Source organism: Kushneria sinocarnis (assembly GCF_003633775.1).
GTDB lineage: Bacteria > Pseudomonadota > Gammaproteobacteria > Pseudomonadales > Halomonadaceae > Kushneria > Kushneria sinocarnis.
On record NZ_RBIN01000003.1, the window covers coordinates 1 to 57,486 of the forward strand.

Genomic DNA, 57,486 nt, shown 5'->3' on the forward strand with positions numbered 1-57,486 from the left:
ACGGACCACCTGAGGTGGTCAGAAAATGATCGCTGACGCGATGGTTGTGCCACTCTGAGCCCTTCAACCGCTCAGAGACGAATTGATCAGCGATTCCTTAAGGTTGCCCAGCCGAACCACGGCATTGCGGGTGAACTTGGAGTGATCGGCTGCCAGGTAAACCTGGCGCGAATTGCTGATGATGGCCTGGGCGACACGCACCTCCTGATAGTCGTAATCGAGCAGGGCGCCATCCTCGTCGATGCTGCTGATGCCGATGATGCCGTAGTCGACCTTGAACTGGTTGATGAAGTCGATGGTGGCTTCACCGATGATGCCGCCATCCCGCGAACGTACCGAGCCACCGGCAATGATGACGTTGAAATCCTCGCGATGCTGCAGGATGGCGGCCACGTTGAGATTGTTGGTGATGACTTCCAGCTCGCTGTGTTCGAGCAGGGCCTTGGCTACCAGTTCGGTACTGGTGCCGATATTGATGAACAGCGAGCTGCGATCGGGAATCTGGTTGGCCAGGCAGCGTGCAATACGTGCCTTGGCTTCGTGATTGATCAGCTTGCGGTCACTGTAGGCAGTGTTGACCGTGCTGGATTCCATGCCGGCGCCGCCATGCACCCGGCGCAGTCGACCGGCATCGGCCAGCTGATTGAGATCGCGTCGGATGGTCTGGGGGGTGACGCCGAAATGATCGGTCAGCTGTTCGATCGAGGCATAACCGCGCTGTCTGACGAAATCCAGAATGGCCTGATGTCTGTGGGATTGTCGCACGTTGGATTGATCCGCTCTGCTGACTGGCTGCGTATGAGACGACAGGGTGACCTGACTTGAAATCGTGCCATGGCGACAGACCGATCCTGTGCCGTTGTCGCTGGCGTAGACAAAAGTCTAAGCGTTTTCGGCTTTCCGGCAATTGTTGCCGAAAGATGAAATCTATATGTTCGCAAGTGAGCATTGTCGCGGTGTTCATCGGTGCGGCAAGACGGGTCGAATCGACCGAAGGGTTCGATATCGAAAACTGTCTTTCCGGATGAACATGCCTTCTCACCTGCGTCGTAACCGACAGGCATACTACGGCGTTTCATATCCGACGAGGAGCACGATCCATGACCTCCTGCATACTTTCCATCGATCAGGGCACCACGAGTACCCGAACCATTCTATTCAACCGGGAAGGTCAGGTCGTGGGGTTGGCCCAGGAAGAATTTCCCCAGCACTTCCCCGACAGTGGATGGGTAGAACACCATGTGGATGATCTCTGGCAATCGGCCCTGCGCACTGCCCGACAGGCGCTGACCAATGCCGGCAAGACCATTCATGATGTAGCGGCACTGAGCATTACCAATCAGCGGGAAACTGCCATCGTCTGGGATCGTCACACCGGTGAACCGATTCACAATGCCATTGTCTGGCAGGACAGGCGTACCAGTGACTACTGTCAGCAGCTTCGCCGTCAGGGGTACACGGATACCATCCAGGCCAAAACGGGGCTGTTGATCGACCCCTATTTCTCCGCTTCCAAGGTGCACTGGCTGCTCGAGAATGTCGAGGGGGCCCGGGAGCGGGCAGAGCGGGGCGAACTGCTGTTCGGTACGGTGGACAGCTATCTGATCTGGAAGCTGACCGGCGGGCGGCAGCATCGTACCGATGCCACCAATGCCTCGCGCACCTGTCTGTTCAACATTCACGAGCAGTGCTGGGACAGCGAGCTGCTCGAACTGTTCGGTATTCCTGAATCGATGATGCCGGAAGTCATGGATTGCAGTGCCGAGTTCGGCAGGACCGACGCCCAGCTGCTGGGTGCTTCGGTACTGATTGCCGGGGTGGCCGGTGATCAGCAGGCAGCACTGGTGGGGCAGGCCTGCTTCGAGCCGGGCATGGTCAAGAGCACCTATGGCACGGGCTGCTTCATGATCATGAACACCGGCGACAAGGCCGAGCTGTCCAGAAACAAGCTGCTGACCACGGTCGGTTATCGCCTCAACGGCAAGGTGACCTATGCCATGGAGGGCAGCATCTTTGTTGCCGGCGCCACCGTGCAGTGGATGCGTGATGGTCTCAAGCTCTTCCAGGATGCTTCGGAGACCGAAACCCTCGCCCGCAAGACCGGTTTCGGCCATGGCGTCTATCTGGTGCCGGCATTCACGGGGCTGGGAGCTCCGCACTGGGATCCGCAGGCGCGCGGTGCCATCTTCGGACTGACCCGCAGCACCGGTATTGCCGAGATCGTGGCTGCCGGCCTGCAGTCGGTCTGCTATCAGACGCGTGACCTGCAGGAGTGCATGAATGCCGATACCTCGGCGCCTGCTGAAACACTGCGGGTGGACGGGGGCATGGTCAGCAACAACTGGGTCATGCAGTTTCTGGCCGATATTCTCGATGTGCGGGTCGATCGCCCGCATATCCTCGAAACCACGGCGCTGGGCTCCGCCTATCTCGCCGGCCTTCAGATCGGCTGGTACAACTCCCTCGATGACATCACTTCGCTCTGGAATTGCGAGCGTTCCTTCTCCCCGCGAATGGAGGACCAGGAGCGTGAGTCGCTCTACAAGGGCTGGCTGGAAGCCGTCGACCGGGTGCGCTCCGGTGACAACGGCGACGGCTGAGACCGTTCGCGTTCGGATGCGGGGGCCGATCCCTCGCATCGCATTTCACAGCCGGCAGACCCTGTCGGGTCCCGACCGCTTTCGTGTCCTGGAAGGAGCACGCCATGCATGCCCTGATAGGGGAGTTTCTTGGCACCATGACGCTGATCGTATTCGGCGATGGTGTGGTAGCCAATGTGGTACTGAGAAAAACCAAGGGGTCCGGTGCCGACTGGATCGTGATCGCTACCGGCTGGGGGATGGCGGTCATGGTCGCTGTTTTCGTGGCCACGGCGACCGGGTCACCGGACGGTGACATCAATCCCGCCGTGACGCTGGCCAAGTGGATTACCGGCATGCATCAGGATCCCGCGATGATTGCCGGCTATATCGTGGCCCAGATCGCCGGCGGCTTTGCCGGTGGGGTGCTGGTCTGGCTGGCCTACCTACCGCATTTTCGAGCCACGCCGGAGAAGGAACTCAAGCTGGCCGTGTTCTGCACCGATCCCGGCATTCGCAGTCCGTTTGGCAATGTGTTGTGCGAGATTGTCAGTACTGCCATCTTCCTGCTCTGCTTGGGTGGCATCGTCGCCACTGACAATGTATCGCCGGGACTGCTGCCATTTCTGGTGGGTGGGCTGGTCTGGGCGGTCGGTCTCTCGCTGGGCGGTCCCACCGGCTATGCCATCAACCCGGCGCGGGATCTGGGGCCGCGACTGGCGCATGCGGCACTGCCGATTCATGGCAAGGGCGGCTGCGACTGGGGATACGCCTGGGTGCCGGTAGTCGGTCCGGTCATCGGCGCCGGTATCGGTGGGCTGCTCTGGTATGGTCTGATCCTGCTGCCGTAACGTCGCTTTCGCTGATTCAACGGTTGCGCCAGTCAGCAGAATCAGTACAATGTCGCAGCGTTGTCGGGAGGCATGCGAAAGCAGCCACGATCCGGACTGTCTCTCGAATCAGCAGGATGACGTGCAGGACCGTAGCTCAGTTGGTTAGAGCGCCACGTTGACATCGTGGAGGTCAGCGGTTCAAATCCGCTCGGTCCTACCAGACTGTCGAAGTCAGCAGCTCGACAGGAGAGTCGTCCCGCCATGCAGGACCGTAGCTCAGTTGGTTAGAGCGCCACGTTGACATCGTGGAGGTCAGCGGTTCAAATCCGCTCGGTCCTACCAGATTGCAAAACCCCGCCTTCGAGCGGGGTTTTTTCATTTCCCGGGACATGCCCGGGAGTCAGGCGCGATTGTCGCCCGGGATATCGGTCAGCTCCGTGGTCCGGATCAATATCTGACAGAGGGCCTCGATCCCCTTCTGATCCTCGGTGGTAAAGCGCGCCGGACGAGGGCTGTCCAGATCCAGTACGCCCACCATTCGTTCGCCGACCAGCAGCGGCACCACCAGTTCGGAACGCGAGTCTGCATCACAGGCGATGTGGCCGGGGAAGGCGTGCACATCGTCGATGCGCTGGGTTTCACCACTGCGGGCAGCAGCGCCACAGACACCCTGGTCGAAGGGGATCGGGTTGCAGGCGGGCTGACCCTGGAAGGGCCCCAGGATCAGGGTCTGCGGCTGTCGGTGAAGATAGAAGCCGGCCCAGTTCAGTTCCGCGACATTCCGGAAGATGAAGGCGGCCGTCTGGGAGAGGTTGGTCAGCCAGTCCCGGGTGTCGAGCAGGGATTCGAGCTGTCTTGCCAGCATGGAATAATCGGTCATTGGGCTGCTCCTTGGTCGTTCGCTTGATCGGGAGGGTGGTGGATCGCCGCTCCGGCACGAGCCGCCACGTCTTGCAAGATGAAATGGCCGAGGATGGTTGCATCAGGATAGCCGCTCGGTCCACGCAGGTGCCCGGCGTCATGAACAGGATGGCCGGAGGCAGCTCCGGCCGTGAGGTGGGTGCGTCAGCCTAGCGAGCCTGTTCGGATGAAGCCTCATCGGTCTGCCAGCCGGCGATGGCGCCCGAACCGAACAGCTCCCGGGCCTTGTCGGCCACGGCCGGGCTCTGGAAGGCCTTGACCAGGTGACGGATGGCCGGCTTGTCCTGGTCGCCCTGCTGGACCACGATCAGGTTGACATAGGGAGAGTCGGGGCTTTCGCGCAGCAGGGCGTCATCCAGCTTCAGCCCGGCCGGCTCGGCAAAGGTATTGTTGATGAAGGCGAGCCCGACATCCGAGAGCGAACGTGGCAGCTGGGCAGCATCGAGTTCGACGATTCTGAAGTTGTGCGGATTGGCGGTGATGTCATCCGGAGTGGCCAGTGGGTCGCTGGCGTCCTTCAGCTCGATCAGGTTGTTGCGGGCCAGTATCAGCAGTGAGCGCGCCTCGTTCGACGGATCGTTGGGCAGCGCAATGGTGGTGCCATCGGGAATGCTGTCGATGGCGTCGTATTTCTTCGAGTAGGCTCCGATCGGGTAAAGGAAGGTCTTGCCGGCGGCCACCAGATCCCAGCCCCGGTCACTGTTCATGCTGTCGAGATAGGGCTGGTGCTGATAGGCGTTGGCATCCAGATTGCCATTGGCCAGCGCCACATTGGGCGAGACGTAATCATTGAACTCGGTGATCTCGACCTCGAGCCCATACTGCTCCTGGGCGATGCGTTTGGCTTCCTGCATCAGTTCGGTTTCCGGTCCGGCGATCGTGCCGACCCTGACGGTCTGGTCGTCGCCCTCCGAGCCACCGCAGGCGGAAAGCAGGGCGGCGCCGGTCAGGGCCAGAGCGGCACCGGTCAGGCGCAGTGAACGGGAAAGAGTGAATGGCATGGTGGTTGTGCTCCCTTGAGTGGTGTCTTGCAGAGAATCATCTGCTACCGCGTCAGCGGTGCTGTGCCCGGCGAACCAGACGATCGCCGAGGGTCTGAATGCCCTGAACCATGACAATCATGATGATGACGGTGATCAGCATGACGCCGGTGTCGTAGCGGTTATAGCCGTAGTTGATGGCCACGGCCCCGAGCCCGCCGGCGCCGATTCCTCCCGCCATGGCGGAGTAGCCGATCAGCGAGATGAAGGTGACGGTGATGGCGGTGATGATGCCGGCGGCGGCCTCCGGCAGCAGCACCCGAAAGATGATCTGCTGCGGGGTGGCGCCCATGGCCTGGGCGGCCTCGATGAGGCCGTCGGGAACTTCGAGCAGCGCCCCCTCGACCAGCCTTGCCACGAAGGGAATGGCCGCGAGCGTCAGGGGGACGACTGCCGCCGTATTGCCGATGAAGGTGCCCACCAGCAGCTGGGTAAAGGGCACGATGGCCAGGGCCAGAATGATGAAGGGGACCGAACGACCGATATTCACGATGATGCTCAATACCCGATTGAAAAGCGGTCTTTCAAGAAAATTGCCCCGGCGTGTGATGTACAGCGCGACGCCCATGGCCACCCCCAGCACGGTGCCGATGAAGCCGCTCAGGATGACCATGTAAAGGGTCTCGAAAACGGCGTTGACTATGCGTTCAATCATGGCGCTGGACATGGCCCAGAATCTCCACATCGAGTTCGAGAGTATGCAGATGCTCCAGCACCTGCCGGGTGCGGCTGGCGGGGCCGATGATTTCGGCAATCATCAGGCCGAGTGTGCGTCCTCGTACCTCTTCGATTCGTGACTGCAGGATGGCGAGATCGACGTCGAAGCGGCGGGCCAGGTTCGAGGCCAGTACCCGGGCAGCGCTGTCGTCATGGAAGGTCAGCCTGACCACCGGATGCCGATCCTCCGCCGGCTCGGAGAGCAGACGCTGCTGCAGGCTGCGTGATGGCGGAAGTTCGAGATAGTCATTGAGAAAGGAGCGGCCCTCGGTACTGGCGGGGCGGGTAAAGAACTCACCGGTCGCGGCATGCTCGATGATGCGGCCTTCACTGAGCAGCGCAACCCGGTCGCAGATGTTGCGCACCACTTCCATCTCGTGGGTGATCAGCAGGATCGTCAGGCCGAGCTGGTCATTGATATCGCGCAGCAGGGTGAGAATCGAGGCCGTGGTCTGCGGATCAAGGGCAGAGGTCGCTTCGTCGCACAGCAAAAGCTTGGGGCGACTGGCCAGTGCGCGGGCGATGGCCACACGCTGTTTCTGACCACCGGAAAGCGTGGCGGGCCAGGCGTCCGCGCGGCCGCTCAGTCCGGTCAGCTCCAGCAGCGGATCGATGCGTGCCTGAATATCACTTCTGGTGACCCCCATCAGCTCCAGTGGCAGGGCGATATTGCCCCGCACCGTACGCGAGTTCAGCAGGTTGAAGTGCTGAAAGATCATGCCGATGTCATGACGCGCCCGGCGCAGGTCGCGCTCGGCGAGGCTTGTCAGGTCGGTGCCATCGACCGAAACACATCCCGAGGTCGGGCGTTCGAGCAGGTTGACGCAGCGGATGAGGGTGCTCTTGCCGGCGCCGGAAGTGCCGATGACGCCGGTAATGCTGCCTGCGGGGACGTGCAGGGAGACGTCATCCAGTGCCCTGACGGCAGCAGTCCCCTGGCCGAAGATGCGGGTCACATTGTCGAGTTGAATCATGCAGCAGTGCCTTGCCGAATGGCGATAGCGCCATGCAGTACAGGAATGCGCCGAAAGCGGGCTGCCGGAAAACGGGAGGGAACACTGCCTGACGGGGATGACGGTATCGCTGATGAACAGTCGAACCTGCGTTGCAGGGCCGGCAAACCCGGATGCCGCCTCACCTCTTTAGCCGTATTTCTCGAGCGCCCGCAATCCGGTTACAAATCGGCGCCGTAAAACGTGGAGCAGGATTCTATGGAGTCCTCGACGGGGTGTCAACGAATCGCCCGGCCTACCTCACGCGCGTATGATGACATGAACATAACGGGCAGTATGGAGAGCGGGAATGTTTACCGGAATCGTGCAGGAAGTGGCCACGCTGGTTGAGCTGCAGGAGTCGGAAGGTCTGCGTCGTCACGTGGTCGAGCTTTCACCGGCACTGTGTGAAGGGCTCGAGCCGGGGGCCTCGGTGTCGCATAACGGTTGCTGTCTGACCGTGGCGAGCATTGACGGCCAGCGTGTCAGCTTCGATCTGATGCGTGAAACGCTTGCGACCACCAATCTGGGGGAGCTGGCGGTCGGCAGCCAGCTCAATATCGAGCGGGCTGCCCGGTTCGGTGACGAGATCGGTGGCCATGCCATGTCGGGCCATGTCATCTGTCTGGGGCGCATTACCGAGATCGAAGAGGCACCCAACAACCGTCGGCTCTGGTTCTCGCTGCCCGAGGCTTATCGCCGCTTCGTGTTCGAGAAGGGCTACATCGGTATCGACGGCATCAGCCTGACCGTGGGCGCGCTGCGCGAGGGAGAGTTCTGTGTCAATCTGATTCCCGAAACCCTGGCGCGTACCGTCATTGGTTCGCGCAGCGTGGGGGATCATGTCAACATCGAAATCGATCCGCAGACCCAGACCATCGTGGAAACGGTGGAACGTGTCATGGCGGCTCGGGAAGGCGCTGCGGGCTAGCCGTCGGCGGCACGGAGCGACGGTCGATTGGCAGCGACGCTTTGGTTAGAATGTCGCACCTGCCTGCCTGGCGCCCGGCCATGACGCTTTCGGTTCATGCGTCGGGTGGTCCATCGGGTAACAGATTCGACTTGATCCGACGAGTCGGTCCCCAGCCGCCGCTACTGACTGGAGCCTGCATGAGCGTTTATGGCGACTATCTCAAGTCCGTGATCCGGACGGTTCGCGACTGGCCCGAGCCGGGCATCAACTTTCGCGATATCACGCCCGTGCTGCAGAACAGCTCGGCATTTCGCAAGCTGATCGATTCCTTCGTGCATCGCTACCAGGGGATGGAAATCGATGCGATAGCTGCCATTGATGCCCGCGGCTTCATCATTGGTGCGCCGGTCGCCTATGAACTCAACTGCAGCTTCGTACCCATCCGCAAGAAGGGCAAGCTGCCTTTCCAGACCATCAGTGAAACCTACCGGCTCGAGTATGGTGAGGCGACCGTGGAACTTCATGCCGATGCCTTTCGTGAAGGCGATCGGATCGTGGTCATGGACGATCTGATTGCGACCGGTGGCAGCATGCTGGCAGCCGCCAACCTGATCGAGCGCAGTGGGGGCCATGTGGTGGAAACGGCCGCCATTATTGATCTGCCGGAAATCGGTGGTTCGGAGCGGATTCGCGGTGAAGGGCACAGCGTTTTTGCCGTCTGTGAATTTACCGAAGATGAATGATGAACGCGCCGGTTTTCGAATCGGCATTCTTTTGTACGCACCCGCTGGCAAAGTGAAGTGCCCCAGCCCGGAAGCTGAGCCATGAGCGTTGACCGCTACCACCAATACTTCGTGATTTCCTGGGATCAGCTGCACCGCGATGTCCGTAGCCTGTGCCAGCAACTGGTTGAACGAGACTTCGAGGGTATTGCTGCCGTGACTCGCGGTGGGCTGATCCCGGCGGCGCTGATCGCACGTGAACTCAACGTGCGGCTGATCGATACTGTCTGCATCAAGAGCTACGAGCACATGGATCAGGGGGGGCTGCAGGTGCTCAAGGGCATCGATCATGATGGCGCCCGCTGGCTGCTGGTGGATGATCTGGTTGATACCGGACGCACGGCACGAGCGGTACGCGACATGCTTCCCCGTGCGCACTTCGTTACCGTCTATGCCAAGCCCGAAGGTCGCCCCCTGGTGGACCAGTACCTGGTCGAGGTGCCCCAGGATACCTGGATCCAGTTCCCGTGGGACATGGGCATCACCTATGTCGAGCCGCTGGTCGATCAGCTCCGGTCGCAACAGGAGTAACCAATGAGTTCACCGCTTCCGGAGAGCTGGGGGCGTCATCTCGACGGTGAGTTCGATGCGCCCTACATGCAGGCCCTGAAAGCCTTTCTGCGCGATCAGAAAGACCAGCGCCGAATCGTTTATCCCTCCTCGGAGAACTGGTTTCGCGCCTTTACCCTGACGCCCCTGGATCGGGTCAAGGTCGTGATTCTCGGACAGGATCCCTATCATGGCCCGGATCAGGCGCACGGGCTGTGTTTTTCGGTACGTCCGGGGGTGGCCATTCCGCCTTCACTGGTGAATATCTACAAGGAGCTGGAAGCCGATGATGTGGAGTTTGACGCCGTCAACCACGGTTTTCTGGAGAGCTGGGCGCGTCAGGGCGTGCTGCTGCTCAACAGCGTACTGACCGTCGAGCGGGGCCAGGCTGCAGCGCATCGCGGTCAGGGCTGGGAGACCTTTACCGATCGGGCCATTGCCGCCATCAACGAGCAGTGTGAACACGTGGTCTTTCTGTTATGGGGCAGCTATGCCCAGAAGAAGGCGTCATTCGTGGATCGCCAGCGCCATCTGGTACTGCATGCGCCGCATCCTTCCCCGCTGTCAGCGCATCGCGGCTTCTTCGGCTGTCATCACTTTTCCCGAACCAACGCCTTTCTGCAGGAGCATGGCATGACGCCCATCGACTGGCGGTTGCCGCCACGCCCCGAAGGCTGAAATCGATTCCCCTTCAAATGCGTTGCTCATTCAGCTTACGCCACGTCAACTGCGACTATCAGAGGACCTTTCGGCCATGCCCGTTCATGCCATCAACCACCCGCTGGTCAAACACAAGCTGGGAATCCTGCGTACCGCCCATGTCAGCACCAAGGGGTTTCGTGAGCTTGCCAATGAACTCGCCCAGCTCTTGACCTATGAAGCCACCCAGGGGCTGGAGCTGACCAAACGTACCATTGAAGGCTGGAATGGTGACCCGGTCGAGATCGAGGAGATCAAGGGCAAGAAGGTGACGATCGTCCCGATCCTGCGGGCCGGACTGGGCATGCTGGATGGTGTAACGTCGCTGCTGCCCAGCGCCCGCATCAGCGTGGTGGGTCTCTATCGCAATGAAGAGACTCTGGAGCCGGTGCCCTATTTCGAAAAGTTCGTGCACGACCTCGATGAGCGTCTGGCCATTGTCATCGATCCCATGCTGGCCACGGGCGGCTCGATGGTGGCAACGCTGGACATGCTCAAGGCGAGAGGCTGTCAGGATATCAAGGTCATCGTGCTGGTAGCGGCTCCGGAAGGTATCGAGCGTGTCAGGCAGGCGCATCCCGATATCGATCTCTACACGGCTTCCGTGGATGATCATCTCGACGGCAATGGCTATATCGTGCCGGGGCTGGGCGATGCCGGCGACCGGATCTTCGGTACACGCTGATATCGGTTCACTGAACAGACCACAATCGCACTGCAATAGTCCTCTTCGGCACTGCCCACGATTTGAACCGACTGGCTGGTCTCGACTATATTGATGTTTGAATATACAGGCGCCATCAATGTCGATGCCCGAGAAAGAACTCACTGCCGTAATCCTTGCCGGAGGGGAGGGCAGACGCATGGGGGGCGTGGACAAGGGACTGGTTCCGCTGGCCGGGAAGCCCATGATCGATCATGTCATTGCCCGGCTGCAGCCTCAGGTTCATCATCTGCTCATCAATGCCAACCGCTCTCATGAACAGTACCGTGGCCTGGGCTGGCCGGTAGTGGCCGATCAGGCAGGCGGCCATGCCGGGCCACTCATGGGCATGCTGACAGCGATGCGCCATGTGCAGGCTTCCCGGGTGCTGATTGCCCCCTGTGATACACCTCTGCTGCCTCACGATCTGGTTTGCCGGATGTGGGAAGCAGCAACTTCCGATGTCGATATCGTGCAGGCTCGCGACCGCGAGCGGGTGCATCCGGTCGTGGCCCTGCTGCGAACGGCGCTGGCCGATGATCTGTCAGCAGCGCTGGCAGCCGGTGAGCGTCGCATTGATCGATGGTATGCCCGGCATCGTCTGACCAGTGTCTGTTTCGAATCGCATCTGGCATTTACCAATGTCAATCACGAGTCCGATGCACAGGCACTGCTACCATTGCTGGATAATTCTCGAGGCGACTACCCGGGAGCATGATGTCACTCGATCTGAGTCAACAGACCATTCCGCTGCTGGGCATTGCTGCGTGGAGCGGGACCGGCAAGACCACCCTGCTGGAAGCCATGCTGCCCCGGCTGCAGGAACGCGGCATGCGGGTCGCCGTCATCAAGCATGCCCATCATGAATTCGATGTAGACAAGCCCGGCAAGGACAGTCATCGATTGCGTCAGGCGGGCGCTGCACCCATGCTGGTAGCATCCGGCAGACGCTTTGCCCTGATGATGGAAACGCCGGAGCAGGAAGAACCCGATCTCGCCATGCTGGTCAATCAGGTGCAGTCGCTTGAGCCGGACATGATCCTGATCGAAGGGTTCAGGCAGTGGCCCCTGCCCAAGCTCGAACTCTATCGCCGGGAGCTGGATCAGCCTCTCCGGGTACATGAGGATCCCTGGATACACGCCGTGGCCACTACCGATGATGTGGAACTGCCCGAATCGGTCACCCGTCTATCGCTTGATAATCACGACATGCTGTCGGAATGGTTGCTAACATGGCCGCTGCGCTGGCCCATGTGCTGTCGACCGCGCAATCTGACTACCACCGGGGGAGAAGGGGCATGACACTGACGCATCTGGATGAACGCGGCCAGGCCAGTATGGTGGATGTTCATGGCAAGGATGAAACCCGCCGGGAAGCCGTCGCCAGCGGCTGGATCCGCATGCAGCCGGATACCCTGAAGCTGCTGGTGGATGACAGCATGCCCAAGGGAGACGTGCTGGCCACGGCACGCATTGCAGGCATTCAGGCGGCCAAGCGCACCCATGAGCTGATTCCCCTGTGCCATGCGCTGATGCTGTCGAAGGTCAGTGTCGATTTCGAATTCGATCATCGCCTGCCCGGGGTCCGGGTGCGAAGCTTCTGTCGTCTGGCAGGGCGGACCGGTGTCGAAATGGAAGCGCTGACCGCTGCTTCAGTGGCCTGTCTGACCCTTTATGACATGTGCAAGGCCGTTGACCGGGGCATGGTGATTGGTGGCGTACAGCTGGAGAGCAAGTCCGGCGGTCGTTCCGGGGAGTGGCATCGCGAAGATGCAGGAGTCGAGGCAGTGGAGCATGGCCCTGCCGATGACGAGGCTGCGGTACACTCTTCCGGGCTTTCGAGTGACCAGATCACGGTGCGCTTTTTTGCCGAACTGCGTGAAAGTCTGGGGATGGAAAGCCTGACCGTTCCTCTCGCCGAGCTCGCGGACTCGCGTCTGTCCACGCTGCGGGCCTCGTTGCTGCAGCGGGTTCAGTCCGGTGAGCTGCTTGAGCAGCCGCGCATTCTCTGTGCCGTCAATCATGAGGTGGTACAGGGCGACATTACGCTCTCTCCCGGCGATGAGATCGCCTTTTTTCCTCCCGTCACCGGCGGATGAATGGCGTCTTCTCCCGTCTGCCGGAGGCTACCGGTCGAGGTGACCATGAATTTCAGTGTCACGGTACAGCAGGAATCGTTCGATATCGGTCAGCTGCAGCAGCAGCTGACGGGTGAGCGAACCGACATTGGCGCCATTGCTGCCTTTACCGGGCGCGTGCGCGATTTCAGTGAGCGTCCCGATATACTGGCCATGACGCTGGAGCACTATCCCGGGATGACGGAATCGTCATTAAGGGCAGTGCTGGCGGAAGCGTGTGAGCGCTGGTCGATTTCGGCAGGCTGCATCGTGCATCGCGTCGGGCGACTGCAGCCCGGCGATGATATCGTTGCGGTAGTGATTGCCAGTGCACACCGACAGGCAGCCTTCGAAGCCTGTGCCTATAGTATGGATCATTTGAAGACCCGGGCGCCCTTCTGGAAGAAGGAGCACACCCGAAGCGGCGATTACTGGGTCAGTGAGCGCGCCTCTGACAATGAGGCGTTGCAACGTTGGAGGTCCGATGAGCGAATTGATCGATAATTTCCAGCGCCGGATTCGCTATGTGCGAATTTCCGTGACGGACCGCTGTGATTTCCGCTGTGTATATTGCATGAGCGAGCAGATGACCTTTCTGCCGCGTGATGAAGTGTTGTCCATCGAGGAACTGACTCAGGTGGCTCAGGCCTTTACCGAACTGGGCGTCGAGAAGATTCGTCTGACAGGCGGTGAGCCGCTGGTCCGGCGCGGGATCGATCAGCTGGTCCATAATATCGGTCAGCTGGATGGGCTCCGGGATTTCACCATGACCACCAATGGCGCGCAGCTGCGGCGCTATGCCCGGCAGCTGCGGGAGGGTGGCATGACCCGTCTCAATATCAGTCTGGATTCACTCCAGTACGATCGGTTCAACAAGCTGACGCGTACCGGCAATCTCGACAAGGTGATGGATGGTATTCGCGCCGCCCGTGAAGCCGGATTCGAGCGGATCAAGCTCAATACCGTGGTGCTCAAGGGGCGCAATGAGGATGAGGTGCTCGATCTGGTCGACTTTGCCCGCCGGGAAGGAGTCGATATCAGTTTCATCGAGGAGATGCCGCTGGGTGATGTATCCGACCACGGTCGCGATGAAACCTTCTTCTCCAGTGATGATGTGAGAGGGCGCATAGAACAGCGTTATCCGCTGCTGCCTTCCACCGAGGACTCGCTCGGACCGTCCCGCTATTATCGCATGGCGGACAGCGATAGCCGCATCGGTTTCATCTCGCCTCATACGCACAATTTCTGTGACAGCTGCAACCGTGTTCGTGTTACGGCGGAAGGACGATTGTTGCTGTGCCTGGGCAATGAGCATTCAACGGATCTGCGTGAAGTGCTGCGCAATCATCCGGGGGAAATGGAGCCGCTCAAGGAGCGCATTCGTGATGCCATGGCGCTCAAGCCGCATCGCCATCATTTTACTACCGATGGCGATGTCCAGGTCGTTCGCTTCATGAACATGACGGGCGGTTAATGATCGACAGGATGGTTCATCAACCACCCTGCTGGCGGTGATTCCTTGTGTAATATGTGGCATGGATTGCCAAGTAGTTAATTCCTTTTATACTGATCGGGAGAATCGGTAACGAACAGGAGTACTGCCATAATGTCGAATGAATCGCTTGAGCGCATTGCTCGCAACAAGAATGTTGCTCGTGCAGCGGCGCGTCAGCTGAGCATGGAGCAGTTGCACAAGTTATCCGAGGTTGTTGCCGAGGTCATTGACCAGAAGGAAGAGGAAGAGCGCAAGCGTCAGCAGGTAGAAGCCGAAAAGGAGCAGAAGCTGGCCGAGATTCGGGCAGCCATGAATGATGCCGGTCTGTCCGTTGATGATCTGGTCAGCGAACAACCCCGTCGCCGTCGTGGTCGTCCGCCCAAGGAAAGTGACAGTAGTGATGGTCACAAGAGCAAGGATAACAACGGATAACCCGCCCGGGATGCAGTGTTCCTGTCAGCCTGTCTTCACGACATTCAGTTCGGTTCTGATGAATTGACCTGAATGTCGGCTGATCCACTTCTCGAGCCTGGGTGCCAGCAGTGGATACAATTGATCGGTATCTGCGACCTGCCACTGTGCCAGGCAGTCATCAATCCAGTCACTCAGCGCCAGTTCATCCGTGAATCGGTCGGCCTCACCATCCAGGAGCAGTCTGCCACGCCGCTCACAGTAACCCGCATTCATGGTAATGGGGAGTATGACGGTCAGTGCAGTTTCCGGGGAGGCCGTGCCCGGGTTACTGCGGTTCTGAATCAGTCTGGTCTCCAGCGGCAGGCGGGAGTCACATCGTAACTGTCGACCATCCCACTTGAGCCAGTCGCCGTTAACGGGAATGAGAGGGGCATTGATACCCAGCTGGGTGGCCAGCTCGACATGTGACTGCTGATGCTGTGGTTCACCATGTACGGGCAGCAGGGTAGCGGGCTTGACCCAGCTATAGAAGCGTGTCAGCTCTTCTCGTGCCGGGTGCCCTGAAACATGCAGTTCGGGGTGACTGTGCTCATCGAGAATCCGGATGCCACGCTGACGCAGGGCGTTCTGCAATCGAGCGACCGCGGTTTCATTGCCGGGAATGGTCCGCGACGAGAAGATGACGCTGTCACCAGCCTCGAGTTCGATTTCGGGGTGTCTGCCCATGGCCAGTTTTGACAGGGCGGCACGTGGCTCTCCCTGGCTGCCGGTGGCAATCAGCAGTACTTCTTCCGGCGGAAGGTAGCCCACGTCCCGCAGCGGAATGATGTCCGGGAATTCATCGAAATATCCCAGCGTGCGTGCCAGCCGAACCATGCGTTCCATGGCGCGTCCCATCAGGGCAATGCGGCGTCCGGAGATCCGGGCGGTGCGTCCGATGCTGGCGATACGGGCAAGGTTGCTGGCAAAACAGCTGACGACTACCCGCTTCTGGCAGGCGGCCACTGCAGCGGTCAGTGCCTGCGCGACATCAGCTTCGCTGCCGGCAAGGCCTGCTACCGTGGCATTGGTGGAATCACCCGTGACAAGCCCGATCGGTGCCAGCGCTTGCAAGGCCGCTTCATCGGTGAGGGTACCAAGCACGGGGGCAGGGTCCAGTTTCCAGTCCCCGGTGTGCAGGATACGGTGCGAGCGGGTCTGAAGCAGTAATGCACAGCTCTCCGGTATGGAGTGCGTGACCGGAATTGTAGTGATTTCAAAACCGGGGATCTCCAGGCTGTCACCGGGGCGATAGGTCCGGATGGCCGTCGTGCTCAGACCCTTGTCGGCAAACTTGTGCTTCAGCATTTCGGTGGCCAGTGGGGATGCATGAATCGGGCATCCCCAGTGCGGCCATAGCCAGCTCAGTGCACCGATATGGTCTTCATGGCCATGGGTGATCAGAATGGCTTCCGGCCTGATGCCATGATGGGTAACTGAAGCGATATCCGGAATCTGCAGGGGCGTATCGGGAAGATCCTGACGTAGTGCCATGCCACAGTCGACGGCTATCCAGCGACCTTCAAAGCCGTAGAGCGTCAGATTCATGCCGATGCCACCACAGCCGCCCAGCGGGATGATATCCAGTTCGGGGCGACGGCGAGGCCTGATGTGAACGCGTGGTTGAGTCATGGGCAACCTTTCAACCCTGGAAATCCCACTATACGCACCGCGTTTGCAGGTAACAACGAAAGGTGCTCAAAAGTATCTGAATTCGTTAAACTTATCCTTTCCTTTCGTCAGGCGGTACTTACACCCTCATGTCATACGATTACAGACTCGTCGTCGCCTGCCCCGATCAGGTTGGTATTGTGGCGAAGGTATCGGCCTTCATTGCAGCGCATTCGGGCTCGATCATCGAAGCCAGTCAGCATTCGGATCTGACCTCGGAAAGCTTTTTCATGCGCTATGAGGTACGTTTCGAGCAGCCGCAATCGCAGGCTCAGCTGAGTGAAGCGTTTCGACCGATTGCCGAGTCATTCGAAATGGAGTGGCGCTGGCAGGATACGCTGCAGAAACGCAGGGTCGCCATTCTGGTATCGCGTCAATCCCACTGTCTGGTGGATCTGCTTTACCGCTGGGCGACAAATGAGCTGAACTGCGAAATTGCATGCGTGATTGCCAATCATGAGGATCTTCGCAGCCTGGTGGAGTGGCACGGTCTGGAGTATCACTATATTCCGGTCACCGCTGCCGAGCGGGATTCGGCATTCACCCGGATCGAGCAGATAATCGAGGCCCGCGCTGTCGATACCATTGTACTGGCGCGCTATATGCAGATCCTGCCTTCATGGTTCTGCGAACGCTATCAGGGGCGGACCATCAATATTCATCACAGCTTTCTGCCATCGTTTGCCGGGGCCCGACCCTACCATCAGGCATTCGAGCGTGGTGTCAAGCTGATTGGTGCTACCTGTCACTATGTGACCGATGAACTCGATGCCGGTCCGATCATCGAACAGGATATCCAGCGGGTCACGCACTGTCATACACCGGATGATCTGGTGCGGCTGGGCAGCGATGTCGAGAAGAGCGTTCTGGCCCGGGGTGTGCGATGGCACCTTCAGGATCGTATCCTGATCCAGGGCAACAAGACGGTAGTGTTTGCCTGACTGCCTTTCACGGGCCACCGATGGGGCGCGTAGTTGCTGCCGTTCGGGTAGTCAGGGCAGGCTGGGCAGGCCCGCCAGTGAATGGCGTCAGTTCAAGCGCTCTTCGAATGACCGGTTTTGATCATCGAAAAGATGCATCTGTCGGCCGGCTTCCGGCGGTACAAGTCTTACCCCGACACCGAGCAGACGAACCGGTCTGGCACTTCGCTGCCAGGCGTTTTCCAGCAGCGAGCGGAAATGGTCGGCAACAGGCTGGGTGCCTGCGATCTCGAACGAGGCCAGGGAAAAATCATCAAAGCGTACCTTGACGAAAAGCTTCTGGATGGCAGGTCGACCGTGACGTTCAATGCGTTCTTCAAGTCTGGCAAGCAGCGGTGCAAGGGCCGTCCGGCATTCATCAAGCGTGGCAAGATCCCGGTCAAAGGTGGTTTCAACGCTGATCGACTTGCGTTCTCGCTCCAGCAGGACCGGGCGCTCGTCAATGCCGCGGGACAATTCGTGCAGACGTGCACCGAACTTGCCGAAGTGCTCCAGCAGACGGGCAAGAGGCTGCTGTTGCAGATCACTGCAGGTACGGATGCTCATGTTATGCAGCTTTTCGGCAGTTGCCGGGCCTACGCCGTGCAGCTTGTCGATGGGCAGGTCCTGAATGAATCGGTTGGCCTGATCGGGCGGGATGACGAACAGTCCGTCCGGCTTGTCCCAGTCGCTGGCAATCTTGGCCAGAAACTTGTTGGGTGCCACGCCAATGGAGATGGTAATGCCGGTATGCTCATGAACCCGTTGCTTGAGCCAGCGCGCCATCCAGGTTGCGCTGCCCCGGAATCTGTCGATATCACTGACATCCAGATAGGCTTCATCAAGCGAGAGCGGTTCCACCAGGGGAGTCAGTTCATGGAAGATCTTCTGAATCCGGGCCGAGACCTTGCGATAGCGGTCAAAGTCCGGCGGCAGTATGTGCAGGTGAGGGCAGAGCCTGACTGCCTGCGCCATTGACATCGCCGAGTGAATGCCGAAGGTACGGGCGGGATAGTTGCACGTTGCCACGACACCACGCTGTTCGGCCCGGCCCCCTATGGCAAGAGGCACTGTATTCAGCGAGGGGTCATCGCGCATCTCGACGGCTGCATAAAAGCAGTCACAATCGGCGTGAAGAATCTTTCGCATGGCTGGGGCAAGTCATGTATTCATATCCAGTGCTGTACAGCATAGCTTGCCGTCCGGCGCAGGGTGAAGTCCCTGAAGGGTACGCAGGCCCGCGAAGTGTACCGTATTCAGGATTGATCAGTATCGCCGGGGAGTACACGGCATGGTAAGACTCGGTGCGGCCGGGGCACTGATTGGTGAGGGTAATGACCGACGGGTTTACCGCCATCCGATGGAGCCTGAACGATGCATCAAGGTGCCTCGTTATCCACTGCGTGGCAGTGAGCAGAATGAGCGGGAAAAATTGTATTTTACCCGACTGACATGGCGCCTTGGGAATTGGCAACACGTGCCGCGCTACTTTGGCACCCTGATGACCGATCAGGGTGAGGGGCTTGTTTACACGCTGATTACCGATCGGGATGGTCAGGTATCCCGAACCGTGCGTCATTATCGCCAGGCTGATCCTGCCCTGCTGGCGAGCGAGCAGTTTCGCCATCAGTTGTTGTCACTGGGGCAATATCTCGACAGGTACTGGATCATGCCTGCAGACCTCAATGATCGCAATATCGTCTGTCAGCTTGGAGAAGAAGGGCTCAGGCTCTGGCTGATTGATGGTATCGCCAATCCATCGCTGGTGCCTCTGGCAAACTACTGGCCATGGTTTGCCCGCCGCAGGATACGGCGTCGCTTCAATCGTTTTCTGGTCAAGTTGACGGGTTATGAGTTGCTGGACAGGGCCACTGCGCAAGCGATGCAATTACCGATCATGTCAAATCGACGGCCACATGAGAAATGACTCGTTGCATGCTCCGGTAGCACTGGAGCGAACTGGTGTTTCTCGGCCTTGCAGCTGAAGCCGCACAAACTATGGCTAGCACTGCGGAAATATGCTGAAACAAACATTATTTGTCTTGCGGCAGTAAGAAAGGGCAAAAACGGGGACAGGGATTTTGAAAAACAGCGCAAGTGACAATATAATAAGTTCACACCTGCAGGAAGTCAGGATGTAAAAGGCATCCGCACTCGTTGCGATATAGCAGAAATGCTGGCTTGTGCAGACTCCCCTGATCGATAAAGGCGGTCGCATGTCTTTGTCAGTGCTCTTTGAATGAGGTCTTTAATGTCGTTACTCAATGAATACATGCAGAAAGAGCAGCAGCTCCGGCAATTGCGTGATGAGCTGCAGCAGTTGGAGCAGGATCAACGACTGAAGAGCGAGCTGGAGTTCAAGGAAAAACTTGAAGCACTGATGTCGGAATACGACAAGAGCGCCAGTGATATCATTGCGATCCTGGATCCGGAACGTCGCCAGTCGAGCCAGCGCGAGACATCTTCCAGGTCTTCCGGCAACGCTTCGGGTGGCAGGCGCAAGCGCAAGCTGAAGGTCTATCGCAATCCGCATACCGGTGAAGTCGTGGAAACGCGTGGTGGCAACCACAAGACGCTCAAGGCCTGGAAGGAAGAGTACGGTAACGATACCGTGGAAAACTGGGTTGAGCGCACCGAGAGCTGATTCAGCCATGCTCTGATGTCTGCAGTATGCCGGATACTGAAAACCGCCTTCCCTGGAAGGCGGTTTTTTATCAGCGGGCAGACGAACGGCGCTTATTCGTAGGAGGCGTCGTTATCCTGCCAGTAGTGGTCCATATCGCGATGGCGGGTCATTTCGTACAGTCTGTAACGGCGGTCGAGGGTAGCACCGCTATCACGCATCAGTGGCTGCCAGGCGATCTCGCCATTGCTGTCTCCCGCGCCTGAGAAGAAGGCATCGAGCGGCACACTGATATAGACACCGCGATTGAAGTCGCCCTGATCGAAATCATCATTGGCATCGGTAAAGGTCGCCCAGGCGCCGATTCTGGCACCATCCACGAACTCCCTGGACAGATCCAGCGTGCCACCCCAGTCCTTGGCCAGATAGCGGCCCGCACTCACCTTGGCCAGAACATCGTGGTACCCGGTGTCGATATAGGCCGTCGCCTGCCCGGTCCAGGCATCATAATCGCGTGTACCGAAACCCTGATCGAAATCACGCTGCTTGACCCAGTTGATATCCATGCCCAGTGCGACACTGCTTTCGAGCGGCCGATAGAGCACTTCACCGCCGGCACCGGCGTACATCATCTCCAGCAGGCCACCATAGGCCATGACCGACCAGTCCCTGTCGAGTTGTGCTACCCGGGTATACTGCAGGTTATAAAGTCCGACACTGCTCTCGTCGAGATAGTCATCCCGGCGAGAGCGCACTCGATGCAGCTTGCCATTGTCACGATACTCATAACGATCCAGATTATCGGCCACATTCACACCGGCTTCGCCCGAAAACCAGCCGCGCCTGTCGGTGAAGAGTTCGGCATCGGCTGTTGCGAAAAGCTGATACAGATAACCATCCTGGCCGCCGGCGTTCTGCAACAGGTGGGGGGTTACGCCCAGCCGCAGCCGGTCGGGGAAGTGGCTGGCGACCGTTTCGCCCTGTGGCGGTTGCAGGGTTGTGCGCGCGTAGATGCCTTTTTCATAGCCGGTGGCATTTTCGTCGGAGCGCACGGCCTGCATGAAATCCTGCCGATCATGAAAGTCGTCGCGTATGACCAGGCCGTGATCCAGCTGGCGATAGCGAAAGGTGCTGATCTCGGGATCCACCCGGTTGGTCAGGATCCGATTGGCACGGCCTTCGGTTTTCCGCCACGAGCGATGGCTGCGTGACTCACCTTCAAGGGTCAGGGTGTCGTCATTCCGGGTGATGCGGTGAACGTCAAAGCCGGCATTGTCTGCCAGCCTGTCGCTGGTCTCCTGCCAATCCGTTTGAGCCGATGGTTGCTGCGAATCGATTTTTTCCGGCGGAGTGCTGTCCTGCGCCTGGCTCAGTCCGGCCAGGTTGGTCGACAGGCTCACTCCCCACATGAAGGTGGATCCCCGTTCCCAGCCGGCATGCATGTCGATGTTATCGGTCAGCTGATAGTGTGCCCCGTAATTGACATGCGAATCCTGCTCCCGGGCGTCCTTGAGCGGTTCGTTGTCATAGTCATTGGCATCGTATTCAAGTGCCAGCCGCAGCGGTTGCCATGGGGTCTGGTACTCGATGCCACCAAAGACCCGGGGTGAACCGCTGAAGAGATCGCTGACCGAGAAGTCATCGACATCGGAGGCGCTGACACTGCCATCCGGATTCACGGTGACATTGTCGGTCGCCTCATCAAGATCATCATCTCCAGCCAGGTATCCCCAGCCGAGCCCGAGGCTGAAATCGAAGTCATACCAGCGCTTGCTGGCTACCAGGTATTCACTGCGAAACAGGCTGGCACCGCCGAGGTTTCGAAACCCCACTGCCAGCTGCGGGAGCGTGGCACTTTCACGGTTCAGCAGCAGCTTGGTATCGATGCCGTTGTTGAGATAATCATTGCCCTCGACAAGTTCGTCGAATCCCTCCGGAGTCTCCGTTGTGCGCGCATAACGAATACCGAATTCGAGCCAGCTCAGGGGTTGGGTGCTGAGATTATAGCGCTCGTAGGGAACGGCACGGTTGAAGCTGAAAGTAACTTCCCCGACCGGTGCCATGCGGGCAGTAGGCGTCTGCATCAGTCCCACGCCACCGAAATCACTCTGCATCTGGCCGGTCTGGGCGTAGGCTGCTGCTGGAATACAGCATGCGAGCACGGGATACCAGTATCTGTTTTTCATCGGGAATTATCATTCGTTGTAAGTGAAGACATCCTTGAACTGTCGCTCACTGTATCAGGATCATATGTCCACTGCCGACAGTCATGGCCCGGCCTCCGGGTTGCCAGCCACTGGGGGAGGGCATGATTCATCCAGCGAGCGGCTACGGCATCCAGTGTCAGTTCGGGCACAATACGACTGCCTGCCGGCACGGGCAGGGGATCACTGTTCCAGGAAGAGTAACCGAAGCGTTCCACACGACCGGTTGGCGTGATCAGCCATGCCCAGTTGCCGGAGAAGCCTTCAGGCAGTGACCAGTCGGCAGTAATGTCGCGAGTGGTCATGCCGTCATGCCAGGCCTGCTGTTGAATCCCCTCCACTCCCCAGCGGGTTACGGTGGTAGCAGGCTGACAGTAACCAATGGTAATGGCATGGGTGATATCCCTGTCATGGCGCGGGTGTGCCATCAGCCAGGCGGGGTCAAGATTGGCGGGGACACGCTTGCTGTCGGACAGGGACTGCAGGGCCTGACGCCACTGCTGCATCGCCCGGGAAGCCACTGCATGGCCCTGAATGCGATAGCGCAGGGAGAGATTGTCGAGCTCGGCGGCAAACCGGTAGCGGTTCATGTCCGGATCGTGCTGCCGGTTATCGTTATAAAAGGCGAATGGCCATGAAACAGGCTTTTCCGCCAGCTCCTGCAACGCCACCTGGCTGAGCGGGACGGCCCGGGCGAATGATGCATGGAGTGACAATAGACATGCCATGCTCATCAGCATTGTCAAAAGCAGGGGTCTTGTTACCACCATGGTTTGATCACTTCCCAGCTCAGTTCAGGCGCACCCGGCCACGGGATCTGACGAGCACGCACGATATGGCCCCGCGCATCCCGCCAGATATGATTATTGGTGGCCTTGCCATTGGCCCACTCGATATGTTCCAGACATTCGAACGCAGCAATTCGCTTCAGCGGCAGCCTTACCATGCCGGCGTGCGGCTTGCAGCGCAACTCGGCACGGCCTGTCAGCATGTGCTCCCGATCGGTTTCAAAGTATGCCGCGACCCGATAATAGGCAGGTAAGCGAGCGATCGGGCGCTGCCAGGGAGGTGTGCCTGCATAGTGGTAGCGCAGGTCGAGCAGTCTGTTCTCGTGGCCTGCGGTCGTATTGAGGCGCTGATGAAGTGTCGAGACGAGCCGCAGGGGGTAGTCCGAGCGCCAGTAGCGCCGGATCTCCGTTGATTCGGCAAGGCTGTAAATACGATACCCGTCATTACTTGCCATCAGTACAGCGGGACCCGGCGTTGCACGTAATGTTTCCCGGTCCGGCGGCGGTTGACCGAACAGGGAGTGCCAGGTGCTCGATACCGAATGAAAGCCCACAGCACTGCAGCCCGAGAGCGCCATTGCCAGAAGCATGAGGCCGACGCATCTGCCGGGTCTGATGGCATTCCTGCAGTTTGCAGCGTATTCAACCATGTACCGGGCTCACGGTATCCATTTGATGAAACGGGACAATCCATGTTCTCACGGGAGTCTTCCTTACGACACCATGGTTTCGGATCCGATTCGGCAATGATAGTCCGGGCAGGCCGGCCGTGGCCTTGACGGCCTCTCGAATCGGCACTTGTGGCAACAAGGTTATCGGCCACATTATCTTCATTTACCATGGCCATGGGAATGGCCCGGGGGCTGTCAACAGCATCCTACCCGGAACGGCACAATTATCGGATACTGCAGTCTCACTCTCAGTCTCCGATTTTTACCGAAAACAAATTTTTCTTTATTATCATGTGGCTGACGATTTCTGGCATAGTGCGCGAAGCGGCACACCCAAGTGTGAGAAGGTTTGATAGCCTTTGTTGCACTATAACCGGAAAGCCTATTGGCGGTTATGGAATGATCCGGCTTCATTTCCTGCATATCTCGTGGCGTTACCTATCATTACTGGTGATTCGCAGTGATGCCACTAAAGTGTGCAGGCTCGGAAGATCGACGCGATCCAGCCGAACCGGCCGGCAGCCGTATAGACAGGATGTACTACAACAGGATGGCCCAGGGGATAGTCAGGTTAACCCCGGGGCGGTAGCGTGTCCGAAACTGATTTTCCGCTACTTGACAGGAGCAGCGCGGTTCATGAAACGTCTACTGAGTTTGGTGCTTCTGGGAAGCACGCTTGTACTGGGAGGCTGTGCCTTGGCTCCCGGAAGCAACATGCCTTACGACTCTTCATCGCCCCCCATCGATGACCTTGTAGATGTCAGGCCCATTACCATGGGGCTGGTGCAGTCGCAGAACCGGGCACGTGAAACAATGACGTCCGATTCGGAAATCTCCAGCCGTTCGGTCGCGCTCTCCAGGAATCTGGCGGACTATCAGTATCATGTAGGCATTGGTGATACGGTGAATGTCATCGTTTATGACCATCCGGAGCTGACCAATCCCTCGGGCTCGGACAACAACTCCAGTGGCGCCGGTCATGTCGTCAACAGTGATGGCACCATCTTCTTTCCCTATATAGGCAGAGTGCGGGTAGCAGGCGAGACGCGTGCTCAGATCCGTGATGAAATCAGCGGCCGGCTGGGCGATTACGTGGCCGAGCCTCAGGTCGAGGTCAATATCTCGGATTTCCAGTCCCAGAAGACCTATGTCACCGGTGAGGTCAGCAATCCCGGCGTTCAGCCCATTACCAATGTACCGCTGACGCTGCTGGATGCTATCTCCCGGGCGGGCGGTATGACCGATAATGCCGATTGGCACCATGTCGTCCTGAACCGGGACGGCGACAAGCAGGTGATCGATGCCTACGATCTGCTCCGGCACGGTCAGCTGGGCGCCAATCAGCTGCTGCGCGCCGGTGATGTCGTGCATGTGCCCGAAGTCGGTGATCAGAAGGTCTATGTCATGGGAGAAGTCAGGAATCCCCAGGGGCTGGCGATGGGCAGCTATCGGATGAGCCTGACGGATGCCCTGAGCCAGGCAGGTGGCATGGACCAGATTACAGCGGATGCATCGGGTATCTTCGTGGTGCGTCGCACCCCGGATCGGAACAAGCTGGCGACCGTCTACCAGCTTGACGCTGAAAATGCCGCGGCCATGGCACTGGGAACCGAATTCCAGCTCGAGCCGCAGGATATTGTCTATGTGACTACGGCTCCGATCTCGCGCTGGAACCGTGTTATCAGCCAGCTGCTGCCCACTACCGGGCTGTTCAGTCAGGGTGTCGATACGCGCAACGATATCAGGGATAACTAAGGCGTAGTCCGTATACCGGCGTACCCGGGCTGAACGGGTGCGCCGGCCATCGCTGTTGACCCGGAAAGAGTTCGGCGATCCTTTCGAAAGTTGTTACAAGCTATCAGTAGAGAGCGATAATTCATGGCCTCATCACTTGAGAAGGATCAATCGGCGAGCACCAGCGACGAAGTCGATCTGGGCCGTCTTTTTGGTCTGCTGCTGGATCACAAATGGCTGATTGCAGCCATAACGGCAGCCTTTACGGCACTGGGCATCATCTACGGTGCCATGCAGACGCCGATTTATCAGGCCAATGCCCTGATGGAAATCGAAGAGCGTTCCAGCTCATCCAATCCTGTTCAGAACATTGGCATCTTCGGTCAGTCGACCAGTCGCTCCCCGGCGGAAATCCAGATCCTCCAGTCCCGTATGGTACTGGGCAAGGCAGTGGATCGGGAAAACCTGCAGATGGTCGTCAAGCCGAAGCGTTTCCCGGTTATCGGTGCCATGCTGGCCAGGCGTGGTTTCGAGCGTCCCGGCTTTGCGCAGGGCTGGTCTTCGGTATGGGCCAACGAGAACGTGAATGTTACCCGTTTCGTGATTCCACGAGAGTGGGTCGGACGCCCCCTGACGCTGCGGGTTACCGGGCCGGACAGTTATGCCCTCCTGGATGGAGGCAGCACGGTACTGGAAGGTCAGGTCGGAGAACTGGCTCAGTCGCGCAACGGCAATGTCGAACTCCGGGTCATGGACATCAATGCCGGTCGTGGCGCCGAGTTCACGCTGATGAAGCGTTCATCGCTTTCGGCCATCAATGGCCTGCGAGGGCGGTTTGAAGTGGAAGAAGCCGGCCAGTCCTCTACCGGTATTCTCAACCTGACCCTCAAGGGTGCCGAGCCGCAGCAGGTTGAAGACAGCCTCAAGGCAATCAGCGAAGTCTATGTGACCCAGAATATCGAGCGGCAATCCGCTGAAACCCAGCAGAGTCTGGACTTTCTCAAGAAGCAGATCCCCGAGATCCGCGAGCAGCTCTCCAATGCCGAAAACGAACTGAACAATTACCGGGTTTCCCAGGATTCGGTGGATCTCAATCAGGAGACCCAGTCCGTTCTCAATCGTCTGGTCAATGTAGAGGGCCAGCTCAATCAGCTCAGCTTCAATGAGGCTGATCTCTCCCAGCGATTCACCAAGAACCACCCGGAATACAAATCGCTGCTTGAAAAGAAACAGCAGCTTCAGAATGAAAAGGCACAGCTGCAGAAACAGGTCAACAACCTGCCTGAAACCCAGCAGAAGGTGCTGAGGCTGCAGCGTAATGTCAACGTTACCCAGGATATCTACACCCAGCTTCTCAACCGTATGCAGGAGCTGAACATTGCCAAGGCAGGCGCTATCGGTAATGTCAGGATAATTGACGATGCCGTGGTCGAGCCCTGGCCCGTGGCACCCCGCAAGACACTGATCACCTTCCTCTTCATGGTGGTCGGGTTCATCCTGTCGGTCGTATTCGTGCTGGTGCGCGGCGCCATGAAGCAGGGCGTGGAGTCCAGTGATCAGATCGAAAACATCGGTCTGCCGGTCTATGCTTCTGTACCACTCTCCAGTGGTCAGAACCGACTGACCCGCAGTCTCGGTATGCTGAAACGCGGCAAGCGTGGTAGCAGCAGCGTTGATCGGGGAGTGCTGGCGATCAACGACACCATGGATCCATCCGTCGAAGCTGTCAGGAGCCTGCGTACCAGTCTCCAGTTTGCCATGATGGAGGCTCCGGACTCCCGGCTGATGATTACCGGCCCGAGCCCCGGGGTCGGCAAGAGCTTTATTACAGCGAATCTTGGCGTGGTGTGCGCCCAGGCAGGACAGCGGGTGCTGATGATTGATGCCGATATGCGCAAGGGCCATCTGCACCAGATGTTCGATGGCAAGTCTTCATCCGGCCTGAGCGATATCCTGCTGCGCAAGGACGGTCCGGAGAACATCATTCGTCAGACCAGCGTGGAAAACCTGGATTATGTGGCTCGCGGTACCGTGCCGCCCAATCCGGCCGAACTGCTGATGAACGCACGCTTTGGCGAATTCCTCGAATGGGCCGACCGACATTATGATCTGGTCATCATGGATACACCGCCCATTCTTGCCGTGACCGACGCGGCCATCGTGGGTAAACAGGCCGGGACCAGCCTCATGGTTGCCAGATACGGGGTGAATCCGCCTCGCGAGCTCGAGCACGTCATGCGGCGTTTCCAAACCAGCGGTGTCGAGATCAAGGGCTGCATTCTGAATGCCATTGAACAGCATGCAGCGTCCCGGTACAGCAACTACTATTATGCCTACCGTTGAAGACAATCGGGGCACCAGGCCTGGTGCCCCGCATGTTTGAAAACTCGAGTCATGATGATGACGTTATTAGTGCTGCAATAACGTATTGATCATCTTGAGGAATACTTCCGTGCACATCTCGATAAAGCCCATGCAAAAAAATCGCCGCCACTCTCTATGGTACGAGCGGATTCTGCTCAGTTTTCGCATACATCTGGTACTGGGGCTGATTGTTGCCGTTGTTCTGCCTGCACTGTGGCACTGGGGCTGGACATTCTGGAGCGCTCAGCCTGATGTCCGTGCAACCACCCTGGTTGCCACGGCCATTGCCTATCTGATCTCCATCAGTACCGTGCATCGGCTTTCGGTATTCCCGGGTACAAGAGCCTTTGCCTATGTCATACCTTCAATCACGCTCTCCTACATACTGATTGTATGTCTGCTTCTCTTTACGGGGCTGCCCTTTGCACGCTGGCAAATGGCCGCTTCCTACATTATTTCCATCATTTACGGTTGCGCGGGTTATCTGCTGGCCAATCGATTCAGGACACGCAAGCTTGCAGTAGTGCCCATGGGGCGTGTCAGCGAGTTCTGTCAAACCATGCAGATCGACTGGCGCTGGCTCTCGGAGCCCGATCTGCAGGATATGCGGGTTGATGGTGTCGTTGCCGATCTGGCCACCGAGCTGGATGAAGAGTGGCAGCGCTTTCTCGCGGACTGCACCATTCACAGGATTCCTGTTTATGATGCCCGGGAAGTCCACGAAACAATGACCGGGCGTGTCGGGCTCGATCATCTTTATCAGAACCGCTACGGCTCACTGCTCCCCAGAGAAGATTACGAGATCGTCAAGCGCTGTATCGATATCGCTGGTGTACTGCTGGTGATGCCGGTCGTGCTGCCGGTCATGGCAGTGACAGCCATCATGATCAAGCGGGATGATCCCGGGCCTGCAATCTTTGTACAGAAGCGTATGGGCTTTCAGTGTCGTACCTTCAATGTCTATAAATTTCGAAGCATGTACGCGAATCAGGAAGGACTCGGTTTTACCTCGGAAGGTGAAGATCCGAGAATTACCAAAGTCGGTCGCATGATTCGCAAGTACCGCATTGACGAACTGCCTCAGCTGTTCAATGTACTCAAGGGCGACATGAGCCTTATCGGGCCAAGGCCGGAGTCGAGCAGTCTGGCCGAATGGTACGAGAAGGATGTGCCATTCTTTCATTATCGTCACGTGGTTCGCCCCGGTATTTCCGGCTGGGCCCAGGTCGAGCAGGGCTATGCCGCCGAGATTGAAGGTATGACCAGAAAGCTGGAATATGATTTTTACTATATACGTCACTTTTCCTTCTGGATGGATATGCTGATAGTGATCAGGACCATCAAGACCATATTCACCGGGCATGGTGCTCGCTAAATGCCCAGGGTGTGCAACAAAAATGGGGTCAAAAGCACACGGAAGGAATTTTCGAGTCGGAAACATGCAGTACAGGCTGTGTGTTTCCGACAAACGGGATGGTTCTGAAAAAAGGTTGACGGGTGAACTGCTTTTATAATTCCGAGGGTCAGGTTTTTGAGAAAACCATTTCTGTAATCATACCTTCATATAATAGCGGTGCATTTATAGGTGACACCATAAGGAGTGTGGTTCGAGCTGCAGAAAACCATGATCATGAAATCATCATCGTTGATGACTGCTCAGACGATATAGAGCTTCTTAGAAATGTAGTAGCTCAGTTCCCCCAGGCTTTTCTTGTCGAAAAGGATCGGAAGAGCAATGCGGCAATTTCCCGAAACATCGGCATCGGGAAAGCCTGCGGTAAATATGTCTTTCTTCTCGACTCCGATGATCATTTTGAGCCCGATTACGTCGAGCATCGCCTCAGAATGATGGAGGCGGGGGGGTATGAATTTGTCTTTGGTAGTTATATCAATGTTACTTCATATAATGAATCGGTCGTCTGTGAAGTGCCTCGCGGAATTGATCCCAGAGACTTTCTGTTTATCGAAGACAAGGACATAAGAACTTCAACCATAAGCTTTACAGGACACAAGAAGGAAAGCTTTCGGTTCAATGAAAGCCTTGAAAAGCATCAGGACTGGGCCTTTCTGATAGATACCCTGGAGCAATGTACCCGATGGGCTTATGATGTCACCCCCGGGGTCAAGCTCAATTGTGTTCGCGATAGCCGAATGAGTGGTGCGATGAACATCAAGGCCAGTCAGTATTTTATCAGCAATTACCTTGATGATGGCGTTCATGTCTCCGGCTTTTGCAAGCGACACTTTGTGCTTGCTGCACTGGTGGAAAATGAAGAAGCCTACCGCTATTTCTCGTCACTGGTCATGCTGTCCCGGATAAAATCAAAATACAAGGCAATAAAGCTGGTGGGTGATTTCATGACGGGGCTCGGGCTTTTTCCGTTGCTTTCCAGGTCCCTGTTTCTTTTTCGTTCCCTTGTTGGCAATTTTGTCAGGAAGTAAGCAGGGTTACATGTCTTTTGAATCAGAATATGTCTAAGGGTAAATACCGTGTCTGATTTTTCGGTACTGATATCAGTTTATCACAAGGAGTCGCCGGAATTCCTGAGAAGCTGCCTCTCAAGTCTTGGCGAACAGACTCTGCCGGCCTCGGAAATAGTTATTGTGGAAGATGGGCCCATAGGGGATGAACTGAAAGGGGTAATTAACGAATTTTCGGATTCATTGCCTATAGTTTCTCTTCCATTGAAACAGAATGTCGGGCTTGGAGAAGCACTGAATCAGGGTATGGCGGTCTGCAGTCATGATCTCGTGGCCAGAATGGACGCCGATGATTTGTGCACCAGCGATCGATTCGAAAAACAGATCTCCTATCTCGACAAGACTTCAAGCAACATGGCCTTGCTTGGAGGGGCCATTGCCGAGTTCGATTCGGATCCATCCAGTCCCCACTCCTACCGTATCCTCCCTACCGGCCCGGACCAGGTAAGGAAATTCGGCAAAAAGCGCTGTCCCGTTAACCACATGACAGTTGTTTTCAGAAAGGAAGCGATAAAAGCCGTTGGCGGATACAAGACCTTTCTGGGAATGGAAGATTATTACCTTTGGGCAAGATTACTCGCTTCCGGATATGAAATGGATAATCTGGCTGATGTAGTTGTCAAGGCGCGTGTCGGCAATGGAATGATTGCACGTCGGCGGGGATGGCATTACTTCAGACAGGATCTGGCCCTGCAGCGGAAGTTTCAGGAAATAGGTTTTATTGGCTGGCATGATGTCATCATCAATTCGCTGGCTCGCGCGCCCTTTCGTCTATTACCGGTCAAATGGCTTGACTGGTTTTACAAGAATTTCTTGCGCAAGAAAGCAGCATGATCAAGGTCTCCGAAATCAACCACAAAGCCCGAGAGAGCCGCGATACGTCACCCTGGATGCCGAGTAATTTATGAATTGGGAACTTTATTTTTATATAATCATGGTGGGTCTGACGCTCGGCTATACCTTTCTGAACAAAAAGAAATACCTGGTCGTCCTGTCGTTTATCATGAGTTCGGTGCTGCTATGGCTGGTGCGCATGGCAGGACTGGACTACGATATGAATACCTATGCCTCAGCCCTGCATTATGAGTATGTGTTCAGTCTCGAAAACATGTACTTTATCAGGGAGTTTCTGTACTGGTCTGGTGCCAGTTATATTTTTCAATGGGTCCAGGATGAGCAGTTGACCTTCTGGACGATAGATCTGATATGGCTGGCATTGCTGCATATTGCGCTGGGGCGAACACATAATAATATAAACATGCCTCTGTATGCGATACCCTTCATGGTGATTTTCTTTCCCTCGCTGATGGGCTACGAGAATATTTATCGACAGCTTATCGCTTCCATGTTTGTCATTTATGCCTTTTTCGGGACAAGAAGCGTTTATGGAGCAGCGGTTGTTGGTATTCTGGCCTTGTTTATTCATAATGCTTCCATCGTGTATGCCCCGCTGATTTATATTTACAGTGCAACCAAAAATTTCTCGATACCGAAAGTCAGGGTTTCTCACAAGCTGATATTCGGTCTGGTTTACCTGATGGAAATCGGTGGCGTTTATTATGCTTCCCTGGGCGATTCGGCACTGAGCAAGTCCTCCTCGTCAACCGGGCTGAGCCTGAGTTTTGCCTATGGCATTCTCTTTATCGCAATGTTTTTCCTGGCACTTTATCTATCGCATTTTCAGCTGGTAAAGTTCGTGAAAAGACATTTCTATATTGTTTATGCGCTGTTCACTTTCATGCTCTTTGTTCCGGTGCTGGGGCCTGCCCAGGCAGAAAGGATAGGCATGATGTTGCTGGTTCTGGTTACTCCGCTGTTTATTGCCGAACTGGATCGGAGTTTCAGAGAGGATAATTCCAGAATTATTATACGAATGCTATTTGTAATGGTTGGTGCTGCGCCGACATTTCTATTTGGTTCAGCATTCAATTTTCTGCTTACCAGCCAGGGATGAGAAAGGGTTGATGTGATGAAAATTGCCCATATTATTACCAATCTCAAGCTGGGTGGACCATGCAAGGTGATGTCGGAAAATATTTCGCATCTGCCTTCATCGGTAGAGTCCCATGTTTATTATTGCAAGGACCTGGAAGGTTTTGACAACTTTCTGAATGCTCGAAAATTGACCGCCGGCAATTTTCGGGAACTCAGGAACTACGATGTCGTGCACTCACACGGGCTACGTCCTGATGGCATAGCTGCCCTGTCCGCCATCCTGCATAGAAAAACGGTGCATGTCAGTACCATACATAATTACGTGCAGGAAGAGATGCTCAATATTTATGGTGAACGGGCTGCCAGGATCATTTCACCCTTGTGGATCCGGGCCTGGAAACAGCTTGATGCGCTGGCCGTTCTGACGAATGACTCAAAGCGGTATTACGAAAGATGGTTTGAACGGGAAAGCCTGAATGTTATCGGCAATGGCATGGATTTCAGTCTTTCTGACAAGCCCTTGAAGGAAGAAGACAGGAAAAGTGTTGAACGTCTCAGGGAAAAATACAGGATAATCGGGTCCAATTCTCATGTCATAAAGAGAAAAGGCCTTGATCAGGTAATTCGCGCGATAAGGGAGATGCCTGATTACGCACTGGTAGTAGTGGGAGATGGCCCTTATCGTGAAACCCTGGAGCAATTTGCGAAAGAACAGGGCGTAGCGGATCGCTGCCTGTTCCTGGGGTTCAGAAAGAATGCCGTCAATTTTCTGCCATATTACGACCTTTATGTCATGGCGAGTCGGGATGAAGGTTTCGGTCTGGCACTGATAGAAGGGTTGGCATTCGGAATACCCTGTATCTGCTCGGATATACCCAGTTTCAGAGAGATTCTTGATTCAAACTCGGGTTGTTTTTTCGAGCTGGATAATACAGATTCTCTCAGGGAGGCCATTTCGGGTGCCTTTTCCAGAAAAGACGAGCTGGGGGATAACGCTCGTAAACTTTACAGGGAAAAATATACCGGACAGATCATGGCAGACAGGTATTATACTCTGTACCAGAACCTGATTCATCAGAAAGGAAATAAGGGAAAAATTCGATGAGCTACAGCGAATCCTCCCTTGATATTTACGTAGTTATAGACAATATATGCACTGGCGGCGGTATGGAAAGGGTTTGCAGCATCATACTGCCGCTACTTGCCAGAAAGCACCGTGTTACTGTACTGGGCCTGCTGGACGAGTCTCCGCAGCCGGTCTATTCCTTCAGCGGTATCAATATCAAAGCGCTCGGACAGCAGGGACCCACTGGCCAGCTGGGTTACCTGAAGATTCTGAACAGAGCCTTTTCTATCCTGAAGGAAGATCAGCCTGATGCCGTACTGTATCTTACAATGGGGCGTTTGAGCGTATTTGCAGCTCCCTTTATTGCCTGCAATCAGCGCTTTCTCAGGAAAACGAACCATATTGCATGCGAGCATGTGGCCTTTACAAGTCATTCCCCGACAATTCAGAAGCTGAAAAGAGCAGCTTTCAAAAGCTACAATAAGGTGGTCTTCCTCACCGATCGGGATCTTGAAAACTTTTCCGATACTGCAAGGTTTGTTCAAATTCCCAATCCGACGCCTTTCTCGGATATTGCTCTTCCACGGCAGCAACCTGTTAATAAAACAGCGCTTGCCGTAGGCCGACTGACGGCACAGAAGGGATTTGATCTGCTTGTGCCGGCCTGGAAATCCTTCGTGGAAAGCCATCCTGGCTGGAAAGTAGTGATCGTCGGCGAGGGTGAGGACCGCCCCGCGCTTGAAAAAATGATAGCCGATAATGGCCTGCAGGATAGTTGCGTACTGCACGGGCAGAGTCAGGATATTGAATCCTTCTATCGGGAAGCCGACCTGATGCTGATGAGTTCACGCTTCGAGGGGCTGCCGATGTCGCTGATCGAGGCTCAATCATTTGCTTTGCCCATTGTTTCCTTTGATTGTGAAACCGGCCCCCGGGAAATAGTCAATCATGGCAAGGACGGCTATCTTGTGCCGACTTTCGATACATACGCTTTTGCCCAGGCCATCAGCGCTGTGGTTGATGATCCGGATATTTATGCCCGCATGTCCGAAAGCGCAGGGCTTGGTGCCCAGCGCTTTGATCAGGCCCGTATTGTAGAGCAATGGGAATCACTGTGCCTCAAGGCATCCGATGCTCGAAAGTCAGCAAGGTGAATATATGCGGCATCGTGAAAGGTGCCGGCCAATAATTTTCAATTTTCAATCTGCCTGATTCGAGGTCTACCGGTGCGTGTATGTTTTCTTGTCCGTAATATATCGATGCCTTCCGGGATAGAACGGGTTACATCGGTTATCGCCAATAGGCTTGCTGAGCAGGGTGTTGCGGTATCCATTGTCAGCCTCTGGGGTGGGCTGGAGCCTTTCTATCCGAAGCATGAAGCTGTAAGTCTCCATCAGCTTTTTTCCTCGCAGGTGCGATCTGCCAGCAGGTGGGTGGCCATGCTTCGTCGGCTTGGTCGAGTGCCACTGGCTTCCTGGCGCTTGCGTCAGCTGTTGCGTCAGTATCCTCAGGATATTCTGATTGATACGGATTACCTGCTGGGCCAGGTCGCCTTGCCGGCTGTGCCGGGCATGTCTGTCAGACATGTTCACTGGGAGCATTTCAGCTTCAACCTGGATCTTGATAAACCCCACAAGCTTCTGGGCAGGCGCCTGATCGCACGCGCGACCCGGGGGATAGTCACGCTTACTCAGCGAGATCGCGAGTACTGGCTGAAGGGGGCCCGCGTACGGGGCGAAATTGCTGCCATCCCCAACCCGGTGCCGTTTGAAATGCCTGAGACTACCTATCAGCCCGACACCTTTATAGTACTGGCGGTAGGAAGGCTGAATTATCAAAAGGGCTTTGATCGGCTTATTGAGTCCTGGGCCGAGATGAAAAATGAAAAGGGTAATGACGTTTCCCACTGGACCCTGAGGATTCTGGGTGATGGTGAAGAAGAGCACGAGCTGAAGCAGAAAGCCCACCAGCTCGGCGTAAACGACTCCATTGAATTCCTGCCAGCCACGAAGGACGTGGATCATTACTACCGTAACGCTTCCATTCTGGCCATGACCTCCCGCTTCGAGGGCTTTCCCATGGTGCTGCTGGAAGCGCAGTCCTATGGACTGCCCATAGTTGCCTTTGACTGTGATACAGGTCCGGCTGAAATCATATCGGATGGTGAATCAGGTTTTCTGGTCGCTCAGGGAGACACCCATGGCTTCGCACACCAGCTTGCCAGTCTGATTCAGGACAGTGAACTTCGCATGAAGTTCTCGGCAAATGCCCGCGATTCGGTATCCCGGTTCAAGCCGGAAGCCATTGTTGTGCAATGGAACAGGTATCTGGAAAATCTCATGAGTACCAAGTGAGCGTTATTCAATATGAAGAATAGAGACTCACAATCCTGGTTAACCGTTATTATTGCTGCTTATAATGTCCAGGATTATATTGAGCAGTCCCTTCGATCTGTCCTGTCACAGATTGATGAAAGAGTAAGGCTGATCATCGTCAATGATGGCTCCAGGGATGACACCCTGTCGGTTATCGAGCAAACCGTTGCACTTTTTCCGGACAGACAGGATCATGTCCAGATAGTGGATCAGGAAAATGCTGGTCCGAGCGAAGCCCGGAACCGGGCTCTGGATCTGCTGGATACACCCTATGTCACCTTTCTGGATGGTGACGATTTCTGGGCGCAGGAATATTATGCGACCGTGCTTGATCTGGTCGAGGAACCTTTCAGTGAAAGGTATGATCTGCTCGAGTTCAATGCCATGGAGTTCAGGCAAGCTGACGATGGAACTTCTTCCCAGGAGCTTTTGACCTTTAACAGTTTTGAAGATTTTCGCGGCGAGATTACTTCGGAAAAGCTGCGCGAGATAGCCATTAATTCGAAGTGGTATATATGGTCACGTGTTTATCGATCCGCGCTTTTTGAGAAGTTGCGCTTCCCGCGTGGAGAGCGTTACGAAGATCTCTTTCTGACTCCCTTTGTCTATCTCGAGGCAAGAACCGTATCTGCTACCCGGGCGCCGCTGGTGTATTACAGGGTCAATTTCGGTGGAATAGTGACCAATCCGACTCAAAGCGACATAAAGGATATTGAAAGCCATATCCGCAGTCATTTGAAGCACGCTGATGAGTGTGGGAATAATGCCTATAAGTCGTTCCTGGTGTTGGCAGCATGCCAGACTCTGCTTTACTACAAGATTATAACCAATAATTATTATGGCTATACCAGGTCGATCCCTTTGATTCGAGCCTGGGGCAGGGAATTGAAACCCCTTGTAAAGCGCCATCAGGTACAGCTGCCCCTGAAGACCCGGCTTCTTTTCGTTTCTCCGGAGCTTTCCAATTTTTACACCTGGTTGAAGACAAGGCGCTGAGCCTGACCACCAGCAGGAATTTCTACCCCGCCGATGCGGGGTTTTTTGTTTTTGGATAACCGGATCCGCTATCGTAGAGGGATTCGTAAAATGATTGTCATCTACCGGAAAAGACCTGAGAGGAAAAGTATCAATGACAGCACAAGTTTCGCTGGATTCAGTGATTGAAATCGCCAAACGAGCGGGTCAGGCCATCATGACCGTGCGCGAGCGGGATTTTGATGTCGAGGAAAAGGAAGATCACAGCCCTCTGACCGAAGCGGACATGGCCGCTCATGGGGTTATCCGGGATGCATTGCTGCGGTTGACTCCTCAGTGGCCCATCCTGTCCGAAGAGTCCTCGGCAGCAGAGATCGAGCAGCGCGGGCAGTGGTCAACCTACTGGCTCGTGGATCCGCTGGATGGGACCAAGGAGTTCATCCGGCGCAGCGATGAATTCACGGTCAATATTGCCCTGATTCAGGACCATGTACCTGTCATGGGCATCATCCTGGCGCCTGCAAGCGGCATCTGCTGGTATGGCAGCGCGGGCCAGGGGGCCTTCATGGAAATGCAAGGGGAAACCCGGCGCCTGCAGTGCGCTCCTGCCGATCCAGAAGCACAGCTGAGGGTGGTCGGCAGCCGGTCTCACAAGGGGGCCAGTACTGAAGCGCTGGTCGAGCGGCTCAGAGCCAGCGAATGGCAGGGTATCGGCAGCTCACTGAAATTCTGTCTGATTGCCGAAGGACGTGCTGATTTCTACCCCCGGCTTGGCCCAACCAGCGAATGGGACACTGCCGCCGCGCAGCTGGTGCTGGAAGAAGCAGGCGGTAGCGTTCGAGAAATGAATGAGCAGGGCGAGATCGGAGAACGGTTGCGCTACAACACGCGGGATGGCCTGCTCAATCCCTATTTTGCAGCGGCGGCGGTCACGGATGATGTCGAAGCCTTTGTCGGCCTGAGGTGACCCTGCGCAGATAAAAAGTCATCGAAGGGATAAATAACCCCCGTTCACTGCCGATAACCGGGACAACGATGTTGTCATTCGCCCCTATCATGGGGCGGCTCAAGTGAACGGGAGTCTGGAGCATGCCAAGCATTACCTCATTGGGGATCGGGTCGAATCTTGACCTGTCCTCACTGCTGGATAGTCTGAGCGAGGCCGAAAACCAGCGGCTGCAGCCGATTACCAGCAAGCTCAGCAGCTATAATTCCAGGCTGTCGGCCATGGGACAGATCAATAGCGCTGTGAGCAGCCTCAAGGATGCGACCAGTGCCTTGCAATCTCCGGACCTGTTCAGATCTCGTGCGGCTGATAGCAGCAGCGAGTCTGTTGTGGCTTCCGCGAACAGCACGGCAGTGGCAGGGAACTACAATATCGAGGTTTCCCAGCTGGCCCAGGCTGAGACACAGGCGGCTCAGGGGCAGGCGGCGACCGATGTGGCTCTTGGTAGTGGCACCCTGAAAATAACGGTGGGTGATCAATCCACCGAAATCAACCTGGATGAAAGCAATAATACGCTGGCTGGCATCCGGGATGCCATCAATGACTCTGATGCCGGTATCACGGCAAGCATTATCAACGATGGCAGCGAGAAGCCCTATCGACTGGTGCTTTCTTCCAATACAACCGGTACCGAATCGGCCATGACTCTTGGGATGACCGATGGTACTGGCGCTGATGTTACTGCCACTGCGCTCGATGGGCTCTTTGCCAACATGGATACCACGGTTGCTGCACAAAATGCCGAGTTCAGCGTCAACGGTCTAGCGATTACCAGCCAAACCAATACAGTCGAAGAAGCCATTCAGGGCGTTACGCTGACGCTCGATGACATCGGTGCCAGCAAGGTAACCGTTGGCAATGATACCGATGCCATGCGTGGTGCCGTGGAAGATTTTGTCAGTAGTTACAATACCCTGGCTTCCAAGATCGATACCCTGACTGCTTATTCGGCAGAGACCAACCAGAGTGGAGTACTAACTGGCAATTCCACTGTCCGTACGCTGGAAAATCGTCTGCGTGGATTGGTCACCGGGCAGAATGACAATGAAGGGAGTTATCAGTATCTCTCGCAGATTGGTGTGTCCTTTGACAAGGACGGCAAGCTGTCAATTGATGACGATAAACTGGATAAGGCTCTGAGCAAGCCAGATGATGTCAGCAAGCTGCTTGCGGGTGATTCAGGTCTTGCAGGCGTGTTGAATAACTCGATGGATCGAATGCTTAATGACAATGGGCTGATTGCCAGTGCTACCGACGGTCTTCAGAGTACTATTGATAGTCTTAAAGAGCGTCGAGCCGATATGCAGGAAAGTATCGATTCTACTATCGAGTTGTATAGAAAACAGTTCAATGAACTGGACCGCACCATGGCTTCCATCAATTCGACCAGCAATTATCTAAGTCAGCAGTTTGCAGCGATGAGCGGTAGCTCGGAAAGCTAATACGGGGTAGAGCAATCATGTATACAAGACAGGGTGCCCAGGCCTACGCTTCGGTAGGTGTTGAAACCGGCGTCATGAGTGCGTCGCCCCATCAGCTCATCGTGCTGCTTTTCGATGGCGCGCAGGCTGCCTTGCGCAAGGCACGCTGGGCTCAGTCGCAGAATGATATTGCCGCTCGTGGCCAGGCGCTTTCGAAAGCCATCCGGATCATTGATGAAGGCCTCAAGGGCGGCCTTGACCCGGAGAAGGGTGGAGAGCTGGCTGAGCGGCTGTCATCGCTGTATGACTATATGGTTCGACAGCTGATCAGGGCGAATATCCATGGGGATACTGATCGCATGGATGAAGTCGCTCATTTGCTGACGGATATCGGCGATGCGTGGAAATCCATTGGTGAAGGTGCTCCACCTTCCGCGTCACCGATCCGGGCCTGATATGCAAACGCCTTGCAACAGCCTGCTGGAAGCCTTTCGTGACGCCTTGAGCCTCAACCGGGAGATGCTGGAGAGCGCTCATGCCCAGCAATGGGAGAGGCTTATCCAGCTCGAGGATGATTACGTCCGGAGCATTCAGCATATACGCAGGCTGGAAGAGTCGGGCGCCGGGGTGATAAAGGAAGTGTCGAGCGAGTCGGAAAATGAGTGCAGAGAGATTCTGCAGCAGTTGCTCGCCAACAGTCATACCATTCAGCAGCTGCTGGATGCGCGTCAGCAGGAGCTTGGCAAGCTGATGAGCGATGCCGGCAGTCGCCGCCGGCTCGAAAATACCTACGCCAGTATTGATCGCCTGCGATCATAGGATCAGGCCGTGAGCGTCATTTCTCCACTGCTGGATACACTGCTGCATCAGGTGCTCGGTCGTCGCGCCGATCTGGACCGGGTGGCTGCCAGACCGATGCAGCAGCCACTCGGGGCCGTGACCTATACACCGCCACCCAGACACGCCACTTCGGATACTCCGGAAGAGCATCAGACCCCCGCCAATGGGCAATCTCCGGTTCAGCGCCAACGCCCGGCCGTACAGGAGCTACAGTCCGGCGTGCAGGAATTCCGGGCCGCCGAGCAGGGTGTTAATGCCTCCACGCGTCAGCATTTCAGTCCGGAAGCCCGGACCATTGCTGCCATACTGGCGCGCTTTCCGACCAGAGAACCCATGGTTCAGGGGGCGGCCCCCCTGATTTCGGACGCTCGATTACCGACCATCGGCCTGCTGGCTCATGCGCTGGGACGTGAAGTAGCCTTGAGTGGCCTTTTCTATGAGGCGCATCTGGCCCGGTGGACGCAAGGACGCCTTGATCGACAAGGCTTGCAGCATGAGCCACAGAGCGCTCTGATGGCAATGTCGAAGGACTCGCCTAAGGCAGGAAATGGCCAGGAGGAGTCGCTCAACCGCTCAGCGACCTCGGCTGCCGGCACTGCCGGCACGATCGTTCATCATGACGCTCAGTCACTTTTACGCCAGCAGCTGGAGCTGATGGCCAGCGGCATCTTTCGGTGGAATGGTGAAGTCTGGCCGGATGTGCCCATGCAGTGGGAGATCGAAGAGCAGCAGCAGGGGAGGGGCGATGAGAGTCCATCCTCCTGGTCGACGCGGCTTTACCTTGAAATGCCCGTTCTGGGCCCGATCGAGTTCCGCCTCACGCTGACCGGACAGCATCTTCAGGTCAGAGGCATCAATCTGTCTTCCGATACGGCTCAGCGTCTGGAAGAGGGGGGCGAGTCACTCCAGCAGCGCCTGACGGATGCCGGCTTTTCGACGACACTGCCCTCCTTTACCAGAGGAGAGGATCACTGATGGCTGGCAATGATGACAGTCGCGATACCTCGGCTGGTGAAGAGTCGCGTCGTTCGGCAGTCGCCATCGCCTATTCGGATCAGGATGCAGCACCACGCGTCGTAGCAAAGGGTTATGGGCTCACTGCAGAACGTATTATCGAACAGGCAAACGCACACGGTCTCTATGTTCATCAGTCGCGTGAGCTGGTGCAGCTATTGATGCCGCTTGATCTGGATGAGCGGATACCTGCAGCGCTTTACCTGGCCATCGCCGAGTTGCTGGCCTGGGTTTACGAGATGGACCAGAAGAATGACAGCCCTGAGCATGGCCATTCTGGACCTGTCGGATGATTTCCGATTACCGACTTGATGCCTTGATGGCTGAACGGGTCTGGTTTGTTGGCAAGCCATGCCTTGTACCTTTCTTACTCCTTCCTTAAGTATTCACGAACGAGTCTCATACACTTTCTGTATGAATGAAACTCATTGGAACTCCCCCTGAGAAGCTTTTTTCCGAGCAAGAGTTAATGAATAACCTTTTGTAATTGAAGGGCTATTTTTATCCATTGCGCTTTCCCCGACCAGTTCTGCATGAAAAATATGCCATTTTGCCTACCAGCACATCTGCCAGGCTGGAAATAAATTCAGTTTGGCTTTTGCAAAAAGGTTTGTAAGCGTAAAGTATGAGTGTCATGATGTACTCGTAACGCAAGGTAACTGAACAGTTGTAATGGGTTTCAATGATGGAATCGGGATTACAGTCAGCCAGATGGTCAACGATCCCGGTAGCCGGTAGCAGGGGGTGAAAGTGACGCTCCGGCTGATTTCCGACTCAAACATGATATAACTCGAATGGGGAAACGCAGGCATGACCAGTAACGATAACCTGTTGGAAGATATCCGGAACGTGAATCTGTCCTATCTGCTACTGGTGCAGCGCTTGATCAACGAAGACAGGGCGCTGGCGATGTTCAGGCTGAAGCTCAGTGAGCAGATGGCGGATGCTCTTGGAGCGCTGCCCATTTCCGAACTGGCCAGACTGGCCAATACCAACCAGCTGCTCTGTCATTTTTCCCTGACCGACCCCGATATGCTGGCCACACTGACCGGCAGCTCACGCGATCAGGATCTGCAGCGTACACATGCCGCCATTCTGCTGGCCGGCCAGCAGGTCGAAAATGAAGATGACAACCAGCCGGTTCGCCTGATGGCCGGGGGACAGCGAAGTGGCGGATAAGAGCGTTGTCAGTGAGTTGCATCAGATCCAGCTGGCCATCGAACTGATCGAACTCGGCGCTCGGCTTCAGGTGCTGGAAACCGAAACCGATATTTCCCGGGGCCGGCTGATCAGGCTCTACAAGGAGATTCGTGGCGCTTCTCCGCCCAAGGGGATGCTGCCTTTTTCGACCGACTGGTTCATTACCTGGCTACCCAATATCCATTCATCGCTTTTTTACAATATCTACCGCTACCTGCTCGAGCAGGGTGGTTGCGAGCGAATGGAGGGGATCATCAAGGCCTATCGGCTTTATCTCGAGCAGGTTTCCATGCTCGAAGAGGGCGAACCGGTGCTCGGCCTTACGCGTGCCTGGACCCTGATCCGGTTCTTTGAAAGCGACATGATGCAGCTTTCCACCTGTCAGCGATGTGGTGGCCATTTTGTCGCTCATGCCCATAGTCTGGACCACGATTTTGTCTGTGGTATCTGTCAGCCGCCCTCCAGGGCCGGCAAGACACGTCGTGCGGCAGAGCGTGAAAAGCTGCGTCGTGTCCAGAGTGGTTCTGCCTCCAGCTGAAGACGGTGTTCCCCGGTCGAGTAGCGTCTTCAGCCTTGTCCTTCCCTGCTCAATCTTTGTCGAACCTACCCTCAAGCCCCGTCCCGTCATGCCGATGATAGGGGCATGAAGGCATCAGCTAGGGGCTCCTCTCGTGCTCATCTTGATTGGTTATATTGCGGTTATCGGTTCGGTTCTGGGTGGTTATCTGACTGTCGGTGGGCATCTGGGCGTACTCTGGCAGCCGGCCGAAATCATCATTATTGTCGGCGCGGCAATCGGTGCCTTTGTAGCCGCCAATAACGGCAAGGGCATCAAGGCGACCATCAAGGTCTTTCCGCGCCTGCGCCAATCCGGCAAATACAACAAGACCATGTTCATGAACCTGATGGGACTGCTGTATCAGCTGCTGGCGAAGGGGCGTTCGGAAGGCATGATGGCGCTCGAACGGGATATCGATAATCCCGAAGAAAGCCCGCTCTTTGCCGAATATCCCATGCTGCGCTCCGATCCGCTGCTGATGGAGTTTCTGACCGACTATCTGCGCCTGATGATCAGCGGCAACATGGATGCCTTTGAAATCGAGGCGCTCATGGATCACGAGATCGAAACCTTCAAGCATGAGGCCGAAATTCCGGTTCACACCCTGAGCTCGGTGGGCGATGGTCTGCCGGCCTTCGGTATCGTGGCTGCCGTGATGGGGGTCGTGCACGCCCTGGGCGCGCCTGATCTGGCCCCCGAGCAGCTGGGGCCGCTGATTGCGAATGCCATGGTCGGCACCTTCCTCGGCATTCTGCTGGCCTATGGCTTCGTGACCCCGCTTTCGTCACGTATCAAGCATCAGGTGGCCGAAGTGGAAAAGATGCTGCAGTGCATCAAGGTGACCCTGCTGGCCAATCTGAACGGCTATGCCCCGCCGATTTCCGTCGAGTTCGGTCGCAAGGCCCTGTTCTCCAGCGAGCGTCCGAGCTTTAACGAGCTGGAAGAGCATGTCCGGTCGGTACGTTCCCAGCCTGCAGGTGGCAGGTAAAGCGCCATGAGCCAGCACCGACGCCCTATCGTCGTTCGTCGCAAAAAGGTCGAAGAGCACGGTTCCCATGGCAGCTGGAAGATCGCCTATGCGGATTTCATGACCGCCATGATGGCCTTCTTTCTGGTGATGTGGCTGCTTTCCGGTACCAGCAAGAGCGAACTCGAGCACGTCAGCGAATATTTTCGTACACCACTCAAGGTGGCGCTTGCCGGTGGTGATAGAAATACGGCAAGCGACAGTGCCATCCCGGGTGGGGGTGATGATGTCATCCATTCGGATGGTGAAGTGGCCAGGACGGTTCTGCAACCGGCCAACTATCAGTCTGATCGCTCGCTGCGTCGACTCAAGGCACGGCTTGAAAATCTGATTCGCGAGGACCCGGCACTTCAGGCCTTGCGCTCACAGCTCAAGCTGGAGCTGACGCCCGAGGGGCTGCGTATCCAGATCATCGACAGCCGGAAGCGACCGATGTTCGAACTGGGCAGCGCCAGAATCCAGCCCTACATGCGCGAGGCTCTGGAGCATATTGCTCCGCTGCTCAATGAACTGCCCAACGGCATTACGCTGGCCGGTCACACCGACGATCTGCCCTATGCCTCGGGAGAGAGTGGCTACAGCAACTGGGAGCTGTCGAGTGATCGTGCCAATGCTTCCCGGCGGGCGCTGATTGCCGGCGGACTGGATGGCAAGAAGTTGCTGCGAGTGATCGGGATGGCCGACACGATGAATCTCGACCCTCATCCGGACGCTCCGATCAATCGTCGGATCAGTATTCTGGTGCTCAATCAGCAGGCTCAGCAGCAGCTCGAGCAGCAGAACGCTTCGCCGGGAGTTCCGGCACGCATCAACGCCAGCGATGCACCTTCGACCCTGGAAGACATGCTGGATGACAGACCGGTATCGGCTGAAGAGTCCTCCGACACGCCGGCAGCCCCCTGACCACGACTGGAATGGGGTAACTGTTCGTACCTCGTTTCGGCAGAGGCCGTAAAAGGCAGGTAACCATGAGCATTGATATTACCGAGTTCTATCAGACCTTTTTTGAAGAGGCCGCGGAGCTGCTCGCAGAGATGGAGCAGCAGCTGCTGGCACTGGATCCGGATGAGCCCGATACCGAACAGCTGCACGCCATCTTTCGGGCAGCGCATTCCATCAAGGGGGGCGCCGGTACCTTCGGCTTTACCGTATTGCAGGAGACCACGCACCTGCTCGAGAACCTTCTCGACCGGGCGCGACACGGTGATCTGCAACTGGACCGGGCGACGATCGACATCTTTCTGGAAACCAAGGATATGCTGAGCGACCAGCTGGAGGCTTACCGTCAACAGACCGAGCCGGATGCCGAAGCATTCGCACGAATCTGCCAGGTGCTCAAGACGCTGGCCGAGGAAGGGAGCGAGCAGGCGGCGGTCGCTGCAGCGGCAGACAACGGCGAGGTGTCCGCTCACGCTGCCGAGGCGCCGCAGGGTGGGAGCGAGAGCGAGCCCGGTCAGCCCGAAGGCCTGCAGCTGATCCTGCACAAGGTGCCGGCCGAATCGGCCGATGCCCTGCTCGAAGAGCTGGCGCTGTTCGGCGAAATCAGTGAGCAGAAGCGTGACGGCGAGACGCTGAGGGTCATGCTGGCCACTCAGAACAGCGGCGATGATGTACGTGCCGTGCTGGGCTTCGTGCTCAATGAGGACCAGATCGAGATTCAGCCGATTCAGGCTGATGCCGCCGCTGACAGTGAATTGGCACCAGCCGTGCAGAGTGAAGAGGTTGCCGCATCGGCAGCCGCGGCGTCTTCCGCCGAGCCGGCAGGGGCAAACGCAGCCCGGCCGGATACCGGAGCCGCGGAAGGTGGCACCAGGGGTGCTGATGCCAAGGGAGGCGAGAAGCCTCGTCCGGCGCCACGGGCCGGTGCCAGTGAATCGAGCTCGCTGCGGGTCTCGATCGAAAAGATCGATCAGATCATCAATCTGGTCGGCGAACTGGTGATTACCCAGTCGATGCTCGAGCAGGGCGCCGGCGAACTGGATCCGGTGGTGCATGGCAAGCTGATGAGCGGCATGAACCAGCTGCAGCGCAATGCCCGCGATCTGCAGGAGGCTGTCATGTCGGTGCGCATGATGCCGATGGATTACGTCTTCAGCCGCTTTCCGCGACTGGTACGGGATCTGGCTGCCAAGCTGGGCAAGGAGGTCGAGCTGGAAACGGTCGGCAAGTCGACCGAGCTCGACAAGAGCCTGATCGAGCGCATCATCGATCCGCTGACGCACCTGGTGCGCAACAGCCTTGACCACGGCATCGAGTCTCCCGAGAAGCGTGCCGCGGCCGGCAAGCCGACAGCCGGCAGGCTGACGCTGGCGGCCCAGCATCAGGGCGGCAATATCCTGATCGAGATCAGCGACGATGGGGCCGGCCTGAGCCGCGACCGCATCCTGGCCAAGGCTGCCCAGAGCGGTCTTTCGGTATCGGAGAGCATGAGCGACGACGAGGTCTGGCAGCTGATCTTCGCGCCCGGCTTTTCGACGGCCGATCAGGTCACCGATGTATCAGGCCGCGGCGTGGGCATGGATGTGGTCAAGCGCAACATTCAGCAGATGGGCGGTCATGTCGATATTGTCTCCAACCCCGGTCAGGGCACCAGTATCCGGATCGTGCTGCCACTGACACTGGCCATTCTGGACGGCATGTCGGTGCGGGTCGGCGATGAAATCTACATTCTGCCGCTGAGCGCGATCATGGAGTCCATGCAGGTCAGCGAGGAGCACATCAATACCGTCACCGGCAGCGAGCGGCTGCTGTTTGTGCGGGGCGAATATCTGCCGCTGGTCGAACTGCACCGGGTGTTCGATATTCCGGGCGCCGAACAGGACGTGACACGAGGCATCGTGATCATCGTTCAGAGCGAAGGGCGTCATTTCGGGTTACTGGTCGATCAGTTGATCGGTCAGCACCAGGTCGTGGTCAAGAATCTGGAGACCAACTACCGCAAGGTCAACGGAGTCTCCGCGGCCACCATACTGGGTGACGGCAGCGTCGCCCTGATTCTGGATATTCCGGCTCTGTCGAGAACCACGCGCGATCGTGAGAAAGCGCGTCTGCAGGCCAACGTCAACAGGGGAGAAACGGCATGATGGACGCCGCTGCACGCGACCTGCAGAAGGTCGATAACGAAGGTCATGAGTTTCTGGTCTTTCGACTGGGAGACGAAGAGTACGGCATCGATATCCTGAAGGTGCAGGAAATCCGCGGCTATGAAGGGGTGACCCGAATTGCCAATGCCCCCGATTTCATCAAGGGGGTGACCAATCTGCGCGGGGTCATCGTGCCGATCGTGGATCTGCGCCTGCGCTTTGACATCGGTAGTGCCGAATACACGGCGCAGACCGTCGTGATTGTTCTCAATATCGGCCATCGCGTGGTCGGCATCGTGGTAGACGGGGTCTCCGATGTCCTGACCCTGACGAGTGAGCAGATCAAGCCGGCACCGGAATTCGGGTCCTCGCTCTCCACCCAGTACCTGACCGGTCTGGGCAGTGTCGAGGAGCGCATGCTGATTCTGGTGGATATCGAAAAACTGATGAGCAGCGAGGAGATGGCGCTGGTGGACGAGGTGGTCTGAAGCGCCACGATCACCCCCCGGCATCATTTTCGCTTCAGCGCCGGCCCTCCTGGGCCGGCGTTTTGTTGTGTGACCGGGGCCCGATTCGCCGGAGTGCTTCAAGTGACAGGTTGCCGGTGACGTTAAAGCGGTAGAGGCCCCTGCTGGTGGATAGTGCATGGGGCTGATTCCAGAGCACCACCAGGGTGCCTGTCCGAAGCCGGAAATCGGGAACAAGCCATGCGACACAACCACCCTGTCACGCAGCAGGAATATGAACTTGAAGAGCACCAGTATCTGATCTCCCAGACGGATCCGGAAGGCAACATCGTGTTTGCCAATCCGGATTTCGTGGCTGTCAGCGGTTTTGACTGGCAGGAGCTGATGGGATCGCCTCATAACATGGTGCGTCATCCCGATATGCCGCCCGAGGCCTTTGCCGATTTCTGGAAAACCATCCGCGATGGCCACACCTGGACCGGGCTGGTCAAGAATCGCCGCAAGAACGGCGATCACTACTGGGTTCACGCCACGGTGACACCCATCTTCGAAGCCGGTCGCATCGCGGGTTACGCCTCGGTCCGGATGCGGCCGGATGACCGGGATAAACAGCTGGCCGAAACGGTCTATGCCCGCATGCGCGCGGGTCAGAAACCGCGTGCTCACCTGGTCAGGGGCGTCATTCACTCGCACGCACCGAAGGCGCGCCTCGCGCGTCTGACCCGGCTGACGGTAGGGCGTCGGCTGGCACTGCTGATCGCCGTGGCGGCGCTGGGCATGACCGGTCTGACCCTGGCCGGCGGCTTCGCCCTGCACAGCATGTATGAAGCCGGTCAGCAGATCGCCGAGCGCGGTCTGGCCCAGACCGGACGTCTGCAGTCGATCGATCAGCGCCTGAGCCGGTACGGCAATCTCATCAATGACGCCATGGGCAAGGCCAATGGTGCCGATGTCGAAGCGCTCGAGTCTGATCTGACTGATGCAGGCGCGGATATGCGCGCGCTGTGGCAGCGCTATCTCGAGCACGGGGTCGAGGCGGGATCGGAGAGTCGCCGGCAGATGGATGCCCTGCTGAATCAGTTCCTGACCAGTGATATCCCCACGATGCTTGCCAGCATGGAAAAGGGCAGCTATTTCGCCGCCATTTCGCAGTGGCGTACCCGCACCCAGCCCCGGATCGAACAGCTTCACGGCCTGGTCAACGATCTGGTGGAGGAAGCCCGGCAGACTGCAATGACCACGCAACAGCGCGCCGACGAAAGCTATCAGCTGGCCCTGTGGGGCATGGTCGGGCTGGCCGGTGGCGTGCTGCTGATATTGCTGATCGGCGGGCTGCTGGTGACCCGTGGCATCGTGCAGCCGTTACGGGCAACGCTGGATCTGTCGCGCCAGATCGCAGCCGGCAATCTGAGCGCCGAGCTCGATACGAGTCGCCAGGATGAGTTCGGTCGCATGATGAATGCCCTGAATGCCATGCGGCGCAGCCTGATCAGTATCGTCGAGGATGTGAAACAGGGCGTCGAGGTGGTCACCCCGGCTACGGCGGACATCGCCAGTGGCAATGCCGATCTGTCGCGCAGGACGGAGGAGCAGGCAGCCGCGCTCGAGCAGACCGCCAGCAGCATGGAGGAGCTCAATTCCACCGTGGCCCAGGGCTCGGAGAGTGCTGCCGATGCATCCCGGCTGGCCGGTGAGGCGTCAGGCGTTGCCGAGCGAGGCGGCCAGCAGGTCGGCCACGTGGTCTCCACCATGGAGGAGATCAGCGAGGCTTCGACACGCATCACCAATATTGTCGGCATGATCGATGATATTGCCTTCCAGACCAATATTCTCGCGCTCAATGCCTCGGTCGAAGCGGCTCGCGCCGGAGAGCAGGGACGCGGCTTTGCCGTGGTGGCCGGCGAAGTGCGGGCTCTGGCTGGTCGCAGCGCCGAGGCCGCCCGCGAGATCAAGTCCCTGATCACGACTTCCAGCGAGCGCGTCGAGGCCGGTAGCGCACTGGTAGCGCAGACACGCCAGACCATGGACGAAATCGTGGCCTCGATCCATCGGGTCAGCACGCTGATGGGAGAAGTTTCCCATGCTGCCGTGGAACAGCGCAGTGGCATCGAGCAGGTCACCGAAGCGGTGAATCGCATGGATCAGATGACCCAGCAGAATGCCGCTCTGGTCGAGCAGTCCGCGGCCTCGGCCAATGCGTTGAGTCAGCAGGCAGAAGGTCTTCGCAGCGCGATTTCGATTTTCCGCATCAAGAATGTGTCGCACGCGCCGATAACCGGATCGTCATCCGGATACCGCCAGGCGCGTTCGCCTGAATCGACTGCCGCAGGGTCAGCCCGGCCTGCGAAGGAGACCGGTAAGCGGTCGGCATCGGAAAGCGGGCAGTCGCAGGAAAAGCATGCTGGCAATCCTGCGACAGGGGGCAACAATTCGGTCGCCCGGGAACAGCGGAATCGGTCGGAAGGCGTGATGACCCGTAATGTACAGCATGGGGCTGCCGGTACGGTCGCCGAGGATGAATGGGAGACCTTCTGAGAAGAGGGTCCGGCTTACACTGCGGTTGTCGCGAACAAGAGGATACGGCTGTGGCAGAGACTGCAGAGCATCGCGAACTTACCTTTACCGACGCGGACTTCGAGAAGGTGCGTCAGCTGATCCATCAGCGTGCCGGTATCGCCCTGGCAGTACACAAGCGTGAAATGGTCTACAGCCGCCTTGCTCGCCGGTTGCGTGCCCTGGGGCACAGGAGTTTCAAGCAGTACCTCCAGGCGCTCGAGCACCAGGGGGAAAAGGGGATGGAGTGGGAGCATTTCGTCAATGCGCTGACCACCAATCTGACCTCCTTCTTTCGTGAGGCGCATCACTTCCCGCTGCTGGCCGAGCATGTGCGCAATCGCTCCGAGCCGGTACGGGTCTGGTGCTGCGCGGCGTCTACCGGTGAAGAGCCCTGGTCTTTGGCGATCACGCTGAGTGAGGCGCTGGGCAGCCGTGCCAGCAGCGCCAGCATCATCGCCACCGATATCGATACCCGTGCACTCGAAGTCGCTCGCCAGGGCATCTATCCGATGAATCAGATCGAACGGCTCAGCGAGCAGCAGCGCAAGAGCCACTTTCAGCGCGGTACCGGCGCCCGCAGCGGCATGGCGCGAGTCAATGCCGGGCTCAGGGCGATGGTGGAGTTCCGGGCGCTCAACCTGCTCGAACAGGGCTGGGGGCTGGAGGGGCAGTTCGATGCCATCTTCTGTCGCAACATCATGATCTATTTCGACAAGCCGACGCAGAAGCGGCTGCTGGAACGTTTCGTGCCGCTGCTGAAGGCGGACGGCCTGCTGTTCGCGGGCCATTCGGAGAATTTCACCTACCTCACGGACGCCTTTCGCCTGAGGGGGCATACCGTCTACGAGCAGGCTTCCCAGCGGCGGATGGCATCATGAAGACCATGTCCGAATGTGTGGCGACGCATCGCTACGTCGATCGCGACACCGGTCTGGCAGCCATCAAGCTGTTGCCCTGTGAATACTTCGTGACCCGTTTCGAGGGGGAAGGCACGGCTCAGCCCCGGGGCCGGCAGCAGGAGAGCATCGGTCTGCTGTCGACCGTGCTGGGCTCCTGTGTCTCGGCCTGTCTGCGGGATCCGGTAGCAGGGGTGGCAGGCATGAATCACTACATGCTGCCCTGGACCCATCAGGCGTGTGACCCCCGCCACGGTTTGCGTTATGGCAACCACGCCATGGCCGTACTGATCGAAGCCATGGAGCGGCAGGGGGCGCGCCGGGAGCGAATGGAAGCCAAGGTAACCGGTGGTGGCCGGGTCATGTCGGGCAGTGCTGCCCGCGTGGGCGATGCCAATGCCGACTATGTCATTCAATCCCTGGCCGAGCATGGCATCAGCCTGCTGGCCCGGGATCTGGGAGGACCCTCGGCGAGGCGAGTTCATTACCTGCCCGCCAGCGGTCGGATGCTGGTACGCAAGCTGGGCGCCCAGGAGGGTGCCGAGCGGGTGCGTCAGCAGGAGAGCCGGCTGATTGCCGAGCTGCCATCGCGTGAACTGCCTCGGGAGATCCGGGCGCTCATGCCTGATGTGAAGGAGTGCAGAACATGACCAACAGGATTCGGGTGCTGTGCATTGATGACTCGGCACTGATTCGAGCCCTGATCAGCGAGATCATCAACAGCCAGCCGGATATGGAGGTGGTGGCCACGGCCCCGGACCCGCTGATCGCCCGGGAACTGATCAAGCAGCACAATCCGGATGTACTGACGCTGGATGTCGAAATGCCGCGCATGGATGGGCTGGACTTCCTCGAGCGTCTGATGCGGCTGCGTCCCACGCCGGTGGTGATGATTTCCTCGCTCACCGAGCGGGGCTCCGAGATTACCATGCGGGCGCTGGAGCTGGGGGCAGTGGATTTTGTCAGCAAGCCGAAGCTGGGCATCCGCGACGGCATGATCGAGTATACCGAGCTGATCGCCGACAAGATCCGGGCAGCGGCCCGGGCACGGCTCAAGAAACCGGTGACACCCCAGGCGCCGACGACGACGGTTCGCGCCCCCATGACCTCCAGCGAAAAGCTGCTGATCGTGGGCGCTTCGACCGGTGGCACCGAGGCGATTCGTGAACTGCTGATGCCGCTTCCGCCGGATGCGCCTGCCGTGCTGATCACCCAGCACATGCCGTCCGGATTTACCCGCTCCTTCGCCGAGCGTCTCAATACGCTGTGCCGCATCAGCGTGCGTGAAGCGGTACATGGCGAGCGGGTACTGCCCGGACATGCCTATATCGCCCCGGGGGGCGAGCGTCATCTCAGACTCGGCCGCAGCGGTGCCAACTATGTCATCGAGCTGGAAGAGGGCCCCCCGGTCAATCGGCATCGGCCGTCGGTCGATGTGCTGTTCGAGAGCGCCGCACGCCACGCCGGCCGCAATGCCATCGGCGTGCTGCTGACCGGCATGGGGCGTGATGGTGCCCAGGGGCTGAAACAGATGCGCGATGCCGGTGCTCACACCCTGGCGCAGGATGAAGCGACCTGTGTGGTCTTCGGCATGCCGCGCGAAGCGATAGCGCTGGGTGGTGCCTGCGAGGTAGTCCCCATCCAATCGATGTGCGAACACGCCATGGCAGTCATGGCCAGCAGCCATCGACAAAGCCTTCGTGTCTGATCTCCCGGGCACGATCAGTGATTCAACGGGGCGCCCGGCGCCCGTAGCAACAGGATGATTCTCATGGCCGACAAGAACATCAACATTCTGGTAGTCGATGATTTTCCCACCATGCGCCGCATCGTGCGCAATCTGCTCAAGGAGCTGGGATATCACAACGTTGAAGAGGCCGAGGACGGCGCAGCCGGACTCGAACGTCTCAAGGCCGGAGGCTTCGGTTTCGTGGTCTCCGACTGGAACATGCCCAATCTGGATGGTCTGGAAATGCTCAAGCAGATCCGGGCGGATGACGCGCTCAAGCATCTGCCGGTCCTGATGGTGACTGCGGAGGCCAAGAAGGAAAACATCATCGCCGCAGCCCAGGCAGGTGCCAACGGCTATGTTGTCAAACCCTTCACGGCCGTGACGCTGGAAGAGAAGATCAACAAGATCTTCGAGAAACTCGATAATTAATGGCGATTGCGCCATCACGGCTCAACAGGGAGCAATCACCATGACGAGTCAGGACCCCGCGGCAAGAACCGAAGCCGAGAACTTCGAGCTGATTGCCCGCATCGGCCAGCTGACCCGTGCACTGCATGAAAACATGCGTGAACTGGGGCTGGATCAGGAGGTCGAACGGGCGGCCCAGGCCATTCCGGATGCCCGCGATCGCCTCAATTACATTGCCACCATGACCGAACAGGCCGCCGAACGGGCGCTGTCGGCCACCGAAGTGGCGCAGCCGCTTCAGGACAGCATCGAGGCGCAGGCCAATGGCCTGGCAGAGCGGTGGGACAGCTGGTTCGAGCAGCCCATCGAACTGGGTGATGCCCGTGAACTGGTGGCCGATACCCGGGCCTATCTGGCCTGGATTCCGGACCAGACGCGGGCCACCAATGCCCAGCTGCTGGAAATCATGATGGCGCAGGATTTCCAGGACCTGACCGGCCAGGTCATCAAGAAGATGATGGATGTCATCCGGGAAATCGAAAGCCAGCTGGTGCAGGTACTGATCGACAACATTCCCGAGGAGCACAGGGAGCGCAAGAGCGTCCAGAAGAGTGCGCCCTCCGAAGCCTCGTCACTGCTCAACGGCCCGCAGGTGGCGGCCGAGAAGGCCGACGATGTGGTCAGTGACCAGTCGCAGGTGGATGATCTGCTGGACAGTCTCGGTTTCTGAGCGGGTCTTCGCTGCTGTATCGGATGAAAAGCCCGGCAAACGCCGGGCTTTTCGCATGATCGCGGCGCTGGGCTGCCGATCACAATAGCCCTCCGGAAACTCCCGGTGGTTATCTCGGATCGGTCATGGCCAACGACAGCGATCAGGAAAAGACGGAACAGCCTACCCCCCGGCGCCTGGAGAAGGCGCGCGAAGAGGGGCAGGTGGCGCGTTCGCGTGAGCTGACCACCTTTGCCCTGATCAGTGTCGGCATCGGCGCCCTCTGGCTGCTGGCCGGCTGGATGGGCAGCATGCTGGCCGATGTCATGCGGGGCAGCATGAGCTTCGGCCATGATGAGCTGTTCGATGATTCGCGCATGCTGATTGATGGCTTCAGGCTCGGCACCCATGCATTGCTGGCGCTGGCGCCGCTGCTGGGGGTGCTGGCCGTGATCGCGCTGATAGCCCCCATGCTGCTGGGTGGCTGGCTGTTTTCGACCAAGTCGCTGAAGCCCGATCCCAACAAGCTCAATCCGGCTTCGGGGCTCAAGCGCATCCTCTCCTCGCAGGCGCTGGCCGAGCTGGCCAAGACGATCGCCAAGTCGATTCTGATCGGCGTGGTGGCGGCCATGTATATCTATTTCCATCAGGAAGAGCTGGTCGCCCTGGCCGGTCAGAGCGTGCTGGCGGCCATCCGTTCTTCACTGACCATGGCGGTGACCTGCTGTGCCCTGATCATGCTCGCCTTCATCGGGGTCATCCTGCTGGATGTGCCGTATCAGATCTGGAGCCATCACAAGAAGCTGCGCATGAGTCGCGAGGATATCCGCCAGGAGCACAAGGAGTCCGAGGGCGACCCGCAGGTCAAGGGACGCATTCGTCAGCAGCAGCAGGCGATGGCGCGGCGGCGCATGATGAGCGAGGTACCGACCGCCGATGTGATTGTCACCAACCCGACCCACTTTGCAGTGGCACTGGCCTACCGCGAAGAGGAGATGGGCGCGCCACGGGTCGTGGCCAAGGGGGCCGATGCCGTGGCGGCGCGCATTCGTGAGGTGGCCCGGGAAAACCATGTGCCCCTGCTGGAAGCGCCACCGCTGGCCCGCGCCCTGTATCGCCATGCCGATCTCGAGTGCGAGATTCCCGGCGCCCTGTATACCGCCGTTGCCGAGGTGCTGGCCTGGGTCTATCAGCTGCGGCGTTTTCACAGCGAAGGGGGCCAGCCACCCCGTACGCCGCAGGCCATTGCGGTGCCTCCCGAACTAGATCCCAATGCCGGTGATGAGTCGGCGACTACTACCTGAAGGAACATCGAGATGATGGTTTTTTCGCCGAGTGCAATGTCATGAATGCCGTGACCGCGATGTTTCAACGGGTCGGCGTGTCCCAGTCCGGTCAGCTGAAAATGCTGGCCGGGCCGGTACTGATCATCATGATCCTGGCGATGATGGTGCTGCCGCTGCCGCCGTTCGTGCTCGACATGCTGTTTACCTTCAACATCGCCCTGTCGATCATGGTGCTGCTGGTGAGCATGTTCACCACCAGGCCGCTCGATTTTGCAGCCTTTCCGGCAGTGCTGCTGTTCTCGACCCTGCTGCGGCTGTCGCTCAATGTGGCCTCCACCCGGGTGGTACTGCTCAACGGTCATAGCGGCGGTGACGCTGCCGGTCAGGTCATCGAGGCGTTTGCCCAGTTCCTGGTGGGCGGCAACTTTGCCGTGGGGCTGGTGGTATTCATCATCCTGGTGGTCATCAACTTCATGGTCATTACCAAGGGGGCGGGTCGTATTGCCGAGGTGGGTGCCCGCTTCGTGCTCGATGCCATGCCCGGCAAGCAGATGGCCATCGACGCCGACCTCAATGCCGGTCTGATTGATGAAACCCAGGCCAAGCATCGGCGCAGCGAAGTCTCCCAGGAAGCCGACTTCTACGGCTCGATGGATGGTGCCAGCAAGTTCGTGCGCGGCGACGCCATTGCCGGCATCCTGATCATGGTCATCAACATCATCGGCGGCCTGATCGTGGGCGTGGCACAGCACGGCATGGATGCCGGCACCGCCGCGCATACCTATACGCTGTTGACCATCGGCGACGGTCTGGTGGCACAGATTCCCGCACTGGTGATTTCCACGGCCGCCGGTGTCACCGTCTCCCGCGTCAATACCGAGCAGGATGTCGGCCAGCAGTTGCTGGGCCAGCTTTTCACCAACCCACAGGTACTGATTCTGGCCGCGGGGGTACTGGGGCTGCTGGGCATCATTCCGGGCATGCCCAACCTGGTCTTTCTGTTCTTCACCGCGCTGCTGGGCGGGCTTGCCTGGTGGCTGATGCGTCAGAAGCGGGCCGTTGAAGCGCAGGAGGCCAGTGCTGCGCCGAGCGCGGCTGCGGCCACGCCGGAGGCCAGCGAGGCCAGCTGGGATGATGTGCAGCTGGTCGATCCGCTAGGGCTGGAAGTCGGGCATCGACTGATTTCGCTGGTTGACCAGCAGCAGGATGGGGAGCTGCTCAGGCGGATCAAGAGTGTGCGCAAGAAATTCGCCCAGGAGATCGGTTTTCTGCCGCCGGTGGTGCATATCCGCGACAACCTCTCCTTCGCCCCGCATCATTACCGGATCACGCTCAATGGCGTCATGATCGGCGAGGGCGAAGCCTGGCCCGGCCAGTTTCTGGCAATCGATCCCGGCCAGGCGAGCGGTTCACTGAGTGGCCGCGCCACGCATGACCCGGCCTTCGGTCTGCCGGCCACCTGGATCGACGCCGAGCAGCGCGATCAGGCGCAGGTGCAGGGCTACACCGTGGTGGATGCCGGCACCGTGGTGGCGACCCATCTCAACCATCTGCTGACCCGCCACGCCAGTGACATGCTGGGTCGCACCGAGACCCAGAAGCTGCTGGACCGGGTCAAGCAGGAGTCGCCCCAGCTGGTCGATGACGTAGTGCCCAAGCTGGTGTCGATGACCACGCTGATGCGGGTATTGCAGCATCTGCTGGAAGAGGAAGTGTCGATTCGCGACATGCGCACCATCCTGGAAACGGTGGCCGAGCATGCGACGAATACCGGCGATGCGCTGGAGCTGACGGCCGCCGTGCGTCTGGCACTGGGCCGCGCCATTACCCAGCAGCATCTGCCGGGCAGGGAACCGGCTGACGTGATCGGCCTGGACGGCCAGCTCGAGCAGATGCTGATGCAGGCGATGTCCAGTGGCGGTGGACTGGAGCCGGGGCTGGCCGAAACGCTGATCCAGCAGGCTGAACAGGCCATCGCCAATCAGGAGGCGCGCGGGCTGCCCACCGTGCTGGTGGTGCAGCATGCCCTGCGGCCATTGCTGTCCCGCTTTCTGCGGCGTCGGCTGGATCGCCTGGTGGTGCTTTCCCAGGCCGAGATTCCCGAAGAGCGTCATATCCGGGTAACCGCCATGATCGGCGGGCAGGGGTGATCGGCGCCTTTCGGCGCCGCGGAAGGTGGCGAGACAACGGCGGCTGCAGGTGGGGCGCGCTGCTCCTGCTGGTCGCCGTGCTTGCCCCGTTGCCGACGCGCGCGGCGGCCGGTGGTGCCTGGATCGGCGATGAGCAGGCGCCGACACTGCGGCATGGCGGACGTGACTATCACAGGACCCTCACGCCACCCGATGGTCTGCCGCAGGGTAGGGTCAGTACCGTCAGCTGGCGTTATGAGCTGTTACCCCTGAACACGGCACTGCAGGCCGCGCTCTGTCATCGCCGGCATTGTGTTCCCCTGGCTGCTGCCAGAGGGCAAACCACCGGCTTTGCCGGGTTGCCGGTGGCCGGGGCGTGGACCTTTCACTTCGGCATGCCGGGCGAGGGGCAGCGGCTCGCGCCTCGTCTGCGGGGCGGCCCACTACAGCTGATCGTGAACTACACCACGTCCTGAGGCGCTTGGCGAAGTTCGCTCTGGCAGTACAAGCAATC

At 57.9% G+C, this 57,486-nt stretch carries 57 protein-coding genes, 2 tRNA genes and 1 riboswitch; of the genes, 49 read left to right on the forward strand and 10 right to left on the reverse strand.

Annotation, left to right across the window (positions count from 1 at the left end; all coding sequences use genetic code 11):
• Positions 1–63 precede the first annotated feature (63 nt).
• Positions 64–765 (reverse strand): DeoR/GlpR family transcriptional regulator, encoded by a 702-nt coding sequence (locus C7446_RS04755; RefSeq protein ID WP_121171845.1) that lies wholly within the window; start codon positions 763–765, stop codon positions 64–66.
• 335 nt (positions 766–1,100) lie between these two features.
• Between C7446_RS04755 and glpK the strand changes: the two genes are divergently transcribed.
• The 4 genes from glpK to C7446_RS04775 all read left to right on the forward strand — a co-directional run bounded on the left by glpK (position 1,101) and on the right by C7446_RS04775 (position 3,754).
• Entirely contained in the window at positions 1,101–2,600 is a 1,500-nt protein-coding gene (gene glpK / locus C7446_RS04760; protein ID WP_121171847.1) for a glycerol kinase GlpK, read from the forward strand.
• Between the two features lie 104 nt (positions 2,601–2,704).
• Positions 2,705–3,430 carry an MIP/aquaporin family protein gene (locus tag C7446_RS04765; protein ID WP_121171850.1) on the forward strand — a complete coding sequence of 242 codons (726 nt, stop codon included), beginning with the start codon at positions 2,705–2,707 and terminating at the stop codon, positions 3,428–3,430.
• Positions 3,431–3,555: 125 nt separating this feature from the next.
• Positions 3,556–3,632 (forward strand) — tRNA-Val (locus C7446_RS04770).
• Between the two features lie 45 nt (positions 3,633–3,677).
• Positions 3,678–3,754: transfer RNA gene (locus C7446_RS04775), tRNA-Val, on the forward strand.
• 58 nt (positions 3,755–3,812) lie between these two features.
• Here C7446_RS04775 and C7446_RS04780 read toward each other — a convergent pair.
• The 4 genes from C7446_RS04780 to C7446_RS04800 form a co-directional block, all read right to left on the reverse strand.
• Positions 3,813–4,292: a GAF domain-containing protein gene (locus C7446_RS04780; protein ID WP_121171852.1), complete on the reverse strand. Its 480-nt coding sequence runs from the start codon at positions 4,290–4,292 to the stop codon at positions 3,813–3,815.
• 190 nt (positions 4,293–4,482) lie between these two features.
• Entirely contained in the window at positions 4,483–5,334 is an 852-nt protein-coding gene (locus C7446_RS04790; protein WP_121171856.1) for a MetQ/NlpA family ABC transporter substrate-binding protein, read from the reverse strand.
• A gap of 52 nt (positions 5,335–5,386) precedes the next feature.
• The gene (locus tag C7446_RS04795; protein WP_121171858.1) at positions 5,387–6,040 is read right to left on the reverse strand and encodes a methionine ABC transporter permease; all 654 of its coding nucleotides are present in this window, start codon (positions 6,038–6,040) and stop codon (positions 5,387–5,389) included.
• Positions 6,021–7,064 carry a methionine ABC transporter ATP-binding protein gene (locus C7446_RS04800; protein ID WP_121171860.1) on the reverse strand — a complete coding sequence of 348 codons (1,044 nt, stop codon included), beginning with the start codon at positions 7,062–7,064 and terminating at the stop codon, positions 6,021–6,023. Before C7446_RS04800 ends, C7446_RS04795 begins: the two co-directional genes overlap by 20 nt.
• Before the next feature lie 147 nt (positions 7,065–7,211).
• Positions 7,212–7,288: riboswitch (SAM riboswitch) on the reverse strand.
• 104 nt (positions 7,289–7,392) lie between these two features.
• Between C7446_RS04800 and C7446_RS04805 the strand changes: the two genes are divergently transcribed.
• The 11 genes from C7446_RS04805 to C7446_RS04855 all read left to right on the forward strand — a co-directional run bounded on the left by C7446_RS04805 (position 7,393) and on the right by C7446_RS04855 (position 14,772).
• A complete protein-coding gene (locus tag C7446_RS04805) occupies positions 7,393–8,013 on the forward strand; it encodes a riboflavin synthase subunit alpha (protein ID WP_121171862.1) in 621 nt (206 codons plus the stop codon).
• Positions 8,014–8,192: 179 nt separating this feature from the next.
• Positions 8,193–8,738, forward strand: a complete 546-nt coding sequence (locus tag C7446_RS04810; protein ID WP_121171864.1) for an adenine phosphoribosyltransferase — start codon at positions 8,193–8,195, stop codon at positions 8,736–8,738.
• Positions 8,739–8,819: 81 nt separating this feature from the next.
• On the forward strand, positions 8,820–9,308 hold the full coding sequence (gene gpt, locus C7446_RS04815; protein ID WP_121171866.1) for a xanthine phosphoribosyltransferase: 489 nt from the start codon (positions 8,820–8,822) through the stop codon (positions 9,306–9,308).
• A gap of 3 nt (positions 9,309–9,311) precedes the next feature.
• Positions 9,312–10,004: a uracil-DNA glycosylase gene (gene ung / locus C7446_RS04820; RefSeq protein WP_121171868.1), complete on the forward strand. Its 693-nt coding sequence runs from the start codon at positions 9,312–9,314 to the stop codon at positions 10,002–10,004.
• Positions 10,005–10,080: 76 nt separating this feature from the next.
• The gene (gene upp / locus C7446_RS04825) at positions 10,081–10,710 is read left to right on the forward strand and encodes a uracil phosphoribosyltransferase (RefSeq protein ID WP_121171870.1); all 630 of its coding nucleotides are present in this window, start codon (positions 10,081–10,083) and stop codon (positions 10,708–10,710) included.
• A gap of 124 nt (positions 10,711–10,834) precedes the next feature.
• Positions 10,835–11,446 (forward strand): molybdenum cofactor guanylyltransferase MobA, encoded by a 612-nt coding sequence (gene mobA / locus C7446_RS04830; RefSeq protein WP_121172337.1) that lies wholly within the window; start codon positions 10,835–10,837, stop codon positions 11,444–11,446.
• A complete protein-coding gene (gene mobB, locus C7446_RS04835; protein WP_121171872.1) occupies positions 11,446–12,030 on the forward strand; it encodes a molybdopterin-guanine dinucleotide biosynthesis protein B in 585 nt (194 codons plus the stop codon). The genes mobA and mobB overlap by 1 nt, the downstream gene beginning before the upstream one ends.
• Positions 12,027–12,827, forward strand: coding sequence for a cyclic pyranopterin monophosphate synthase MoaC (gene moaC / locus C7446_RS04840; RefSeq protein WP_121171874.1), 801 nt, complete (start codon positions 12,027–12,029; stop codon positions 12,825–12,827). The genes mobB and moaC overlap by 4 nt, the downstream gene beginning before the upstream one ends.
• A 45-nt stretch (positions 12,828–12,872) precedes the next feature.
• Positions 12,873–13,349, forward strand: coding sequence for a molybdenum cofactor biosynthesis protein MoaE (locus C7446_RS04845; protein ID WP_121171875.1), 477 nt, complete (start codon positions 12,873–12,875; stop codon positions 13,347–13,349).
• Positions 13,330–14,319: a GTP 3',8-cyclase MoaA gene (gene moaA / locus C7446_RS04850; RefSeq protein ID WP_121171877.1), complete on the forward strand. Its 990-nt coding sequence runs from the start codon at positions 13,330–13,332 to the stop codon at positions 14,317–14,319. The genes C7446_RS04845 and moaA overlap by 20 nt, the downstream gene beginning before the upstream one ends.
• Positions 14,320–14,451: 132 nt before the next feature.
• Positions 14,452–14,772, forward strand: coding sequence for an H-NS family histone-like protein (locus tag C7446_RS04855; protein ID WP_121171879.1), 321 nt, complete (start codon positions 14,452–14,454; stop codon positions 14,770–14,772).
• Positions 14,773–14,796: 24 nt separating this feature from the next.
• On the opposite strand, the gene C7446_RS04860 is transcribed toward C7446_RS04855, so the two are convergent.
• Positions 14,797–16,425: a ribonuclease J gene (locus C7446_RS04860; protein WP_245977692.1), complete on the reverse strand. Its 1,629-nt coding sequence runs from the start codon at positions 16,423–16,425 to the stop codon at positions 14,797–14,799.
• 128 nt (positions 16,426–16,553) lie between these two features.
• On the opposite strand from C7446_RS04860, the gene purU reads away from it, so the two are divergent.
• On the forward strand, positions 16,554–17,405 hold the full coding sequence (gene purU, locus C7446_RS04865) for a formyltetrahydrofolate deformylase (RefSeq protein ID WP_121171881.1): 852 nt from the start codon (positions 16,554–16,556) through the stop codon (positions 17,403–17,405).
• Between the two features lie 87 nt (positions 17,406–17,492).
• Here purU and dinB read toward each other — a convergent pair whose 3' ends face one another.
• Positions 17,493–18,572, reverse strand: coding sequence for a DNA polymerase IV (gene dinB / locus C7446_RS04870; protein WP_121171882.1), 1,080 nt, complete (start codon positions 18,570–18,572; stop codon positions 17,493–17,495).
• A gap of 142 nt (positions 18,573–18,714) precedes the next feature.
• Between dinB and C7446_RS04875 the strand changes: the two genes are divergently transcribed.
• Both C7446_RS04875 and C7446_RS04880 read left to right on the forward strand, forming a co-directional pair.
• Positions 18,715–19,350, forward strand: coding sequence for a YrbL family protein (locus C7446_RS04875; RefSeq protein WP_121171883.1), 636 nt, complete (start codon positions 18,715–18,717; stop codon positions 19,348–19,350).
• Between the two features lie 324 nt (positions 19,351–19,674).
• Positions 19,675–20,067: a histone-like nucleoid-structuring protein, MvaT/MvaU family gene (locus C7446_RS04880; RefSeq protein ID WP_121171884.1), complete on the forward strand. Its 393-nt coding sequence runs from the start codon at positions 19,675–19,677 to the stop codon at positions 20,065–20,067.
• Positions 20,068–20,159: 92 nt separating this feature from the next.
• Here C7446_RS04880 and C7446_RS04885 read toward each other — a convergent pair whose 3' ends face one another.
• The 3 genes from C7446_RS04885 to C7446_RS04895 all read right to left on the reverse strand — a co-directional run bounded on the left by C7446_RS04885 (position 20,160) and on the right by C7446_RS04895 (position 23,688).
• Positions 20,160–22,232 carry a YjbH domain-containing protein gene (locus tag C7446_RS04885; protein WP_245977694.1) on the reverse strand — a complete coding sequence of 691 codons (2,073 nt, stop codon included), beginning with the start codon at positions 22,230–22,232 and terminating at the stop codon, positions 20,160–20,162.
• Entirely contained in the window at positions 22,229–22,840 is a 612-nt protein-coding gene (locus C7446_RS04890; protein ID WP_342768345.1) for a hypothetical protein, read from the reverse strand. Before C7446_RS04890 ends, C7446_RS04885 begins: the two co-directional genes overlap by 4 nt.
• A 170-nt stretch (positions 22,841–23,010) precedes the next feature.
• Positions 23,011–23,688, reverse strand: a complete 678-nt coding sequence (locus C7446_RS04895) for a hypothetical protein (protein WP_121171890.1) — start codon at positions 23,686–23,688, stop codon at positions 23,011–23,013.
• Positions 23,689–24,345: 657 nt separating this feature from the next.
• Between C7446_RS04895 and C7446_RS04900 the strand changes: the two genes are divergently transcribed.
• The 31 genes from C7446_RS04900 (at position 24,346) to C7446_RS05050 (ending at position 57,448) form a co-directional block, all read left to right on the forward strand.
• Positions 24,346–25,464 (forward strand): polysaccharide export protein, encoded by a 1,119-nt coding sequence (locus tag C7446_RS04900; RefSeq protein WP_121171892.1) that lies wholly within the window; start codon positions 24,346–24,348, stop codon positions 25,462–25,464.
• Positions 25,465–25,587: 123 nt separating this feature from the next.
• Entirely contained in the window at positions 25,588–27,786 is a 2,199-nt protein-coding gene (locus C7446_RS04905; RefSeq protein ID WP_121171894.1) for a polysaccharide biosynthesis tyrosine autokinase, read from the forward strand.
• Between the two features lie 109 nt (positions 27,787–27,895).
• Entirely contained in the window at positions 27,896–29,182 is a 1,287-nt protein-coding gene (locus C7446_RS04910) for an exopolysaccharide biosynthesis polyprenyl glycosylphosphotransferase (RefSeq protein ID WP_245977697.1), read from the forward strand.
• Positions 29,183–29,304: 122 nt separating this feature from the next.
• Complete coding sequence (locus C7446_RS04915) at positions 29,305–30,249, forward strand: glycosyltransferase family 2 protein (RefSeq protein WP_121171898.1); 945 nt, start codon at positions 29,305–29,307, stop codon at positions 30,247–30,249.
• Positions 30,250–30,297: 48 nt separating this feature from the next.
• A complete protein-coding gene (locus tag C7446_RS04920; RefSeq protein WP_170150004.1) occupies positions 30,298–31,122 on the forward strand; it encodes a glycosyltransferase in 825 nt (274 codons plus the stop codon).
• A gap of 70 nt (positions 31,123–31,192) precedes the next feature.
• A complete protein-coding gene (locus tag C7446_RS04925) occupies positions 31,193–32,242 on the forward strand; it encodes an EpsG family protein (RefSeq protein ID WP_121171902.1) in 1,050 nt (349 codons plus the stop codon).
• 15 nt (positions 32,243–32,257) lie between these two features.
• Positions 32,258–33,328: a glycosyltransferase gene (locus tag C7446_RS04930; RefSeq protein ID WP_121171904.1), complete on the forward strand. Its 1,071-nt coding sequence runs from the start codon at positions 32,258–32,260 to the stop codon at positions 33,326–33,328.
• Positions 33,325–34,443: a glycosyltransferase family 4 protein gene (locus C7446_RS04935; protein WP_121171906.1), complete on the forward strand. Its 1,119-nt coding sequence runs from the start codon at positions 33,325–33,327 to the stop codon at positions 34,441–34,443. The genes C7446_RS04930 and C7446_RS04935 overlap by 4 nt, the downstream gene beginning before the upstream one ends.
• Positions 34,444–34,548: 105 nt before the next feature.
• Positions 34,549–35,643, forward strand: a complete 1,095-nt coding sequence (locus C7446_RS04940) for a glycosyltransferase family 4 protein (protein ID WP_121171908.1) — start codon at positions 34,549–34,551, stop codon at positions 35,641–35,643.
• Between the two features lie 12 nt (positions 35,644–35,655).
• Positions 35,656–36,660 (forward strand): glycosyltransferase family 2 protein, encoded by a 1,005-nt coding sequence (locus C7446_RS04945; protein WP_121171910.1) that lies wholly within the window; start codon positions 35,656–35,658, stop codon positions 36,658–36,660.
• A gap of 94 nt (positions 36,661–36,754) precedes the next feature.
• Positions 36,755–37,606: a 3'(2'),5'-bisphosphate nucleotidase CysQ gene (gene cysQ, locus C7446_RS04950; protein WP_245977698.1), complete on the forward strand. Its 852-nt coding sequence runs from the start codon at positions 36,755–36,757 to the stop codon at positions 37,604–37,606.
• A 122-nt stretch (positions 37,607–37,728) separates the two neighbouring features.
• A complete protein-coding gene (fliD, locus tag C7446_RS04955) occupies positions 37,729–39,087 on the forward strand; it encodes a flagellar filament capping protein FliD (RefSeq protein WP_121171914.1) in 1,359 nt (452 codons plus the stop codon).
• A 17-nt stretch (positions 39,088–39,104) separates the two neighbouring features.
• Positions 39,105–39,521, forward strand: a complete 417-nt coding sequence (fliS, locus tag C7446_RS04960; RefSeq protein ID WP_121171916.1) for a flagellar export chaperone FliS — start codon at positions 39,105–39,107, stop codon at positions 39,519–39,521.
• Between the two features lies 1 nt (position 39,522).
• Positions 39,523–39,885, forward strand: a complete 363-nt coding sequence (gene fliT, locus C7446_RS04965; RefSeq protein ID WP_170150005.1) for a flagellar protein FliT — start codon at positions 39,523–39,525, stop codon at positions 39,883–39,885.
• A 9-nt stretch (positions 39,886–39,894) separates the two neighbouring features.
• Positions 39,895–40,881, forward strand: a complete 987-nt coding sequence (fliK, locus tag C7446_RS04970) for a flagellar hook-length control protein FliK (protein ID WP_121171921.1) — start codon at positions 39,895–39,897, stop codon at positions 40,879–40,881.
• Entirely contained in the window at positions 40,881–41,213 is a 333-nt protein-coding gene (locus C7446_RS04975) for an EscU/YscU/HrcU family type III secretion system export apparatus switch protein (protein WP_121171923.1), read from the forward strand. Before fliK ends, C7446_RS04975 begins: the two co-directional genes overlap by 1 nt.
• A gap of 517 nt (positions 41,214–41,730) precedes the next feature.
• Positions 41,731–42,099, forward strand: a complete 369-nt coding sequence (gene flhD / locus C7446_RS04980) for a flagellar transcriptional regulator FlhD (RefSeq protein ID WP_121171924.1) — start codon at positions 41,731–41,733, stop codon at positions 42,097–42,099.
• Positions 42,089–42,658, forward strand: a complete 570-nt coding sequence (gene flhC / locus C7446_RS04985) for a flagellar transcriptional regulator FlhC (protein ID WP_121171925.1) — start codon at positions 42,089–42,091, stop codon at positions 42,656–42,658. The genes flhD and flhC overlap by 11 nt, the downstream gene beginning before the upstream one ends.
• A 133-nt stretch (positions 42,659–42,791) precedes the next feature.
• Entirely contained in the window at positions 42,792–43,667 is an 876-nt protein-coding gene (motA, locus tag C7446_RS04990) for a flagellar motor stator protein MotA (RefSeq protein ID WP_121171927.1), read from the forward strand.
• 6 nt (positions 43,668–43,673) lie between these two features.
• Positions 43,674–44,609, forward strand: coding sequence for a flagellar motor protein MotB (gene motB / locus C7446_RS04995; RefSeq protein WP_121171929.1), 936 nt, complete (start codon positions 43,674–43,676; stop codon positions 44,607–44,609).
• 65 nt (positions 44,610–44,674) lie between these two features.
• Positions 44,675–46,789 (forward strand): chemotaxis protein CheA, encoded by a 2,115-nt coding sequence (cheA, locus tag C7446_RS05000; RefSeq protein ID WP_170150006.1) that lies wholly within the window; start codon positions 44,675–44,677, stop codon positions 46,787–46,789.
• Positions 46,789–47,277, forward strand: a complete 489-nt coding sequence (gene cheW, locus C7446_RS05005; RefSeq protein ID WP_121172339.1) for a chemotaxis protein CheW — start codon at positions 46,789–46,791, stop codon at positions 47,275–47,277. The genes cheA and cheW overlap by 1 nt, the downstream gene beginning before the upstream one ends.
• A gap of 219 nt (positions 47,278–47,496) precedes the next feature.
• On the forward strand, positions 47,497–49,791 hold the full coding sequence (locus tag C7446_RS05010; protein ID WP_121171931.1) for a methyl-accepting chemotaxis protein: 2,295 nt from the start codon (positions 47,497–47,499) through the stop codon (positions 49,789–49,791).
• 50 nt (positions 49,792–49,841) lie between these two features.
• Positions 49,842–50,690, forward strand: a complete 849-nt coding sequence (locus C7446_RS05015) for a CheR family methyltransferase (RefSeq protein WP_245977702.1) — start codon at positions 49,842–49,844, stop codon at positions 50,688–50,690.
• Complete coding sequence (locus C7446_RS05020; RefSeq protein WP_121171935.1) at positions 50,687–51,358, forward strand: chemoreceptor glutamine deamidase CheD; 672 nt, start codon at positions 50,687–50,689, stop codon at positions 51,356–51,358. The genes C7446_RS05015 and C7446_RS05020 overlap by 4 nt, the downstream gene beginning before the upstream one ends.
• Positions 51,355–52,416 (forward strand): protein-glutamate methylesterase/protein-glutamine glutaminase, encoded by a 1,062-nt coding sequence (locus tag C7446_RS05025; RefSeq protein WP_121171937.1) that lies wholly within the window; start codon positions 51,355–51,357, stop codon positions 52,414–52,416. The genes C7446_RS05020 and C7446_RS05025 overlap by 4 nt, the downstream gene beginning before the upstream one ends.
• A 63-nt stretch (positions 52,417–52,479) precedes the next feature.
• Positions 52,480–52,869 carry a chemotaxis response regulator CheY gene (gene cheY, locus C7446_RS05030; protein ID WP_121171939.1) on the forward strand — a complete coding sequence of 130 codons (390 nt, stop codon included), beginning with the start codon at positions 52,480–52,482 and terminating at the stop codon, positions 52,867–52,869.
• 40 nt (positions 52,870–52,909) lie between these two features.
• Positions 52,910–53,578: a protein phosphatase CheZ gene (gene cheZ / locus C7446_RS05035; protein ID WP_121171941.1), complete on the forward strand. Its 669-nt coding sequence runs from the start codon at positions 52,910–52,912 to the stop codon at positions 53,576–53,578.
• 125 nt (positions 53,579–53,703) lie between these two features.
• A complete protein-coding gene (gene flhB / locus C7446_RS05040; RefSeq protein WP_121171943.1) occupies positions 53,704–54,861 on the forward strand; it encodes a flagellar biosynthesis protein FlhB in 1,158 nt (385 codons plus the stop codon).
• Between the two features lie 41 nt (positions 54,862–54,902).
• The gene (flhA, locus tag C7446_RS05045) at positions 54,903–56,993 is read left to right on the forward strand and encodes a flagellar biosynthesis protein FlhA (protein WP_121171945.1); all 2,091 of its coding nucleotides are present in this window, start codon (positions 54,903–54,905) and stop codon (positions 56,991–56,993) included.
• Positions 56,994–57,070: 77 nt separating this feature from the next.
• Positions 57,071–57,448, forward strand: coding sequence for a flagellar protein FlhE (locus tag C7446_RS05050; protein ID WP_170150007.1), 378 nt, complete (start codon positions 57,071–57,073; stop codon positions 57,446–57,448).
• The last annotated feature ends 38 nt before the right edge of the window (positions 57,449–57,486 follow it).

Coding starts and splice junctions, on each gene's coding strand:
- glpK (WP_121171847.1), top strand. CDS start 1,101: ATGACCTCCTGCATACTTTCCATCGATCAGGGCACCACGAGTACCCGA.
- C7446_RS04765 (WP_121171850.1), top strand. CDS start 2,705: ATGCATGCCCTGATAGGGGAGTTTCTTGGCACCATGACGCTGATCGTA.
- C7446_RS04780 (WP_121171852.1), bottom strand. CDS start 4,292: ATGACCGATTATTCCATGCTGGCAAGACAGCTCGAATCCCTGCTCGAC.
- C7446_RS04790 (WP_121171856.1), bottom strand. CDS start 5,334: ATGCCATTCACTCTTTCCCGTTCACTGCGCCTGACCGGTGCCGCTCTG.
- C7446_RS04795 (WP_121171858.1), bottom strand. CDS start 6,040: ATGTCCAGCGCCATGATTGAACGCATAGTCAACGCCGTTTTCGAGACC.
- C7446_RS04800 (WP_121171860.1), bottom strand. CDS start 7,064: ATGATTCAACTCGACAATGTGACCCGCATCTTCGGCCAGGGGACTGCT.
- C7446_RS04805 (WP_121171862.1), top strand. CDS start 7,393: ATGTTTACCGGAATCGTGCAGGAAGTGGCCACGCTGGTTGAGCTGCAG.
- C7446_RS04810 (WP_121171864.1), top strand. CDS start 8,193: ATGAGCGTTTATGGCGACTATCTCAAGTCCGTGATCCGGACGGTTCGC.
- gpt (WP_121171866.1), top strand. CDS start 8,820: ATGAGCGTTGACCGCTACCACCAATACTTCGTGATTTCCTGGGATCAG.
- ung (WP_121171868.1), top strand. CDS start 9,312: ATGAGTTCACCGCTTCCGGAGAGCTGGGGGCGTCATCTCGACGGTGAG.
- upp (WP_121171870.1), top strand. CDS start 10,081: ATGCCCGTTCATGCCATCAACCACCCGCTGGTCAAACACAAGCTGGGA.
- mobA (WP_121172337.1), top strand. CDS start 10,835: ATGCCCGAGAAAGAACTCACTGCCGTAATCCTTGCCGGAGGGGAGGGC.
- mobB (WP_121171872.1), top strand. CDS start 11,446: ATGTCACTCGATCTGAGTCAACAGACCATTCCGCTGCTGGGCATTGCT.
- moaC (WP_121171874.1), top strand. CDS start 12,027: ATGACACTGACGCATCTGGATGAACGCGGCCAGGCCAGTATGGTGGAT.
- C7446_RS04845 (WP_121171875.1), top strand. CDS start 12,873: ATGAATTTCAGTGTCACGGTACAGCAGGAATCGTTCGATATCGGTCAG.
- moaA (WP_121171877.1), top strand. CDS start 13,330: ATGAGCGAATTGATCGATAATTTCCAGCGCCGGATTCGCTATGTGCGA.
- C7446_RS04855 (WP_121171879.1), top strand. CDS start 14,452: ATGTCGAATGAATCGCTTGAGCGCATTGCTCGCAACAAGAATGTTGCT.
- C7446_RS04860 (WP_245977692.1), bottom strand. CDS start 16,425: ATGACTCAACCACGCGTTCACATCAGGCCTCGCCGTCGCCCCGAACTG.
- purU (WP_121171881.1), top strand. CDS start 16,554: ATGTCATACGATTACAGACTCGTCGTCGCCTGCCCCGATCAGGTTGGT.
- dinB (WP_121171882.1), bottom strand. CDS start 18,572: ATGCGAAAGATTCTTCACGCCGATTGTGACTGCTTTTATGCAGCCGTC.
- C7446_RS04875 (WP_121171883.1), top strand. CDS start 18,715: ATGGTAAGACTCGGTGCGGCCGGGGCACTGATTGGTGAGGGTAATGAC.
- C7446_RS04880 (WP_121171884.1), top strand. CDS start 19,675: ATGTCGTTACTCAATGAATACATGCAGAAAGAGCAGCAGCTCCGGCAA.
- C7446_RS04885 (WP_245977694.1), bottom strand. CDS start 22,232: ATGAAAAACAGATACTGGTATCCCGTGCTCGCATGCTGTATTCCAGCA.
- C7446_RS04890 (WP_342768345.1), bottom strand. CDS start 22,840: ATGAACCGCTACCGGTTTGCCGCCGAGCTCGACAATCTCTCCCTGCGC.
- C7446_RS04895 (WP_121171890.1), bottom strand. CDS start 23,688: ATGGTTGAATACGCTGCAAACTGCAGGAATGCCATCAGACCCGGCAGA.
- C7446_RS04900 (WP_121171892.1), top strand. CDS start 24,346: ATGAAACGTCTACTGAGTTTGGTGCTTCTGGGAAGCACGCTTGTACTG.
- C7446_RS04905 (WP_121171894.1), top strand. CDS start 25,588: ATGGCCTCATCACTTGAGAAGGATCAATCGGCGAGCACCAGCGACGAA.
- C7446_RS04925 (WP_121171902.1), top strand. CDS start 31,193: ATGAATTGGGAACTTTATTTTTATATAATCATGGTGGGTCTGACGCTC.
- C7446_RS04930 (WP_121171904.1), top strand. CDS start 32,258: ATGAAAATTGCCCATATTATTACCAATCTCAAGCTGGGTGGACCATGC.
- C7446_RS04935 (WP_121171906.1), top strand. CDS start 33,325: ATGAGCTACAGCGAATCCTCCCTTGATATTTACGTAGTTATAGACAAT.
- C7446_RS04940 (WP_121171908.1), top strand. CDS start 34,549: ATGCCTTCCGGGATAGAACGGGTTACATCGGTTATCGCCAATAGGCTT.
- C7446_RS04945 (WP_121171910.1), top strand. CDS start 35,656: ATGAAGAATAGAGACTCACAATCCTGGTTAACCGTTATTATTGCTGCT.
- fliD (WP_121171914.1), top strand. CDS start 37,729: ATGCCAAGCATTACCTCATTGGGGATCGGGTCGAATCTTGACCTGTCC.
- fliS (WP_121171916.1), top strand. CDS start 39,105: ATGTATACAAGACAGGGTGCCCAGGCCTACGCTTCGGTAGGTGTTGAA.
- fliT (WP_170150005.1), top strand. CDS start 39,523: ATGCAAACGCCTTGCAACAGCCTGCTGGAAGCCTTTCGTGACGCCTTG.
- C7446_RS04975 (WP_121171923.1), top strand. CDS start 40,881: ATGGCTGGCAATGATGACAGTCGCGATACCTCGGCTGGTGAAGAGTCG.
- flhD (WP_121171924.1), top strand. CDS start 41,731: ATGACCAGTAACGATAACCTGTTGGAAGATATCCGGAACGTGAATCTG.
- motB (WP_121171929.1), top strand. CDS start 43,674: ATGAGCCAGCACCGACGCCCTATCGTCGTTCGTCGCAAAAAGGTCGAA.
- cheA (WP_170150006.1), top strand. CDS start 44,675: ATGAGCATTGATATTACCGAGTTCTATCAGACCTTTTTTGAAGAGGCC.
- cheW (WP_121172339.1), top strand. CDS start 46,789: ATGGACGCCGCTGCACGCGACCTGCAGAAGGTCGATAACGAAGGTCAT.
- C7446_RS05010 (WP_121171931.1), top strand. CDS start 47,497: ATGCGACACAACCACCCTGTCACGCAGCAGGAATATGAACTTGAAGAG.
- C7446_RS05020 (WP_121171935.1), top strand. CDS start 50,687: ATGAAGACCATGTCCGAATGTGTGGCGACGCATCGCTACGTCGATCGC.
- C7446_RS05025 (WP_121171937.1), top strand. CDS start 51,355: ATGACCAACAGGATTCGGGTGCTGTGCATTGATGACTCGGCACTGATT.
- cheY (WP_121171939.1), top strand. CDS start 52,480: ATGGCCGACAAGAACATCAACATTCTGGTAGTCGATGATTTTCCCACC.
- cheZ (WP_121171941.1), top strand. CDS start 52,910: ATGACGAGTCAGGACCCCGCGGCAAGAACCGAAGCCGAGAACTTCGAG.
- flhB (WP_121171943.1), top strand. CDS start 53,704: ATGGCCAACGACAGCGATCAGGAAAAGACGGAACAGCCTACCCCCCGG.
- flhA (WP_121171945.1), top strand. CDS start 54,903: ATGAATGCCGTGACCGCGATGTTTCAACGGGTCGGCGTGTCCCAGTCC.